The 55,417-nt window shown below is 56.4% G+C and carries 64 protein-coding genes and 4 tRNA genes (1 of these 68 cut by a window edge); 12 read left to right on the top strand and 56 right to left on the bottom strand.

From position 1 onward, the window contains the following. Positions 1-500, bottom strand: partial view of a mechanosensitive ion channel family protein gene (locus GTU76_RS26850; RefSeq protein ID WP_180699985.1) — the 5' portion only. The gene continues 1,594 nt to the left of window position 1, outside the view; only the first 500 of its 2,094 coding nucleotides appear in the window; its start codon is at positions 498-500; the stop codon falls past the left edge of the window. 345 nt (positions 501-845) lie between these two features. Here GTU76_RS26850 and GTU76_RS26845 point away from each other — a divergent pair, with 345 nt between their 5' ends. The 4 genes from GTU76_RS26845 to GTU76_RS26830 are packed head-to-tail and all read left to right on the top strand — an operon-like array spanning position 846 to position 4,820. Beyond that, positions 846-1,772 (top strand): DUF72 domain-containing protein, encoded by a 927-nt coding sequence (locus GTU76_RS26845; RefSeq protein WP_180699984.1) that lies wholly within the window; start codon positions 846-848, stop codon positions 1,770-1,772. Continuing rightward, a complete protein-coding gene (locus tag GTU76_RS26840) occupies positions 1,769-2,566 on the top strand; it encodes an endonuclease/exonuclease/phosphatase family protein (RefSeq protein ID WP_038362074.1) in 798 nt (265 codons plus the stop codon). The genes GTU76_RS26845 and GTU76_RS26840 overlap by 4 nt, the downstream gene beginning before the upstream one ends. Next, positions 2,563-3,837 carry a cardiolipin synthase ClsB gene (gene clsB, locus GTU76_RS26835; RefSeq protein WP_180699983.1) on the top strand — a complete coding sequence of 425 codons (1,275 nt, stop codon included), beginning with the start codon at positions 2,563-2,565 and terminating at the stop codon, positions 3,835-3,837. Before GTU76_RS26840 ends, clsB begins: the two co-directional genes overlap by 4 nt. Further along, a complete protein-coding gene (locus GTU76_RS26830; protein ID WP_180699982.1) occupies positions 3,834-4,820 on the top strand; it encodes a lysylphosphatidylglycerol synthase domain-containing protein in 987 nt (328 codons plus the stop codon). Before clsB ends, GTU76_RS26830 begins: the two co-directional genes overlap by 4 nt. Positions 4,821-4,934: 114 nt before the next feature. Here GTU76_RS26830 and GTU76_RS26825 read toward each other — a convergent pair whose 3' ends face one another. The 3 genes from GTU76_RS26825 to GTU76_RS26815 all read right to left on the bottom strand — a co-directional run bounded on the left by GTU76_RS26825 (position 4,935) and on the right by GTU76_RS26815 (position 8,075). After that, positions 4,935-5,693, bottom strand: a complete 759-nt coding sequence (locus GTU76_RS26825; RefSeq protein WP_016983578.1) for an alpha/beta hydrolase family protein — start codon at positions 5,691-5,693, stop codon at positions 4,935-4,937. Continuing rightward, positions 5,683-6,792 carry a DUF3182 family protein gene (locus tag GTU76_RS26820; RefSeq protein ID WP_180699981.1) on the bottom strand — a complete coding sequence of 370 codons (1,110 nt, stop codon included), beginning with the start codon at positions 6,790-6,792 and terminating at the stop codon, positions 5,683-5,685. The genes GTU76_RS26825 and GTU76_RS26820 overlap by 11 nt, the downstream gene beginning before the upstream one ends. A gap of 281 nt (positions 6,793-7,073) precedes the next feature. Further along, positions 7,074-8,075: a GlxA family transcriptional regulator gene (locus GTU76_RS26815; RefSeq protein WP_180699980.1), complete on the bottom strand. Its 1,002-nt coding sequence runs from the start codon at positions 8,073-8,075 to the stop codon at positions 7,074-7,076. A 101-nt stretch (positions 8,076-8,176) separates the two neighbouring features. On the opposite strand from GTU76_RS26815, the gene GTU76_RS26810 reads away from it, so the two are divergent. From GTU76_RS26810 to GTU76_RS26780, 7 genes are all read left to right on the top strand, one after another. After that, complete coding sequence (locus GTU76_RS26810) at positions 8,177-8,731, top strand: cysteine hydrolase family protein (RefSeq protein WP_016983576.1); 555 nt, start codon at positions 8,177-8,179, stop codon at positions 8,729-8,731. Between the two features lie 145 nt (positions 8,732-8,876). Beyond that, on the top strand, positions 8,877-9,545 hold the full coding sequence (locus tag GTU76_RS26805) for a YjfI family protein (protein WP_180699979.1): 669 nt from the start codon (positions 8,877-8,879) through the stop codon (positions 9,543-9,545). A gap of 17 nt (positions 9,546-9,562) precedes the next feature. After that, complete coding sequence (locus tag GTU76_RS26800) at positions 9,563-10,261, top strand: PspA/IM30 family protein (protein ID WP_016983574.1); 699 nt, start codon at positions 9,563-9,565, stop codon at positions 10,259-10,261. Between the two features lie 212 nt (positions 10,262-10,473). Further along, entirely contained in the window at positions 10,474-11,124 is a 651-nt protein-coding gene (locus GTU76_RS26795; RefSeq protein WP_016983573.1) for a DUF2491 family protein, read from the top strand. 15 nt (positions 11,125-11,139) lie between these two features. Beyond that, complete coding sequence (locus tag GTU76_RS26790) at positions 11,140-11,565, top strand: DUF350 domain-containing protein (protein ID WP_016983572.1); 426 nt, start codon at positions 11,140-11,142, stop codon at positions 11,563-11,565. Positions 11,566-11,582: 17 nt separating this feature from the next. Then, positions 11,583-12,278, top strand: a complete 696-nt coding sequence (locus GTU76_RS26785; protein ID WP_180699978.1) for a DUF1190 domain-containing protein — start codon at positions 11,583-11,585, stop codon at positions 12,276-12,278. 2 nt (positions 12,279-12,280) lie between these two features. Further along, on the top strand, positions 12,281-13,438 hold the full coding sequence (locus tag GTU76_RS26780) for a glutathionylspermidine synthase family protein (protein ID WP_180699977.1): 1,158 nt from the start codon (positions 12,281-12,283) through the stop codon (positions 13,436-13,438). A gap of 195 nt (positions 13,439-13,633) precedes the next feature. Here the strand turns inward: GTU76_RS26780 and GTU76_RS26775 are convergent, their stop codons facing one another. Together GTU76_RS26775 and GTU76_RS26770 are read right to left on the bottom strand one after the other, a co-directional pair. Next, positions 13,634-14,158 (bottom strand): single-stranded DNA-binding protein, encoded by a 525-nt coding sequence (locus tag GTU76_RS26775; RefSeq protein WP_008081898.1) that lies wholly within the window; start codon positions 14,156-14,158, stop codon positions 13,634-13,636. Between the two features lie 9 nt (positions 14,159-14,167). Further along, positions 14,168-15,565, bottom strand: a complete 1,398-nt coding sequence (locus GTU76_RS26770) for an MFS transporter (RefSeq protein WP_016983569.1) — start codon at positions 15,563-15,565, stop codon at positions 14,168-14,170. Positions 15,566-15,756: 191 nt separating this feature from the next. Here GTU76_RS26770 and uvrA point away from each other — a divergent pair, with 191 nt between their 5' ends. Next, entirely contained in the window at positions 15,757-18,591 is a 2,835-nt protein-coding gene (gene uvrA / locus GTU76_RS26765) for an excinuclease ABC subunit UvrA (protein WP_016983568.1), read from the top strand. Positions 18,592-18,656: 65 nt separating this feature from the next. Here the strand turns inward: uvrA and bfr are convergent, their stop codons facing one another. The 50 genes from bfr to birA all read right to left on the bottom strand — a co-directional run bounded on the left by bfr (position 18,657) and on the right by birA (position 55,228). Then, positions 18,657-19,124 (bottom strand): bacterioferritin, encoded by a 468-nt coding sequence (bfr, locus tag GTU76_RS26760; protein WP_016983567.1) that lies wholly within the window; start codon positions 19,122-19,124, stop codon positions 18,657-18,659. A 149-nt stretch (positions 19,125-19,273) separates the two neighbouring features. Beyond that, on the bottom strand, positions 19,274-20,728 hold the full coding sequence (locus tag GTU76_RS26755; protein WP_016983566.1) for a catalase: 1,455 nt from the start codon (positions 20,726-20,728) through the stop codon (positions 19,274-19,276). Positions 20,729-20,968: 240 nt separating this feature from the next. After that, complete coding sequence (rplQ, locus tag GTU76_RS26750) at positions 20,969-21,355, bottom strand: 50S ribosomal protein L17 (RefSeq protein WP_003176402.1); 387 nt, start codon at positions 21,353-21,355, stop codon at positions 20,969-20,971. Between the two features lie 42 nt (positions 21,356-21,397). Continuing rightward, positions 21,398-22,399 carry a DNA-directed RNA polymerase subunit alpha gene (locus GTU76_RS26745; RefSeq protein ID WP_003186012.1) on the bottom strand — a complete coding sequence of 334 codons (1,002 nt, stop codon included), beginning with the start codon at positions 22,397-22,399 and terminating at the stop codon, positions 21,398-21,400. Positions 22,400-22,421: 22 nt separating this feature from the next. Further along, the gene (rpsD, locus tag GTU76_RS26740; protein ID WP_003176404.1) at positions 22,422-23,042 is read right to left on the bottom strand and encodes a 30S ribosomal protein S4; all 621 of its coding nucleotides are present in this window, start codon (positions 23,040-23,042) and stop codon (positions 22,422-22,424) included. An 18-nt stretch (positions 23,043-23,060) separates the two neighbouring features. Further along, on the bottom strand, positions 23,061-23,450 hold the full coding sequence (gene rpsK, locus GTU76_RS26735; protein WP_002555466.1) for a 30S ribosomal protein S11: 390 nt from the start codon (positions 23,448-23,450) through the stop codon (positions 23,061-23,063). 30 nt (positions 23,451-23,480) lie between these two features. After that, positions 23,481-23,837, bottom strand: a complete 357-nt coding sequence (gene rpsM / locus GTU76_RS26730) for a 30S ribosomal protein S13 (protein WP_003186020.1) — start codon at positions 23,835-23,837, stop codon at positions 23,481-23,483. A gap of 130 nt (positions 23,838-23,967) precedes the next feature. Next, a complete protein-coding gene (gene rpmJ / locus GTU76_RS26725) occupies positions 23,968-24,084 on the bottom strand; it encodes a 50S ribosomal protein L36 (RefSeq protein ID WP_002555468.1) in 117 nt (38 codons plus the stop codon). 27 nt (positions 24,085-24,111) lie between these two features. Further along, positions 24,112-25,440: a preprotein translocase subunit SecY gene (gene secY / locus GTU76_RS26720; protein ID WP_003228718.1), complete on the bottom strand. Its 1,329-nt coding sequence runs from the start codon at positions 25,438-25,440 to the stop codon at positions 24,112-24,114. Continuing rightward, complete coding sequence (rplO, locus tag GTU76_RS26715) at positions 25,441-25,878, bottom strand: 50S ribosomal protein L15 (RefSeq protein ID WP_003228720.1); 438 nt, start codon at positions 25,876-25,878, stop codon at positions 25,441-25,443. A 3-nt stretch (positions 25,879-25,881) separates the two neighbouring features. Beyond that, positions 25,882-26,058: a 50S ribosomal protein L30 gene (gene rpmD, locus GTU76_RS26710; RefSeq protein ID WP_003176408.1), complete on the bottom strand. Its 177-nt coding sequence runs from the start codon at positions 26,056-26,058 to the stop codon at positions 25,882-25,884. Between the two features lie 2 nt (positions 26,059-26,060). Further along, positions 26,061-26,561 (bottom strand): 30S ribosomal protein S5, encoded by a 501-nt coding sequence (gene rpsE / locus GTU76_RS26705; protein WP_003186035.1) that lies wholly within the window; start codon positions 26,559-26,561, stop codon positions 26,061-26,063. Positions 26,562-26,564: 3 nt separating this feature from the next. Further along, on the bottom strand, positions 26,565-26,915 hold the full coding sequence (gene rplR, locus GTU76_RS26700; RefSeq protein ID WP_003186037.1) for a 50S ribosomal protein L18: 351 nt from the start codon (positions 26,913-26,915) through the stop codon (positions 26,565-26,567). Between the two features lie 10 nt (positions 26,916-26,925). After that, positions 26,926-27,459, bottom strand: coding sequence for a 50S ribosomal protein L6 (rplF, locus tag GTU76_RS26695; RefSeq protein ID WP_003176412.1), 534 nt, complete (start codon positions 27,457-27,459; stop codon positions 26,926-26,928). A gap of 12 nt (positions 27,460-27,471) precedes the next feature. Next, complete coding sequence (gene rpsH, locus GTU76_RS26690; protein ID WP_007918458.1) at positions 27,472-27,864, bottom strand: 30S ribosomal protein S8; 393 nt, start codon at positions 27,862-27,864, stop codon at positions 27,472-27,474. A 209-nt stretch (positions 27,865-28,073) separates the two neighbouring features. Further along, the gene (rpsN, locus tag GTU76_RS26685) at positions 28,074-28,379 is read right to left on the bottom strand and encodes a 30S ribosomal protein S14 (protein ID WP_003228726.1); all 306 of its coding nucleotides are present in this window, start codon (positions 28,377-28,379) and stop codon (positions 28,074-28,076) included. Positions 28,380-28,392: 13 nt separating this feature from the next. After that, entirely contained in the window at positions 28,393-28,932 is a 540-nt protein-coding gene (gene rplE, locus GTU76_RS26680) for a 50S ribosomal protein L5 (RefSeq protein WP_003176415.1), read from the bottom strand. A 20-nt stretch (positions 28,933-28,952) separates the two neighbouring features. After that, entirely contained in the window at positions 28,953-29,267 is a 315-nt protein-coding gene (gene rplX, locus GTU76_RS26675) for a 50S ribosomal protein L24 (protein WP_008081905.1), read from the bottom strand. A gap of 11 nt (positions 29,268-29,278) precedes the next feature. Further along, positions 29,279-29,647, bottom strand: a complete 369-nt coding sequence (rplN, locus tag GTU76_RS26670) for a 50S ribosomal protein L14 (protein ID WP_002555479.1) — start codon at positions 29,645-29,647, stop codon at positions 29,279-29,281. Positions 29,648-29,670: 23 nt separating this feature from the next. Then, the gene (rpsQ, locus tag GTU76_RS26665) at positions 29,671-29,937 is read right to left on the bottom strand and encodes a 30S ribosomal protein S17 (protein WP_003194644.1); all 267 of its coding nucleotides are present in this window, start codon (positions 29,935-29,937) and stop codon (positions 29,671-29,673) included. A gap of 2 nt (positions 29,938-29,939) precedes the next feature. Then, entirely contained in the window at positions 29,940-30,131 is a 192-nt protein-coding gene (gene rpmC, locus GTU76_RS26660) for a 50S ribosomal protein L29 (RefSeq protein WP_002555481.1), read from the bottom strand. Next, complete coding sequence (gene rplP / locus GTU76_RS26655; protein ID WP_007896757.1) at positions 30,131-30,544, bottom strand: 50S ribosomal protein L16; 414 nt, start codon at positions 30,542-30,544, stop codon at positions 30,131-30,133. The genes rpmC and rplP overlap by 1 nt, the downstream gene beginning before the upstream one ends. A gap of 12 nt (positions 30,545-30,556) precedes the next feature. Further along, positions 30,557-31,243, bottom strand: coding sequence for a 30S ribosomal protein S3 (gene rpsC / locus GTU76_RS26650; RefSeq protein ID WP_003176422.1), 687 nt, complete (start codon positions 31,241-31,243; stop codon positions 30,557-30,559). A gap of 13 nt (positions 31,244-31,256) precedes the next feature. After that, entirely contained in the window at positions 31,257-31,589 is a 333-nt protein-coding gene (gene rplV / locus GTU76_RS26645; protein ID WP_003103908.1) for a 50S ribosomal protein L22, read from the bottom strand. A gap of 11 nt (positions 31,590-31,600) precedes the next feature. Next, a complete protein-coding gene (rpsS, locus tag GTU76_RS26640) occupies positions 31,601-31,876 on the bottom strand; it encodes a 30S ribosomal protein S19 (protein WP_011336172.1) in 276 nt (91 codons plus the stop codon). A 16-nt stretch (positions 31,877-31,892) separates the two neighbouring features. Further along, a complete protein-coding gene (gene rplB / locus GTU76_RS26635; RefSeq protein ID WP_003228734.1) occupies positions 31,893-32,717 on the bottom strand; it encodes a 50S ribosomal protein L2 in 825 nt (274 codons plus the stop codon). A gap of 14 nt (positions 32,718-32,731) precedes the next feature. Further along, a complete protein-coding gene (rplW, locus tag GTU76_RS26630; RefSeq protein ID WP_002555488.1) occupies positions 32,732-33,031 on the bottom strand; it encodes a 50S ribosomal protein L23 in 300 nt (99 codons plus the stop codon). Beyond that, positions 33,028-33,630, bottom strand: coding sequence for a 50S ribosomal protein L4 (gene rplD / locus GTU76_RS26625; RefSeq protein ID WP_007918468.1), 603 nt, complete (start codon positions 33,628-33,630; stop codon positions 33,028-33,030). Before rplD ends, rplW begins: the two co-directional genes overlap by 4 nt. A 12-nt stretch (positions 33,631-33,642) precedes the next feature. Next, the gene (rplC, locus tag GTU76_RS26620; RefSeq protein ID WP_003228738.1) at positions 33,643-34,278 is read right to left on the bottom strand and encodes a 50S ribosomal protein L3; all 636 of its coding nucleotides are present in this window, start codon (positions 34,276-34,278) and stop codon (positions 33,643-33,645) included. 80 nt (positions 34,279-34,358) lie between these two features. Continuing rightward, positions 34,359-34,670 (bottom strand): 30S ribosomal protein S10, encoded by a 312-nt coding sequence (gene rpsJ / locus GTU76_RS26615; RefSeq protein WP_003186070.1) that lies wholly within the window; start codon positions 34,668-34,670, stop codon positions 34,359-34,361. A gap of 157 nt (positions 34,671-34,827) precedes the next feature. Further along, positions 34,828-36,021: an elongation factor Tu gene (tuf, locus tag GTU76_RS26610; protein ID WP_064361246.1), complete on the bottom strand. Its 1,194-nt coding sequence runs from the start codon at positions 36,019-36,021 to the stop codon at positions 34,828-34,830. 31 nt (positions 36,022-36,052) lie between these two features. Then, positions 36,053-38,158 (bottom strand): elongation factor G, encoded by a 2,106-nt coding sequence (gene fusA, locus GTU76_RS26605; protein ID WP_016984188.1) that lies wholly within the window; start codon positions 38,156-38,158, stop codon positions 36,053-36,055. A 30-nt stretch (positions 38,159-38,188) separates the two neighbouring features. Further along, entirely contained in the window at positions 38,189-38,662 is a 474-nt protein-coding gene (gene rpsG, locus GTU76_RS26600; protein WP_007916467.1) for a 30S ribosomal protein S7, read from the bottom strand. 107 nt (positions 38,663-38,769) lie between these two features. Beyond that, positions 38,770-39,141, bottom strand: coding sequence for a 30S ribosomal protein S12 (gene rpsL, locus GTU76_RS26595; protein WP_003186084.1), 372 nt, complete (start codon positions 39,139-39,141; stop codon positions 38,770-38,772). A 216-nt stretch (positions 39,142-39,357) separates the two neighbouring features. Next, complete coding sequence (gene rpoC, locus GTU76_RS26590; protein ID WP_016984189.1) at positions 39,358-43,557, bottom strand: DNA-directed RNA polymerase subunit beta'; 4,200 nt, start codon at positions 43,555-43,557, stop codon at positions 39,358-39,360. Between the two features lie 64 nt (positions 43,558-43,621). Continuing rightward, positions 43,622-47,695, bottom strand: a complete 4,074-nt coding sequence (gene rpoB, locus GTU76_RS26585; protein ID WP_016984190.1) for a DNA-directed RNA polymerase subunit beta — start codon at positions 47,693-47,695, stop codon at positions 43,622-43,624. Positions 47,696-47,916: 221 nt separating this feature from the next. Continuing rightward, complete coding sequence (gene rplL / locus GTU76_RS26580; RefSeq protein WP_003228750.1) at positions 47,917-48,282, bottom strand: 50S ribosomal protein L7/L12; 366 nt, start codon at positions 48,280-48,282, stop codon at positions 47,917-47,919. A gap of 74 nt (positions 48,283-48,356) precedes the next feature. Next, entirely contained in the window at positions 48,357-48,857 is a 501-nt protein-coding gene (gene rplJ, locus GTU76_RS26575) for a 50S ribosomal protein L10 (RefSeq protein WP_008081912.1), read from the bottom strand. 198 nt (positions 48,858-49,055) lie between these two features. Beyond that, positions 49,056-49,751, bottom strand: a complete 696-nt coding sequence (gene rplA / locus GTU76_RS26570) for a 50S ribosomal protein L1 (RefSeq protein ID WP_016984191.1) — start codon at positions 49,749-49,751, stop codon at positions 49,056-49,058. Then, positions 49,751-50,182: a 50S ribosomal protein L11 gene (gene rplK, locus GTU76_RS26565; protein WP_003228756.1), complete on the bottom strand. Its 432-nt coding sequence runs from the start codon at positions 50,180-50,182 to the stop codon at positions 49,751-49,753. Before rplK ends, rplA begins: the two co-directional genes overlap by 1 nt. A gap of 117 nt (positions 50,183-50,299) precedes the next feature. Further along, complete coding sequence (nusG, locus tag GTU76_RS26560; protein ID WP_007916492.1) at positions 50,300-50,833, bottom strand: transcription termination/antitermination protein NusG; 534 nt, start codon at positions 50,831-50,833, stop codon at positions 50,300-50,302. Positions 50,834-50,842: 9 nt separating this feature from the next. Further along, a complete protein-coding gene (secE, locus tag GTU76_RS26555) occupies positions 50,843-51,211 on the bottom strand; it encodes a preprotein translocase subunit SecE (RefSeq protein ID WP_009045851.1) in 369 nt (122 codons plus the stop codon). Between the two features lie 45 nt (positions 51,212-51,256). After that, positions 51,257-51,332, bottom strand: a tRNA-Trp gene (locus GTU76_RS26550). A gap of 53 nt (positions 51,333-51,385) precedes the next feature. Further along, on the bottom strand, positions 51,386-52,579 hold the full coding sequence (gene tuf / locus GTU76_RS26545; protein WP_064361246.1) for an elongation factor Tu: 1,194 nt from the start codon (positions 52,577-52,579) through the stop codon (positions 51,386-51,388). A gap of 85 nt (positions 52,580-52,664) precedes the next feature. Next, positions 52,665-52,740: transfer RNA gene (locus tag GTU76_RS26540), tRNA-Thr, on the bottom strand. A gap of 26 nt (positions 52,741-52,766) precedes the next feature. Next, positions 52,767-52,840 (bottom strand) — tRNA-Gly (locus tag GTU76_RS26535). Between the two features lie 25 nt (positions 52,841-52,865). Beyond that, positions 52,866-52,950 (bottom strand) — tRNA-Tyr (locus GTU76_RS26530). 143 nt (positions 52,951-53,093) lie between these two features. Continuing rightward, a complete protein-coding gene (locus tag GTU76_RS26525) occupies positions 53,094-53,525 on the bottom strand; it encodes a hypothetical protein (protein ID WP_016983619.1) in 432 nt (143 codons plus the stop codon). 7 nt (positions 53,526-53,532) lie between these two features. Continuing rightward, on the bottom strand, positions 53,533-54,285 hold the full coding sequence (locus GTU76_RS26520; protein ID WP_180699976.1) for a pantothenate kinase: 753 nt from the start codon (positions 54,283-54,285) through the stop codon (positions 53,533-53,535). Further along, positions 54,275-55,228 carry a bifunctional biotin--[acetyl-CoA-carboxylase] ligase/biotin operon repressor BirA gene (gene birA / locus GTU76_RS26515; protein WP_175553087.1) on the bottom strand — a complete coding sequence of 318 codons (954 nt, stop codon included), beginning with the start codon at positions 55,226-55,228 and terminating at the stop codon, positions 54,275-54,277. The genes GTU76_RS26520 and birA overlap by 11 nt, the downstream gene beginning before the upstream one ends. Positions 55,229-55,417 lie beyond the last annotated feature (189 nt).

Raw genomic sequence — 55,417 nt, 5'->3', positions numbered from 1 at the left:
AGAAAATGGCTGACGTACAGCGTCAGCGGCAGGCAGATCAGCGCCGGCACGGTATACGGCAGCAAGTAACCAATCAGGTCCTGACTGCGCTGGCGGGTGCGCAACCAGCGGCCCTCGCGCAGACGCTTGGCCATCAAACTGCCGAGCACGGTCAACAACGCGAAACTGCCAAGCCAGACGCCCGACAGCGTGAGGAAATCGCCTGCGACGCTCCAGCCCGAGCGATTCGACGGTTGATTGACCAGTTTGTCGACTTCATCGGCGGCGCGATCGGCGCGCAGGCGCCAGGCGTCGACCAGGTGTTCGTTGAGATCGAGCTTGTCCTGGACGTCGTCGATGCTCGAACTGATCGCACCAAGCAGCCCGCCCTGCACAATCGGTTCAGGTTTGGCCGCCTCTTCGGTAGCGGCCGGGAGGCCCGGTAGCGCGGCGGCGTCGATTTCACTGGCACCGAGAAACAGCAATGCTCCCAGCGCAATGGCGATCCTGAACTTGACCAAAACTCCGATCTCCCGTGGCTGAACCTGTAAGGAACTGATCGAAATTTGTGCGGCAAGTTCAAGAGCACCCTCACCCTAGCCCTCTCCCAGGGGGAGAGGGGACTGACCGAGTTGACTGGTATTGATACATCGACCTGAAAGTCTGCAGTCGAACTCAAGCCTTCAAAACCACGAAGATCTGCTCCCTTCCCCCTCGCCCCCTTGGGGGAGAGGGTTGGGGTGAGGGGGAGCGCTTTTGATCTTCGCTTTCGACGTGACCGTCCGTAATACCGTCGAAACTTTCCCGAACCGCCCGCAGTCATCAGAAGACAGCGGCAACACGAGGGCTTTCAACGGGAGGGCAGCATGGCAACGATTCACATCGGTATTTCCGGCTGGCGCTACGCACCGTGGCGCGGGGACTTCTACCCCAAGGGACTGGCGCAGAAACGCGAATTGCAGTTCGCTTCGCGGGCGGTCAACAGCATCGAAATCAATGGATCGTTCTACGCCCTGCAACGGCCCGAACGCTACGCGCAGTGGTACGCCGAAACCCCCGACGACTTCGTCTTCAGCGTCAAGGCGCCGCGCTTCATCACCCACACCCGCCGTTTGCGCGAGATCGAAAAGCCTCTGGCCAATTTCTTCGCCTCCGGGGTGCTGGAACTCAAGGAAAAGCTCGGGCCGATCCTTTGGCAATTTCCGCCGAACTTCAAATTCGAGCCTGAGCGTTTTGAACATTTCCTCGCGCTACTGCCCCACGATACCGAAGCCGCCGCCACCCTCGCCCGGCAACACGACGCTCATCTGCACGGTCACGCGAGCCTGAAAGCCTGGCGTAAAAAACCGCTGCGCCACGCTGTGGAAATCCGCAACGACAGCTTCCTTGATCCCGATTTTGTGCGCCTATTGAAGCGCTACAACACCGCACTGGTGATCGCCGACACCGCCAATAAATGGCCGTACCGCGAAGACCTCACCAGCGACTTTGTCTACTTGCGCCTGCACGGCGCCGAAGAGCTCTACGCCAGCGATTACACCGCGCCAGCCCTCAAGCGCTGGGCCGAACGCATCGACGCCTGGCACCACGGCGAGCAACCAAAAGACGCGCACCTGATCGCACCACGCTTGAAGCCACGCGCACGCAAATCCCGCGAAGTGTTCTGCTATTTCGACAACGACATCAAAGTCCGCGCGCCGTACGACGCCCGTGACCTGCTGCATCGTTTCGAGCTGGATAAAGACCTCGCCACCACCCCCGGCGAACCGGCTGGCGAAGGAGTGCTGGCATGAGTATTCCGGAACCGGTTGGCTTCACCGATGAGGGCTCGGTCGTTGCGCCGTCCGTGCGGACGTTCACCGTACTGACGGTCAATACCCACAAGGGTTTTACCGCACTGAATCGGCGCTTCATCCTGCCGGAACTGCGCGAAGCGGTACGCAGCGTCGCCGCCGATGTGGTGTTTCTGCAGGAAGTCCACGGCACCCACGAGCACCATCCCAAGCGCTACAGCAATTGGCCGACGATGCCGCAGTATGAATTCCTCGCCGACAGCCTCTGGCCGCAGTTCGCCTATGGGCGCAACGCGGTGTACCCGGAGGGCGACCACGGCAATGCGCTGCTGTCGAAATTCCAGATCATTCGTCACGACAACCTCGACGTCTCGATCAACGGCCACGAGAACCGTGGCCTGCTGCATTGCGTGCTGCGCCTGCCCGGCGACGGCACCGAAGTGCATGCGATCTGCGTGCATCTGGGCCTGCGCGAAAGTCATCGCAACGCCCAGCTGGATTTGCTCATGCAACGCTTGGCGGAGTTGCCCGACGACGCACCAGTGATCGTCGCTGGCGATTTCAACGACTGGCGCCAGCGCGCCGATGCGCAGCTCAAACCTTGCGGCCTGCGCGAAGTGTTCGCCGAGCATCAGGGCAAACCGGCACGCAGTTTTCCCGCGCGCCTGCCAGCACTTCGGCTTGATCGTATTTACGTGCGCAACCTCAAGGCCAGCCAGCCGAAAGTCCTGGCGAACAGGCCTTGGTCGCACCTTTCCGACCACGTTCCTTTATCGGTAGAGATCGAACTATGAGCAGCGCGCCGCTGGAGAAATCCGCCGTGGAACCGATCGCCATCAACCCGCCGATACGCGAGCCCGGCCATGTTGATGTCGAGTACCGCTGGCAGGGCAACAATCGCGTTGAGTTGCTGGAGAACGGCGAGGAGTATTTTCCGCGAGTGTTCGAAGCGATGCGCGCGGCGAAGAGTGAGATCCTCCTCGAGACGTTTATCGTTTTCGAAGACAAGGTCGGCGCCGAGTTGCAGGAGATACTGATCGATGCCGCGCGACGAGGCGTGCGCACCACCGTCAGCCTCGACGGCTTTGGTTGTGGCGAGTTGACCACCGGTTATCTCACCGCGCTGAGTGAGGCCGGCGTGCATCTGCAAATTTTCGACCCGGCGCCGAAACGCTTGGGCATTCGCACCAACTGGTTCCGCCGTTTGCACCGCAAGATCGTGGTGGTCGACGGCCTGATCGCGTTTATTGGCGGGATCAACTTTTCCGGCGACCACCTCGCTGATTTCGGCCCCGAAGCCAAACAGGATTACTCGGTGCAAGTGCAGGGGCCGGTGGTCGCTGACATCCACCACTTTGCCCTGCTGCAAAGCGGTCGCCCCGGACGCGCACGCTTCTGGTGGCAACGCCGGCGCCAGCGCCGCGCGGAAATGGCGTTCAACGATCACGACGGTCAAGTACGCCTGGTATTCCGCGATAACGACCAGCATCACTCCGACATCGAAGACGTGTATTTGCAGGTGCTGCGCCGCGCCAAACGCCGGGTGGTGATCGCCAACGCCTACTTTTTCCCCGGTTATCGCCTGTTGCGGGAAATCCGCAATGCTGCACGTCGCGGGGTTGAGGTCCGCCTGATTCTGCAGGGGCAACCGGACATGCTGGTGGCCAAACTGGCGGCGCGCATGACTTACGATTACCTGCTCAAGGCCGGCGTGCAGATTCATGAATATTGCCAGCGCCCGCTGCACGGCAAAGTCGCGCTGGTCGATGAAGAATGGAGCACCGTCGGCTCGAGCAATCTCGACCCGCTGAGCCTGTCGCTGAATCTGGAAGCCAACGTGCTGATCCGCGACCGCGCGTTCAATCAGCATCTGTTCGAACGCCTTGAAGACCTCAGCCAGAACCACTGCAAAGCCATGGACGCCAGCCAGTCGCCACGTGGGCGCATCTGGCACATGACTGTGGGTTTTCTGGTGTTCCACTTTCTACGGCATTTCCCGGCGATGGCCGGTTGGCTGCCGGCGCACAAACCGAGGCTAAAGCCGTTTCGAGGTGACCGCTCATGAGCCATTCCGAGGTGCATTCCGCCCCGCATTCGGCGCCAGCAACGCACTCGAAATGGAGCCGCTGGAAGCGTCCGTTGACCCTGCTGTTTTTCCTCGCGTTGATCGTGTTGCTGACGATGTTCGCCACGCGCATTGAATGGGCCGAGGTGCTGCAAACCCTTGCCGATTTCAAAGTGCGCACCTTGATTATCGCCGCCAGCCTGACCCTGCTGAGTTTTCTGGTGTACGCCAGTTTTGATCTGATCGGCCGTACTTACATTCGTCAGGACCTGACCTGGAAACAGATTCTGCCGGTAGGAATCATCAGCTATGCGTTCAACCTCAATCTGAGTGCCTGGGTCGGCGGCATCGCCATGCGTTATCGGCTGTATTCGCGCCTTGGCGTGAGCAAAAGCAACATCGCCAAGATCCTCGGTCTGAGCCTGGCGACCAATTGGTTCGGCTACATGACCATTGCCGGCGTGGTGTTCAGCAGTGGATTGGTGACAATGCCACCGGGCTGGAAAATCAGCAGCGCGGCGTTGCAAGGCATTGGTGTTCTGTTGCTGCTGATCAGCGCCGGCTATCTGGCGGCGTGTCAGTTTTCCAAACGTCGCGAATGGTCGATTCGCGGGGTGGAAATCAATCTGCCGTCGCTGCGCATGGCCGTCCTGCAATTGCTGCTGGGGGCGTTGAACTGGTCACTGATGGCGGCGGTGATTTTCACCTTGTTGCCGAGCAAACTGGATTATCCGTTGGTGCTGGGGGTGTTGTTGATCAGTGCGATTGCCGGGGTCATCACGCATATTCCGGCGGGGCTTGGCGTGCTGGAAGCGGTGTTCGTGGCGTTGCTGCAACACGAGGCTTCACGTGGCAGTCTGGTAGCGGGATTGCTGGCGTATCGGGCGATTTATTTTCTGTTGCCGTTGTTGATTACGGTGGTGATGTATCTGGTGGTGGAGGCCAAGGCCAAGGCGCTGCGAATAGAGAAGAAACCGACCTGATTTTTTGGGTGAAGTTGATGGCCTCTTCGCGAGCAAGCTCGCTCCCACATTTGAAACGCGATCCCCTGTGGGAGCGAGCTTGCTCGCGAAGGCGTCCGAAAGAACACTAAAAGATCATGCTGATTGAATAATGCTCAACCGTTCACCCACGACCATCTCGGTAATCCAGTCCACCAGTATCGAGGTGTAGGCCTGCTGTGAAACCGGCTCGCTCAACGCATGATCGGCGCCATCGATAATCCGGTGCGTCAGTGAATGCGTCTGCTGGCACGCCGCGCGGTAACTCATGATCGCCGCGTGGGGCACATAGTCATCGGTTTCCGATTCCACCAGCAACACATCGCCAGTGAATTGCGAGCAGGCGTGCAAGGCGCGATTGGTATCAGCGCGCACCAGCGTGCTGCGGTAATCCCGCAAATCGGCCTTGTCCAGCTCACGCTTGGGTGTGTGCCATTGCTCGTCGCGGTACAACGCCGGCACCCGCAGCGCCAGCCAGCGCACCGGGCGTAGCGAGGTCAGGATCGACGCCAGATAACCGCCATAACTGGTACCGACCACGGCGATCGCGGAAGTGTCGAGCGCCGGATGCGCCAGCAAGCGGTCATAGGCCGCGAGCAAATCACGCAGATTGTCTTCGCGGGTAACGCGGGTCAGCGGGATCCCGGTGCCACCGGTGTGCCCGCGCAAGTCGAAGGTCAGGCACACGCAACCAAGACCGGCGATGCCTTTGGCGCGCTCGAGATCACGTTCCTGACTGCCGCCCCAACCGTGTACGAACAACACCCCCGGGACTTTCGATTTGGGACTGAGAAATGTCCCGCTCATCTGTTCATCATCAATGTCGATTTGAATGCTTTCGCTTCTAGCCGTCATAGGATTTGACCGTTACGTATTTGAGGAGAAATTCACTGTTCTCAGCCGGTCCGCGATAGACCTCAATGGCGTCCGCCGGCAGCGCCTGATCGATGTAGGTTTCCACCGAAGACACACGAATCGCGCGCATCCCCGGATCGTTGACGAAACTTTGCAGTGCCGCAACCTCAGCACTGCTGGCACCGCCCATGCGCCAGGACTGTTCGAGCACACCGCTGCGGGTTTTGCCGCTGCTGTCCCGGCCTTGGGCGATGTCGTAGTTGCGTCGCGAGGCGTAAAACCGTGGATAGGCTTCATTCGCCGCATTGTCGAAAACCTGCGCCTGCTCGATGGCCAGACGCACATCGTGGGGCAGATCCAGCGTCAGCAGCTCGTCGTAACCGCCCTGCACCACCAGCAAGTTCGAGCCGCCGTAGACCTCTTCGCCGTGGGCATCTTTGGTCAAGTATTGATCACCGCAGTAGCTCAGCACTCTATTGCCGATGAACGACTGGCCGACGCTGTGGGTGACGACATCGCTGAGGTCCTGCTCCAGCACCACGCCGTCGCTGAACAACTTCGCGGCTTCAGGTCGAGCGAGAACTTCGTCGAAGGCGTCGAGGCTTTTGATCACTTCCTGGCCACGTCCGGCGCAGGCGTGAATCGGCTTCAGGCGAATGGGACCACTGTACAGCAGATGCTCGGCGGCGGGCCGCGCATCCGCCAGCGCAAACACACTGAGGCCATCGAGCACGACATTGCGTACCCGCTCGGAAAACAGCGGCGACCAGCCTTGCGGCGCGTGGGCCTGATGACTGCGCAGGCCGTGGCTGATGGCTTTGGTGCAGATGAAATCGTGTTCGACGAAGCCACCCCACAGATCGTCCGGGCCCTTGATGCCGAGCTCACGGGCCTGGTCGGCGCCAACGATGGTTTGCGTGGGCAACAGGTAGAGATCGCGACCCTGATGTTTCGCAGCGTCGTAACTGCCACCGAATTTAAACCCTGATATCTGCGCCAGCCAGCGGGCCAGGGACTTGTTGGTCTGCACCTCATGCTGCGGCGCGTCAGGGCGCACCGAGTGGGCAACGACAATTTTCCTGCGGGGTGTCGGGGTCATGCGGTCCCCTTCCATCGGTTTGATGACTGTAGCGTTGAGCGGTGCAGAGATCAGGCCAACGGCCGACTCTTGAAAATCCTCTGCTAATCAGAAACTTGGCGAAATCGTACTGGCACCAGGCCTGTTTCAATCTGCACGACCGCGCGTCAAACCCCGGCAAATTGCACGATCTATAGTCCTATAGAGTTCAATGTGGGAGCGAGCTTGCTCGCGAAGGCGCCGTGTCAGGCGACATCAAACTTACAGCCCCCACCGCTTTCGCGAGCAAGCTCGCTCCCACATTAGTTAATGGATGCTTTCGATATTGGGGTCACACCAAACCGCGCCCGATATTCACTCGGCGCCAGCCCGGTGATCTTCTTGAATATCGCACGAAACGCGCCCGGATCCTGATAGCCCACCGTCCACGCAATATGATCAATCGTGCCATTGCTGAACTCGAGCATCTCGCGCGCCTTGCCCACCCGCAGATGCTGGCAGTACTCGGTCGGTTTCAACCCGCTCGCCGCGCGGAACCGCCGCAGAAATGTGCGCTCCTCCAACCCGGCCCGCTCCGCCATCGCCGTCAGCGAAACATCCGTCGCGCCGGTGCTTTGCAGCCAATGCTGCACCTTGAGAATCGCCGCATCGCCATGACCTAGAATCGGCGCGAAATTACTGCCGCACTCACTGGCGCTGTCACTGTGCTCTATCACCAGAAATCGCGCGGTGCCGGTGGCAATGCTCGGCCCGAGCAATCTGTCGACCAGACGTAATCCCAGTTCCGACCAAGCCATCAATCCGGCCGTGGTGATCAAGTCGCCGTCGTCGACAATCGGGGTGTCAGCCTTGAGCTTGATCTTCGGGTAACGCTCGGCGAAGGCCTTGGCCGAGGTCCAATGGGTGGTGGCACTGCGGCCGTCGAGCAGACCGCTTTCAGCCAACATCAGCGAGCCTACGCAAACCCCGCCCAGCGTTGCACCGTGGGCATGTTGATCGCGTAACCATTGCATCAGGCTGGCCGGCGCTTGCGCCGCCGAGAACCCGCCGATCGATGGCGGGATCAGCACCGCCAGCAAAGCGCTGTCGTTACCCGCATGACTGGCGTAAGTGCGCGTTGGCGGCTGATCACCTTCGACCTGCCAGTGACTGACCCGCAGCACAGGCAACTGCGCGGCCTGATGCTCGGCGGCAATCCGGTTGGCCACCGCAAACAGATCGGTCAAACCGTGCACCGCCGCCATCTGCGCGCCGGGATAGATCAGCACGCCCAGTTCAGCAACGGCGGCCCATTCTGCGCCCATTGTCAGTTTTCCCCTGTCTATTGTCGGTGCGGCCAATCCCCGAATGGCTGGCCAGCGCCAATACTGAAGCCACTTCCAGCCAATACCTCGAGGACACCCCCATGGCCAAGCAAGCGCTCATCGTAGTCGATATCCAGAACGACTACTTCCCCCAAGGCAAGTGGCCGCTGGCCGGTGCCGACGCCGCCGCCGACAACGCCGCCCGACTGCTCGCCGCGTTCCGCGAGACAGGTGATTCGGTGGTACACATTCGCCACGAATTCACCTCAGCGGATGCGCCGTTTTTCACCCCGGGCTCGGACGGCGCCAAGCTGCACCCCAAAGTTCTCAACCGCGCCGATGAACCGGTGGTGCTCAAGCACTTCGTCAACTCGTTCCGCGAAACCGAACTGCAAGCGATCCTCGACGAACAAGGCATCAAGGAACTGGTGGTGGTCGGCAGCATGAGCCACATGTGTGTTGACGGCATTACCCGTGCGGCGGCGGATCTGGGTTATACCGTCACGGTGATTCACGACGCCTGCGCCAGCCGTGACCTGGAGTTCAATGGCCTGACGGTGCCGGCCGCCCATGTTCACGCTGCGTTCATGTCGGCGCTGGGATTCGCCTACGCCAGTGTGGTCTCCACCGACGAATTCCTCGCCGCCAATCGCTGAGTCATATTCTGCAAAAATAGCTGGCCCGCCCTGTTGCGGGCCTTTTTACGCCTGTCATAAAAATCTCACGCGTGAGCCATTGATGGCATTTTGAATTGGTTGTAGTGTGGCTCACGCGTGAGATATCCATAACCGAGCCATTGCCATGAAAAGCCGTTCCCCTACAGCGAAATCAGAGAGTCTCAAGGGCGAGCGCGCGAAAACGTCGGCAAAAAAACCGTCGAGCTTTTACATGAAGCAGATGCGCGCGGGCCTGGCGGCCGCCGGTTATGTGAAACACGAAACTTGGGTGCTTCCGGAAAACCGAAGCTTGCTCAAGCAAATGGAGCAACAGCTACGCCAACCGATTCTGGCTGGCTCTTTCATGTCGGAGAATTACATGAGCGCAGGCAACAACTGGACCATCGATAGCCTCTTCAACGCCCTCAAGGCCCTCGACGAGGTGGCTTCGCAAGAAATCACGCTGTCGTTGATCCAGAGCTCCGAACCCAGCATCAAGCTGGAAATGAACGAATTCGGCGGTCTGCCGATTCACATCGCCCTGGCCGGCCAGCAGATCATCGTCGACACCGTGCTGGTGGACATCGATTCGATCAGCGACGTGCGCGCCTTCAACGATGCCGTGTTGCGCAGCCGGGAAATGTTCCCGCTGTCGTCGATCGGTATCGAGTCGATGCCGAACGGGCAGACCGTTTACAACATGTTTGGCGCCCTCAGCGCCGACTCGAGCCTGACCAACGTCGTCACCGAGGTGAAAACCCTGGTCGACAATGTGCAGCGCGCGAGCGAAGCCTTCGAACACTTCTTCAAGTAATCAACAGGGAATATCCAATGACTCAGTCCATCTGGAGCAAGTTGTTCACCGCACTGCGCGGCGGCGCCAATGAAGTCGGCGAAGCGATCGCGGACCAACAGGCCCTGCGCATCCTCGATCAGGAAATCCGCGATGCAGACAGCGCGCTGTCGAACGCCCGTCGCGAACTGGTCACCATCATGGCTAAACACAAACTGGCCGCCGACCGCGTAAGCGAGTACGACGCCAAGATCAAGGATCTGGAGGCCAAAGCCGTCTCGGCGCTGAACGCTGGCCGTGAAGACCTGGCACTGGAAGTGGCCGAAGCGATTTCGACCCTGACCAACGAGCTGGATGTTGAGAAAAAGCAGAGCGACGAATTCGGTACTTACGCCGAAAACATGCGCAAAGACATCAGCAAAGCCGAGTCGCGGATCAAGAGCCTGCGCCAGCAAGTGGACATGGCCAAGGCCCGTGAAAGCGTGCAGAAAGCTCAGGTCAGCGCTTCCATCGCCAGCGGCGGCGCCAATGGCAAACTGGAAACTGCCGTCGGTACGTTGAACCGTCTGCAGGCCAAGCAGCAGCAACGTGCTGCCGAGCTGAGCGCGGCGGACGAACTGGCTGACGCCTCGACCGGCAACGACCTGGAACGCAAACTGCGCGACGCCGGCATCACGCCGAACGAAGGCAGCGCCAACGCGATTCTTGAGCGTCTGAAGCAAAAGTCTTCCCAGTAACGCGGGGCAAAAAACCTGTGGGAGCGAGCCTGCTCGCGAAAGCGTCGTATCAGTCAACATCAATGTTGACTGACACGCCCTCTTCGCGAACAGGCTCGCTCCCACACGGTTTGCGGCGTAAAAATCCTTCTGCCTGTTCACCGGTTCGCCCGGTACACTAGCCACGTTTTTTTCGCCGACGAACACCTCCACCCGCTTCAAGGAACGTACCCATGGGATGGTTTAAAGACTTGCTGGGCACCAGCAACTGGCAGACCGCTGCGCCAACACCGACCGTTGCCAGTGGCCCACTCGGCATGGCCCAGGGCAAAGCCGTCAGGTTCGATACGACGCTGGCGCTGTTGCTCGATGGTTCGACCACGGTGCGGGTGCCCTTCGATCAGGCGATCTGGAGCCACGGCTGGGTCGATCTCGGCCAGTCCAACAAACTGCACCGCTATTACATGAATGACGAGGATTTCTGGCTACAGATCCACGTCACCGGTGACGATCAGATCGAATCGGTCACCCTGTTCAACTACCTCAGTTACGTGACGGTCAACAGTGACGCCGAACTGCAGCGCCTGGCCGGCCCCAACAGCCAGATCGGCTTACCCGGTTACAACCACGGCGGTGTCGAATACACCCGCGAGTGGGGCACTGAACAAGGCCAGACCGAATTGGTACCGATGACCGAACAAGTGGTCAATCCGGACGAAAGCTACACCATCGAACACCACTCAATGCTTTACGCGCGCGAGACCGGCCTGACCGATCGCCGCGAACTGCTGCTGTTCTCCGTCGAACAGGATGAAGAAGGCACCGTCAGCCTGAGCACCTCGCTGGGCATTTCGCTGTACACGACAGATCTGAGCACCATTTAAAAAAGGAAGTTTTTCATGCTGGAAGTGCTGGCCGTTTCCCTGAACAAAACCGCGCTGGTCGGTTTCGTCGTCTACCTCATCGGCGCCGTACTGCTGTTCATGCTGTTTCAATTTGTCTATACGCGCATCACGCCGCACAAGGAGTTTGAGCTGATTCGCTCCGGCAACGTAGCCGCCGCCATCGCCTTGGCCGGCGCGATTATCGGCTTCGCGATTCCGGCCAGTAACGTGATTGCGTTTTCGGTCAACGTCCTCGACTTCGTGCTCTGGGCCGTGATTGCCGCCGTCGTGCAACTGCTGGCGTTCCTCGCCACGGGCCTGGTGCTCAAAGGCACGTCCCAGCGCATCGCCAACGGTGAAATCGCCTCCGGCATCTACGTTGCTGCGGTCGCGATCAGCGTCGGTATGCTCAACGCGGCGTGCATGACACCGTCCAACTGATCGGCAGGAAGCCCTAGATGAAACGCAGCAAATACGTTCAGTTGTCCCTCGCCGCCTCGGTGGCCATGGCCATTTCCGGCCAGGCGACAGCCGCAGATCAACCACGCAATTTCCAGAATGTGGAACAGTGTGTCGACGCCGAAGTGGCCGCCGATGTCTGCTCCAACGCCTACGTCGCCGCCCTGACCGAACACCGGCGCATTGCCCCGGCGTATGACGACAAGGCCAAGTGCGACGCGGACTTTGCCGCTGACTGGTGCCAGAAAAACTCCGACGGCCGCTTCGTGCCGAAACTCGGTGGCTTCAAAGTGCCGCAGGAAGGTGAATCGGCGCAGAACCTCGACGCCATCGCTGATGCGCAGATGCCCGTCGCTAATGCAACGGCGCAGAATGTGCAAAGCACTTCGCACGTCTCCAGCGGTGGTGGCGGTGGCGGAAATGGCTGGCTGACCGGCTGGCTGATCGGCAATGCGATGAGCAACAACGCCGAACGCACGGTTTACCGCGATCGCGAAACGCGCCAGCCATACAACACCTCGACGCAGTACCGCAGAGCCGACACCACGACGCGCAGCCAAACGGATTACGAAAGCAGCAAAAGCAAACCGGTCAACGTGGCTTCTTCGACGTCACGCGGCGGCTTCGGCAGCCAATCCAGCGCCCGTAGCGGTTGGGGTGGCTGGGGCAGCAGTTCCGGTCGTTCGAGCAGCTGACAATGAAGAAGATCCTATGCGCCGAGCGGCCTGACTGGAAACAGACTGCCGAGAGCCTCGGCTTCATGTTCCACACCATCGACGACGAGCCGTACTGGGACGAAAGCGCGTACTACCAGTTCACGCTCGCGCAGATCGAAAACGATCTTGAAGACCCGACCACCGAACTGCATGAGATGTGCATGGACCTGGTCGATCGCGTGGTACACAGCGAAGAACTGCTGGATCGCCTGAGCATCCCGCCGGCGTACTACGACATGATCCGCACTTCCTGGCTGGAAGGTCATCCGCATCTGTACGGGCGCATGGACTTTTCCTACACCGGCAACGGCCCGGCGAAACTGCTGGAGCTCAACTACGACACGCCGACCAGCCTTTACGAAGCAGCGGCGTTTCAATGGGGCTGGCTGGAACAATGCATCGAGCGCGGCACGCTGCCGCGTCGTGCCGACCAGTTCAACAGCATCGACACCCAATTGCATCGAGCCTTCGCCGAATTACAGCTGAAGCGGCCGTTCTACTTCGCCTCGATGAAAGACTCCGTCGAAGACAAGGGCACCACGGATTACCTGCGCCTGATCGCCGAGAAGGTCGGCATCGAGTCGCGGCACATCGATATTGAAGACATCGGTTTGACGTCTGAAGGTCGTTTTGTCGACCTGGAAGATCGCTGGATCCCGCACCTGTTCAAACTGCATGCCTGGGAATTCATCTTTCACGAGCCGTTCGGGGCGGCAATTGCCGAGTGTGGTACGCAATTTTTCGAGCCGGCATGGAAAGCGATCCTGTCGAACAAGGGCGCGCTACCCTTGCTGTGGGAAATGCACAAGGGCCATCCAAATCTGCTGGCGGCGCATCTTGATCTGGATCCAGCCAATGCAGTGCCCAAAGGCTGGGTACGCAAGCCGTACTTTTCCCGGGAAGGCGCCAACATTGAGCTGCAAACGGCTGACGGTCTGACCGTCAAAGAGGACGGCCCCTACACGGATGCGCCGTTTATCCTGCAGGAATTTGCGCCGCTGCCAAAGTTTGGCGACAGCTACACGCTGATTGGCTCTTGGGTGATCGGCGATCAGGCTGCAGGGATTGGGGTGCGGGAAGACAACAGTCTGATCACCAAGGATTCGAGCCGCTTCCTGCCGCACCTGATCCTCGACTGAACCACAGATCCTTGTGGGAGCGAGCCTGCTCGCGAAAGCGGATTGTCATTAAACGACTGCTTTATCTGATCTGACGCCTTCGCGAGCAGGCTCGCTCCTACAGTTGATCGGGGATGACCATAAGTTTTTTGCCCAACAAAAAGGCCCGTCGTTTAAGCGACGGGCCTTTTTATTTGCGGCGGTTACAGCAGCGAATCAGAACGGAATATCGTCATCAAAGCTGTCGAAATCCGGAGCCGGTTGCGGTGCGGCCTGCTGTGGGGCCGGGGCCGAACGCTGCTGTGGAGCCGACTGCTGCGGACGTGGCGCCTGCTGGCGTGGGGCCGGAGCGGACTGCTGGTAGTTGTTGCCACCGCCTTGTTGGTCGCCCTGTTGTGGACGGCCGCCGAGCAGTTGCATGGTGCCTTGCATGTCGACCACGATTTCGGTGGTGTAACGCTTGATACCGTCTTTTTCCCACTCGCGGGTCTGCAGCTTGCCTTCGATGTAGACCTGCGAACCCTTGCGCAGGTATTCGCCGGCGATTTCGGCAACCTTGCCAAACATCGAAACACGGTGCCACTCGGTCTTCTCGACCTTCTGACCGGTTTGCTTGTCGGTCCACTGTTCGCTGGTGGCCAGACTCAGGTTGGTCACGGCGTTACCGTTAGGCAGGTAGCGAACTTCGGGATCCTGGCCGCAAGTGCCGACCAATATGACTTTGTTAACCCCACGGGCCATAACGTTCTCCTAGGCTTCGCAAGCAGCCCCGGCCGGGTTGTTCACCAGGCGTTCGAGGGTGTCGCGATCCACTAATTCTTTGTCCAGTTTGATGTAAACAGCCGCTTCGTCAGCAACTATCACTGCATCGGTTACCCCTACGAGGGCCTTGAGGCGCTCGACCAGACCCGCTTCGCGGATCGCCTCGGGCGACAACGGCAAGCGCAGGCTCGTCACGTAGGGAGGTTCACGCATGGTAACAGCAAAGGCCAACCAAAGTGCAGCCAGCCCGGCACATCCAAGGAACACAACCGACAGACCGCCATGCTGAAACAACCAGCCGCCGAGGATCCCGCCGAGTGCCGAACCGAGGAACTGGCTGGTGGAATACACGCCCATGGCCGTGCCCTTCCCGCCCGCCGGTGAAACCTTGCTGATCAACGACGGCAATGAAGCCTCCAGCAGATTGAACGCGGTGAAGAACACCACCGTGCCGATCACCAGAGCCCGCAGGCTGTCGCCGAACTGCCAGAAGAATAGCTCAGTCAGCATCAGCGTCATGACGGCGCCGAGCAAAACTCGTTTCATTTTGCGTTTCTTCTCGCCATAAATGATGAACGGGATCATGGCGAAGAACGAAATCAGCAGTGCGGTGAGGTAAACCCACCAGTGCTGTTCCTTGGGCAAACCGGCTTTTTCCACCAGCGCCAGGGGCAACGCAACGAAGCTCGACATCAACATGGCATGTAACACAAAGATGCCCAGATCGAGGCGCAACAGGTCAGGATGCTTGAGCGTCGGCATCAAAGCCTGACGCGCCACGCCAGACTCGCGATGAGTCAACGGCCCGGTGGATTTCGGCACCATGAACATCACGATGACGATGCCCACCAGCGCCATACCGCCGGTGGCGAGGAACAATCCAGAGAGCCCGAAAGCACGGGTCAACAACGGCCCGACCACCATGGCCACGGCGAACGACAGACCAATCGTCATACCGATCATTGCCATTGCTTTGGTGCGATGCTGCTCGCGGGTCAGGTCGGAAAGCAGCGCCATGACCGCAGCGGAAATGGCCCCGGCACCTTGCAGGATCCTCCCGGCGATAACGCCCCAGATCGAGTCGGCCTGAGATGCCAGCACACTGCCGAGGGCAAAGACGATCAGCCCGAGGTAAATCACCGGACGACGGCCAATGCGGTCGGAAATGATCCCGAACGGAATCTGGAAAATCGCCTGGGTCAGGCCGTAAGCGCCGATAGCCAAGCCGATCAGGGCCGGGGTCGCGCCTGCCAGATCCATGCCGTAGGTCGCCAGTACCGGCAACACCATGAACATGCCAAGCATACGGAAGGCGAACACCAGGGCCAGACCGCTCGCCGCGCGGGTCTCGCTGCCACTCATGCGTTCGCTGTGGGGATCGTGCATGGAAAAACCTCGTGTGAACCGGCGGCGATTCTACCAGTCCCATCGGAAGACGGGGTATATCGCGACGCTTTGACGCGTATAGATGAAACTCTCTTCATTCGGGGCAAAAAACCCTTCGTTTGATAGTGTGCATCCATCCAGTATTTGCCCGTATACTCCTACGTTTTCGACGCCCGCCGAGCGAGGCCACTTTGGACAAGATCCTGATACGTGGGGCCCGTACCCACAACCTGAAGAACATCGACCTGACCCTGCCACGGGACAAACTGATCGTCATCACCGGCCTGTCCGGATCCGGCAAGTCGTCCCTGGCCTTCGATACGTTGTACGCCGAAGGTCAGCGCCGCTATGTCGAATCGCTGTCGGCCTACGCCCGCCAGTTCCTGTCGATGATGGAAAAACCCGACGTCGACACCATCGAAGGCCTGTCGCCGGCGATCTCCATCGAACAGAAGTCGACCTCGCACAACCCGCGTTCCACGGTCGGCACCATTACCGAAATCTACGATTATCTGCGCTTGCTTTATGCACGCGTCGGTACGCCGCGATGCCCGGATCACGACATTCCACTGGAGGCGCAGACCGTCAGCCAGATGGTCGATCTGGTGCTGGCCCAGCCGGAAGGCAGCAAACTGATGTTGCTGGCGCCAGTGATTCGCGAGCGTAAAGGCGAACACCTTTCGGTCTTCGAAGAGCTACGCGCGCAAGGTTTCGTTCGTGCACGGGTCAACGGCCGCATCTGCGAACTCGACGAGCTGCCAAAACTGGATAAACAGAAGAAGCACTCGATCGATGTGATCGTCGACCGCTTCAAGGTTCGCGCCGATCTTCAGCAGCGTCTGGCCGAATCCTTCGAAACCGCGCTGAAACTGGCGGACGGCATTGCACTGGTTGCGCCGATGGACGACGAGCCCGGTGAAGAGATGATCTTCTCCGCGCGCTTCGCCTGCCCGATCTGCGGCCACGCCATCAGCGAACTTGAGCCGAAACTGTTTTCCTTCAACAACCCGGCCGGCGCCTGCCCGACTTGCGATGGTCTGGGGGTGAAGCAGTTCTTCGACATCAAACGACTGGTCAACGGTGACCTGACGCTGGCCGAAGGCGCGATACGCGGCTGGGACAGGCGTAACGTCTATTACTTCCAGATGTTGGGCTCACTGGCCTCGCACTATGGGTTCAGCCTCGAGGTGCCGTTCAACGAACTGCCCGCCGATCAGCAGAAATTCATCCTGCATGGCAGCGGCTCGCAGAACGTCGACTTCAAATACCTCAACGACCGTGGCGACATCGTCAAACGCTCGCACCCGTTCGAAGGCATCGTGCCGAACCTGGAGCGTCGCTACCGCGAGACCGAGTCGGCGAGCGTGCGCGAAGAACTGGCAAAGTTCCTCAGCACTCAATCGTGCCCGGATTGCCGTGGTACCCGTTTGCGTCGTGAAGCTCGGCATGTGTGGGTGGGCGAGAAGACCCTGCCGGCCGTCACCAATCTGCCAATTGGCGATGCTTGCGAGTACTTCGGCGCACTGAAGATGACTGGCCGTCGCGGCGAGATCGCTGACAAGATTCTCAAGGAAATCCGTGAGCGTCTGCAGTTCCTCGTCAACGTCGGTCTCGATTATCTGTCGCTCGATCGCAGCGCTGACACGCTGTCCGGTGGTGAAGCACAACGTATTCGTCTGGCCAGCCAGATTGGTGCGGGCCTCGTCGGTGTTTTGTACATCCTCGATGAACCGTCCATTGGCTTGCACCAACGTGACAACGACCGCTTGCTTGGCACGCTCAAGCACCTGCGTGACATCGGTAATACCGTGATCGTGGTCGAGCACGACGAGGACGCGATTCGCCTCGCCGACTATGTCGTCGATATCGGCCCGGGTGCCGGCGTCCACGGTGGGCAGATCGTTGCCGAAGGTACTCCGGCCGAAGTCATGGCGCACCCGGATTCCCTGACTGGTAAATACCTGTCGGGCCGAGTGAAGATTGAAGTGCCGGCCAAACGTACGCCACGCAACAAGAAGCTGACCCTGTCGCTCAAGGGCGCACGCGGTAACAACCTGCGCAATGTCGACCTGGAAATTCCGATCGGCCTGCTGACTTGCGTCACCGGTGTGTCCGGCTCGGGCAAGTCGACACTGATCAACAACACGCTGTTCCCGCTGAGCGCCACGGCTCTCAACGGCGCGACCACTCTGGAAGCGGCGGCGCACGACAGCATCAAAGGTCTGGAGCATCTCGACAAAGTCGTCGATATCGACCAGAGCCCGATCGGCCGTACCCCCCGCTCCAACCCGGCGACGTACACCGGGCTGTTTACACCGATCCGTGAACTGTTCGCCGGTGTGCCCGAATCTCGCTCCCGTGGTTATGGCCCGGGGCGTTTCTCGTTCAACGTCAAGGGTGGTCGCTGCGAAGCCTGCCAGGGCGATGGCCTGATCAAGGTGGAAATGCACTTCCTGCCGGACATCTACGTGCCGTGCGATGTGTGCAAGAGCAAGCGCTACAACCGCGAAACCCTCGAGATCAAATACAAGGGCAAGAGCATCCACGAAACCCTCGAGATGACCATCGAGGAAGCCCGGGTGTTCTTCGACGCGGTGCCAGCACTGGCGCGCAAGCTGCAGACGCTGATGGATGTTGGCCTGTCTTACATCAAGCTCGGGCAATCGGCGACTACGTTGTCCGGAGGTGAGGCGCAGCGGGTCAAGTTGTCTCGCGAGCTGTCCAAGCGCGATACCGGCAAGACCCTGTACATCCTCGATGAGCCAACCACCGGTTTGCACTTCGCGGATATTCAGCAATTGCTCGACGTACTGCATCGCCTGCGCGACCACGGCAACACTGTGGTGGTGATCGAGCACAACCTCGATGTGATCAAGACTGCCGACTGGCTGGTGGATCTAGGGCCGGAAGGTGGTTCAAAAGGTGGCCAGATCATTGCCACCGGCACGCCGGAGCAAGTGGCCGAGATGAAGCAATCTCACACTGGTCATTACCTCAAGCCATTGCTGATTCGCGATCGAGCTTAAACGCCTGACACGAAAAAGCCCCTGTCACTTCAACAGTGACAGGGGCTTTTTTGTATCCATTGCAATCAGGAAGCGTGGGATTGCAGGTAGTTTTCGAGACCGATCAGCTTGATCAGGCCCAACTGCTTTTCCAGCCAGTAGGTGTGATCTTCTTCGGTGTCGTTGAGCTGAACCCGCAGGATCTCACGGCTGACGTAGTCCTTGTGCTGTTCGCACAGCTCAATGCCTTTGCACAGGGCAGCGCGAACTTTGTATTCGAGGCGCAGATCCGCTTCAAGCATCTCCGGCACAGTGGTGCCGACATCCAGATCATCCGGACGCATGCGCGGCGTGCCTTCGAGCATCAGAATCCGGCGCATCAAAGCATCAGCGTGACCCGCTTCTTCTTCCATCTCGTGGTTGATTCGCTCGTAGAGCTTGGTGAACCCCCAGTCCTCATACATCCGCGAATGAACGAAATATTGATCACGCGCGGCCAGTTCGCCGGTCAGCAACGTGTTGAGGTAATCGATTACGTCTGGGTGGCCTTGCATCGCCCTACATCTCCCTACTTGAAAGTCTGTAGTTTGAACCAACCTGACTGGAAGGTCACCCGTTTCACGCAATAAAAGCGAAGATATTCTGAGAAAAGCAGCCTAAATAACGCAAAAACCGCCCAAATGAGGGCGGTTCTGCTTCTCGTTTAGACTTCGTTAAGCTGTACGTTGAGCAGCTTTGCGATTGCTTCTCCATACGCCGGGTCGGCGTTGTAGAAATGCTGCAACTGGCGGTCAACCACATCACTTGAAACGCCACCCATCGCACCGGCAATGTTGCTGACCAGCAACGCTTTCTGCTCGTCGCTCATCAAGCGGAAGAGTGCACCGGCGTGGCTGTAGTAATCGGTGTCTTCACGGTGATCGTAGCGATCGGCCGCGCCGCTCAGGGCCAGAGCAGGCTCAGCGTAGTGCGGAGCTTGTTTCGGCGATTCGATGTAGCTGTTTGGCTCGTAGTTAGGCGCAGCACCACCATTGCTGCCAAACGCCATCGAGCCGTCGCGCTGGTAAGTGTTGACTGGACTGCGCGGCGCATTCACTGGCAGTTGCTGGTGATTGGTGCCCACACGGTAGCGGTGTGCGTCGGCATAAGCGAATACGCGACCTTGCAGCATGCGGTCTGGCGATAGACCAACGCCTGGCACCATGTTGCTCGGGCCGAACGCGGCTTGCTCGACTTCCGCGAAGTAGTTCTGCGGGTTGCGGTTCAGTTCCAGTTCGCCGACTTCGATCAACGGGAACTCCTTCTGCGACCAGGTTTTGGTCACGTCGAACGGGTTCTCGTAATACGCTGCCGCCTGGGCTTCAGTCATGATCTGAATGCATACGCGCCATTTCGGGAAGTCACCGCGTTCAATCGCCTCGAACAGATCGCGCTGGGCGTAATCCGGATCGGTACCGGCAATACGAGCAGCATCCGCTGGTGCGAGGTTCTTGATGCCCTGTTTGGTCTTGTAGTGCCACTTCACCCAGTGACGCTCGCCTTGCGCGCTGATCAGGCTGTAGGTGTGGCTGCCGAAGCCGTGCATGTGACGGTAGCCGTCCGGGATGCCCCGGTCGGAGAACAGAATGGTGACCTGGTGCAGCGCTTCAGGTGAATGCGACCAGAAGTCCCACATCATCTGCGCGCTTTTCAGGTTGCTCTGCGGAAGGCGTTTTTGGGTGTGAATGAAATCAGGGAATTTCAGTGGATCACGGATGAAGAACACCGGCGTGTTGTTACCAACGATGTCCCAGTTACCTTCTTCGGTATAAAACTTAAGAGCGAAGCCGCGCGGATCACGCTCAGTGTCGGCAGAACCACGCTCACCCCCTACGGTGGAGAAACGCAGGAACGTCGGGGTTTGCTTGCCGACAGATTCAAACAGCTTGGCACTGGTGTACTCGGTTATGTCACGAGTCACGGTAAACGTGCCGTAAGCACCTGAGCCTTTGGCGTGTACACGACGCTCAGGGATGTTTTCACGATTGAAGTGGGCGAGCTTCTCGATAAGGTGAAAATCGTCGAGCAGCAGCGGGCCACGCGGGCCGGCGGAGCGAGAATTCTGGTTATCAGCGACAGGTGCGCCACTGGCGGTCGTAAGCGTTTTGATCTGGCTCATACGGTCTTCTTCCTCTGTCAGTCTTGAAACTGCCGGCTAATCGGCTTGCTGGGAAGTATCGATCATCCATGTGACACCTACAAATTCATTAACTTGCAGACATCGATAGATAATTACTAATTATGTTTCCCAGCACATAGTGCCAACAGAAAGGTGTCAGAAACTTGTACGAACAGCGCATTTTCTTGCAGGCACAAAAAACCGGGCACTAGGCCCGGTTCTTCGTTTCAGACTGACGTCTTACTCGGCGGATACAGCTTCGCCAGCAGTAGCACGATCAACCAACTCGACGTACGCCATAGGCGCGTTGTCGCCAGCGCGGAAACCGCACTTGAGGATGCGCAGGTAGCCACCCTCACGGGTAGCGTAACGCTTGCCCAGGTCGTTGAAGAGCTTACCAACGATAGCTTTCGAACGAGTACGGTCGAAAGCCAGACGGCGGTTAGCCAGGCTGTCTGTCTTGGCCAGAGTGATCAGCGGCTCAGCAACGCGACGCAGTTCTTTGGCTTTTGGCAGTGTAGTTTTGATCAGCTCGTGCTCGAACAGCGACACCGCCATGTTTTGGAACATGGCCTTGCGGTGCGAGCTGGTGCGGCTCAGGTGACGACCACTTTTACGATGACGCATGGTTCATTCCTTACCAAACACTACGTTCGGTGATTACGACGATCAGGCAGTCGCCTTGTCGTCCTTCTTAAGACTTGCAGGCGGCCAGTTGTCGAGGCGCATGCCGAGGGACAGACCGCGGGAGGCCAGAACGTCCTTGATTTCAGTCAAGGATTTCTTGCCCAGGTTCGGAGTCTTCAACAGCTCTACTTCGGTACGCTGAATCAGGTCGCCGATGTAGTAGATGTTTTCCGCCTTAAGGCAGTTAGCCGAACGTACAGTCAGTTCCAGATCGTCAACCGGGCGAAGCAGGATCGGATCGATCTCGTCTTCCTGCTCGACAACCACTGGCTCACTGTCACCCTTGAGGTCGACGAACGCAGCCAACTGCTGTTGCAGGATGGTTGCAGCGCGGCGGATAGCCTCTTCAGGATCCAGAGTACCGTTGGTTTCCAGATCAATAACCAGCTTGTCCAGGTTGGTACGCTGTTCGACACGGGCGTTTTCCACCACGTATGCGATACGGCGAACCGGGCTGAACGAAGAGTCAAGCTGCAAGCGACCGATGCTGCGGCTTTCGTCTTCATCGCTCTGACGCGAGTCGGCTGGTTCATAACCACGACCACGAGCTACGGTGAGCTTCATGTTCAGGGCGCCGTTAGACGCCAGGTTAGCGATTACGTGATCGGGATTAACGATCTCGACATCATGATCCAGCTGAATATCGGCAGCGGTAACCACCCCCGAACCCTTCTTCGACAAGGTCAGCGTAACTTCGTCACGACCGTGCAGCTTGATGGCCAGACCTTTAAGGTTCAACAGGATTTCAATTACGTCTTCCTGTACACCTTCGATGGCGCTGTACTCGTGGAGCACACCGTCAATCTCGGCCTCGACTACTGCGCAGCCGGGCATTGAGGACAACAGGATGCGTCGCAGCGCGTTGCCCAGGGTGTGGCCAAAACCACGCTCGAGAGGCTCGAGAGTGATCTTGGCGCGGGTTGGACTGACAACCTGCACATCAATGTGGCGGGGTGTCAGGAACTCATTTACCGAAATCTGCATGGATGCACCTATTTTCTAGCCCTTACTTGGAGTAGAGCTCGACAATCAGGCTTTCGTTGATGTCGGCGGACAGATCACTGCGAGCAGGAACGTTCTTGAAAACGCCCGACTTCTTCTCAGTGTCTACTTCTACCCATTCTACGCGGCCACGTTGGGCACACAGATCGAGAGCTTGGACAATGCGAAGTTGGTTTTTTGCTTTCTCGCGAACTGCAACCACGTCACCAGCACGAACCTGATACGACGGAACGTTTACGGTCTGACCGTTAACGCTGATCGACTTGTGCGATACCAGCTGACGGGATTCGGCACGAGTCGAACCAAAGCCCATACGGTATACAACGTTGTCCAGACGGCATTCGAGCAGTTGCAGCAGGTTTTCACCGGTTGCACCTTTCTTGCCAGCAGCTTCTTTGTAGTAGCCGCTGAACTGACGCTCGAGAACGCCGTAGATACGACGGACCTTCTGCTTTTCACGCAGTTGGGTGCCGTAATCGGACTGGCGACCGCGGCGTTGGCCGTGGATACCAGGTGCTGCTTCAATGTTGCACTTCGATTCGATCGCGCGCACGCCGCTCTTCAGGAAGAGATCGGTGCCTTCGCGACGAGCGAGTTTGCATTTTGGACCAATGTAACGAGCCATTCTTTACAATCTCCTGGATTACACGCGGCGCTTCTTCGGCGGACGGCACCCGTTGTGCGGGATTGGCGTCACGTCGGTGATGCTGGCGATCTTGTAGCCACAGCCGTTCAAAGCGCGGACTGCGGATTCACGACCTGGACCTGGACCCTTGACGTTAACGTCGAGGTTTTTCAGGCCGTATTCCAGCGCAGCTTGACCAGCACGTTCAGCAGCTACTTGAGCAGCAAACGGGGTGGACTTGCGGGAACCGCGGAAACCCGAACCACCGGAGGTAGCCCAAGAAAGAGCGTTACCTTGACGGTCGGTAATGGTCACGATGGTGTTGTTAAAAGATGCATGGATGTGGGCGATGCCATCAACCACTGTCTTTTTAACTTTTTTACGAGGACGAGCAGCAGGTTTTGCCATGATTAAATTCCTGTCGATTCGCTGGGGCGATTACTTGCGGATCGGCTTACGCGGACCTTTACGGGTACGCGCGTTGGTCTTGGTACGCTGACCGCGTACTGGAAGACCGCGACGATGACGCAGACCGCGATAGCAACCGAGGTCCATCAAGCGCTTGATTTTCATGTTGATTTCGCGACGCAGATCACCTTCAGTGGTGAACTTCGCCACTTCGCCACGCAGCTGTTCAATTTGCTCGTCGCTCAGATCTTTGATCTTTGCTGCTGGGTTTACCCCAGTCACTGCACAGATCTTCTGCGCAGTAGTGCGACCAACACCATAGATGTAGGTCAGCGAGATAACAGTATGCTTGTTATCTGGAATGTTAACGCCTGCAATACGGGCCATTCAGTGGGACTCCAATTGACAGCTACCTACGCCCCGGAAGCCAAGAAATAGGGCGCGAGATAATATCGCTGTAATAACAAATAATCAACCCGGTAGCGCACTAGCTACCGGGCTTGAAGCACAATCACACTCAGCCTTGGCGCTGTTTGTGACGCGGTTCCGCGCTGCAAATTACTCGAACAACACCTTCGCGGCGAATAATCTTGCAGTTACGGCACAGCTTTTTCACCGATGCACGAACTTTCATCACCAACTCCTCGAACCTTATGGGTACTCAGCGCAACATGCCGCTGCCGTAACCCTTCAGGTTGGCTTTCTTCATCAGGGATTCGTACTGGTGCGAAACGAGGTGCGATTGTACTTGGGACATGAAGTCCATCACAACCACGACCACGATCAGCAACGAGGTCCCGCCAAGGTAGAACGGAACGTTTGCTGCAACCACCAGGAACTGGGGCAACAGGCACACGGCCGTCATGTAAAGAGCACCGAACATGGTCAAGCGGGTCAGAACGCCATCAATATAGCGCGCAGACTGCTCACCTGGACGGATGCCCGGAATAAAGGCACCGGACTTCTTCAGGTTTTCCGCTACGTCTTTCGGATTGAACATCAACGCCGTATAGAAGAAGCAGAAGAAAATAATCCCTGCACTAAACAGCAGAATATTCAACGGCTGACCAGGAGCGATCGACTGCGAGATGTCCTGCAACCAGCCCATACCTTCAGACTGACCGAACCAGGCACCCAACGAAGCCGGGAACAGCAAAATGCTGCTCGCGAAAATAGCCGGAATAACACCGGCCATGTTCACCTTAAGCGGCAAGTGGCTTGTCTGCGCAGCAAAAACCTTGCGGCCCTGCTGACGCTTGGCGTAGTGAACAGCAATACGACGCTGACCACGCTCAATGAACACCACAAAACCGATAATCGCTACTGCCAGCAAACCGATGGCAACCAAGGCGAAGATGTTGATATCACCCTGACGCGCAGACTCGAAAGACTGCCCGATTGCTCTCGGAAGACCGGCGACGATACCCGAAAAAATCAACATCGAGATACCGTTGCCTACACCACGCTCAGTAATCTGCTCACCCAGCCACATCATGAACATCGCACCAGCCACAAACGTGGATACCGCGACGAAATGGAAGCCAAAGTCACCAGTGAACGCAACGCCCTGCCCCGCCAGACCAATGGACATGCCAATGGCCTGAACGAGAGCGAGGACGACGGTGCCGTAGCGGGTGTACTGGCTGATCTTGCGACGGCCAGCTTCACCTTCCTTCTTCAACTGCTCCAGCTGCGGGCTGACGGCGGTCATCAGTTGCATGATGATCGATGCCGAAATGTACGGCATGATCCCCAGTGCAAAGATGCTCATCCGTTCCAGCGCGCCGCCGGAGAACATGTTGAACAAGCTAAGAATGGTCCCCTCATTCTGTCGAAACAGGTCTGCGAGTCGGTCCGGGTTGATACCTGGAACCGGGATGTGTGCGCCTATTCGGTAGACGATAATCGCCAGGAACAGAAAACGCAGACGAGCCCAGAGTTCAGACATACCGCCTTTGCCGAGCGCAGAGAGAGCACCTTGCTTAGCCATTTATTCCTCGAACTTGCCGCCAGCTGCTTCGATAGCCGCACGCGCACCTTTGGTGGCGCCGATTCCCTTGCCGATAGTGACAGCGCGAGTCACTTCACCGGACAGCATGATTTTCACACGCTGTACGTTGACGTTGATCACGTTGGCATCTTTCAGGGACTGCACGGTGACGATGTCGCCTTCCACTTTAGCCAGCTCGGACAGACGCACTTCTGCGCGATCCATGGCTTTCAGGGAAACGAAACCGAACTTCGGCAGGCGACGATGCAGCGGCTGTTGACCGCCTTCAAAGCCTGGAGCAATGGTGCCACCGGAGCGGGAGGTCTGACCTTTGTGACCACGGCCACCAGTCTTACCCAAACCGCTACCGATACCACGGCCCGGACGATGCTTTTCGCGACGGGAACCCGGCGCTGGACTCAGATCATTGAGTTTCATCGATTAACCCTCGACACGCAGCATGTAGTAAGCCTTGTTGATCATCCCGCGATTCTCGGGAGTATCCTGGACTTCTACAGTGTGACCGATGCGACGCAGACCCAGACCCTTAACGCACAATTTGTGGTTAGGGATGCGGCCGGTCATGCTTTTGATCAGCGTTACTTTAACGGTAGCCATGATCAGAAGATCTCCTTGACGCTTTTGCCACGCTTGGCGGCAATGGATTCAGGAGACTGCATTGCTTTCAAACCTTTGAAAGTGGCGTGAACCACGTTTACCGGGTTAGTCGAGCCGTAGCACTTGGCCAGAACGTTCTGAACGCCAGCAACTTCGAGGACAGCACGCATAGCGCCGCCAGCGATGATACCGGTACCTTCAGAAGCAGGCTGCATGTACACCTTCGAAGCGCCGTGAGCGGACTTCATTGCGTACTGCAGAGTGGTGCCGTTCAGATCAACTTGGATCATGTTGCGGCGAGCAGCTTCCATTGCCTTCTGGATCGCAGCAGGCACTTCACGCGACTTGCCACGGCCGAAGCCAACACGCCCTTTACCATCACCAACCACGGTCAACGCGGTGAAAGTGAAGATACGGCCGCCTTTAACGGTTTTGGCTACGCGGTTAACTTGAACCAGCTTCTCAATGTAGCCTTCGTCGCGCTTTTGGTCGTTATTTGACATAACTTAGAACTCCAGCCCAGCTTCACGAGCAGCATCAGCCAGCGCTTTCACGCGACCGTGGTACTTGAAGCCAGAGCGGTCGAAAGCCACTTGCGAGACGCCAGCGGCCTTAGCACGCGTAGCGACCAGCTGGCCAACCTTTGTGGCCGCGTCGATGTTGCCAGTGGCACCATCACGCAGTTCTTTATCCAAAGTCGAGGCGCTTGCCAGGACCTTGTTGCCGTCGGCCGAGATGACCTGGGCGTAGATGTGCTGCGACGAGCGGAACACGCAGAGACGCACGACTTCGAGTTCGTGCATTTTCAGGCGTGCTTTGCGAGCGCGACGCAGTCGAGTAACTTTTTTGTCGGTCATTTGCTATGCCCTACTTCTTCTTGGCTTCTTTACGACGGACGACTTCGTCCGCGTAGCGCACACCTTTGCCTTTGTACGGCTCTGGTGGACGGAAGTCGCGGATCTCAGCGGCCACTTGACCTACCAGCTGCTTGTCGATGCCCTTGATCAGGATATCGGTCTGGCTAGGAGTCTCAGCGGTGATGCCTTCCGGCAGTTCGTAATCCACTGGGTGCGAGAAGCCAAGGGCCAGGTTCAAAACCGTGCCTTTTGCTTGCGCTTTGTAACCAACACCGACCAGCTGGAGCTTGCGCTCGAAGCCTTGGCTTACGCCTTGGACCATGTTGTTTACCAACGCACGCGTGGTACCGGCCATTGCGCGAGTTTGTTGATCGCCATTGCGAGCAGCGAAACGCAGCTCACCAGCTTCTTCAACGATCTCAACGGACGAATGGATGTTCAGTTCAAGAGTACCCTTGGCACCCTTCACCGAAAGCTGTTGGCCTGCGAATTTTACTTCGACACCGGCTGGCAGCTTAACGGGGTTCTTAGCGACGCGAGACATGCTTATCCCCCCTTAGAACACAGTGCAAAGAACTTCGCCGCCGACACCGGCAGCGCGCGCAGCACGATCCGTCATCACACCTTTGTTGGTGGAGACGATAGACACGCCAAGACCGCCACGAACTTTCGGCAGATCTTCAACGGACTTGTACTGACGCAGGCCTGGACGACTAACGCGCTTCACTTCTTCGATAACCGGACGGCCTTCGAAGTACTTCAGCTCGATGGACAACGACGGCTTAGCGTCGGTGGTGATCTGAAAATCCGCGATGTAACCTTCGTCCTTCAGGACTTTTGCTACAGCCACCTTCAGCGTGGAAGACGGCATGCTTACGACAGACTTTTCAGCCATCTGGGCATTACGGATTCGAGTTAGCATGTCCGCTAACGGGTCCTGCATACTCATGGGCTAGACGCTCCTAATACAGAAAAATTAGCCTTGCGGCTACTACTTGTCGCCGAGAACTTCCGGGCATGAAAAACACGGGCTCAGGCGAGCCGGTCATTCTAGACACACCCCAGAAATGAATCAAGCCCCAAAAGGGGCTTGATTCAGATTCAAGGCCACCGATGGTCAGGTTCTTGCGAACCCGAACATCGAGACTTTGACAGCAATTACCAGCTGGCTTTAACCAGACCTGGTACGTCACCACGCATTGCAGCTTCACGCAGCTTGTTACGGCCAAGGCCGAACTTGCGGTAAACGCCGTGCGGACGACCAGTCAGGCGGCAACGGTTACGCATGCGCGAAGCGCTTGCGTCACGTGGTTGCTTCTGCAGAGCTACGGTAGCTTCCCAACGCGCTTCTGGACTTGCGTTCAGATCGACGATGATAGCTTTCAGCGCTGCACGCTTGGTGGCGTACTTGGCAACAGTGAGCTGACGCTTCAGCTCACGGTTTTTCATGCTCTTCTTGGCCATTTTCCTACTCCAATCAGTTGCGGAACGGGAATTTGAAAGCACGCAGCAGAGCGCGGCCTTCATCATCGTTCTTGGCAGTGGTGGTCAGGGTAATGTCCAGACCGCGGAGAGCATCGATCTTGTCGTAGTCGATTTCCGGGAAGATGATCTGCTCTTTCACGCCCATGCTGTAGTTACCACGACCATCGAAGGACTTGGCATTCAGGCCGCGGAAGTCGCGAACCCGAGGCAGGGAGATCGACAGCAGACGATCCAGGAACTCATACATACGCTCACGGCGCAGAGTCACCTTGACGCCGATCGGCCATCCTTCACGGACTTTAAAGCCAGCGATGGATTTACGAGCGTAGGTCACAACGACTTTTTGGCCGGTGATCTTTTCCAGGTCAGCAACAGCATGCTCGATGACTTTTTTGTCACCAACAGCTTCGCCCAGACCCATGTTCAGGGTGATTTTTGTAACGCGTGGAACTTCCATCACGTTCGAAAGCTTAAGTTCTTCCTTAAGCTTCGGTGCGATTTCCTTCCAGTAAATCTCTTTTAGTCGTGCCATGGTCTTCTACCTAGCAGTGTTCAAGCATCAACCGCTTTTTGGGTCGACTTGAAGACACGAATTTTCTTGCCGTCTTCTACTTTGAAACCAACGCGGTCAGCCTTGTTGGTTTCGCCGTTGAAAATGGCGACGTTAGAAGCGTCCAGTGGAGCTTCTTTTTCGACGATACCGCCTTGCACGCCCGACATCGGGTTAGGCTTGGTATGACGCTTAACCAGGTTCAGACCGCTAATAACCAGACGGTTATTAGCAAGAACCTTAAGCACCTTACCGCGCTTACCTTTGTCTTTGCCGGCGATCACGATGATCTCGTCGTCACGACGAATCTTTTGCATGTCGGATCTCCTTACAGCACTTCTGGGGCGAGCGAGACGATCTTCATGAACTTCTCAGTACGAAGTTCACGGGTCACTGGCCCAAAGATACGGGTGCCGATCGGCTCTTGCTTGTTGTTCAGAAGAACAGCAGCGTTGCCATCAAAGCGGATAATGGAGCCATCAGCACGACGTACGCCGTGACGAGTGCGGACTACAACAGCAGTCATCACTTGGCCTTTTTTCACTTTACCGCGAGGAATTGCTTCCTTCACGGTAACTTTGATGATGTCACCGATACCAGCGTAACGACGATGGGAGCCACCCAGCACCTTGATGCACATAACACGGCGAGCGCCGCTGTTATCGGCCACATCGAGCATGGATTGAGTCTGAATCATATAATTTCTCCGACCCCTAGTCCTTAGACTTCCACAGCGCGTTCGAGAACATCAACCAGCGCCCAAGACTTGGTCTTGGCCATAGGACGAGTTTCACGAATAGTGACTTTGTCGCCGATGTGGCACTGATTGGTTTCGTCGTGCGCGTGCAGCTTAGTCGAACGCTTAACGTATTTACCGTAGATCGGGTGCTTTACGCGACGCTCGATCAATACGGTGATGGTTTTGTCCATCTTGTCGCTGACAACACGGCCAGTCAGCGTACGGACAGTTTTTTCGGCTTCAGCCATGATCACTTACCTGCCTGCTGGTTGAGCACAGTCTTCACGCGAGCGATGTCACGCTTAACTTGCGAGAGCAGATGAGACTGCCCCAACTGGCCAGTTGCTTTCTGCATACGCAGATTGAACTGGTCGCGCAGCAAGCCGAGCAGTTGCTCGTTCAGCTGCTGTGCGGATTTTTCACGAAGTTCATTCGCTTTCATCACATCACCGTCCGTTTAACAAAGGCGGTGGCGAGCGGCAGCTTTGCAGCAGCCAGGGCAAAAGCCTCACGCGCCAGCTCTTCAGAAACACCCTCGATTTCATACAGGACTTTGCCTGGCTGAATCTGGGCAACCCAGTACTCCACACTACCCTTACCTTTACCCATACGAACTTCGAGGGGCTTTTTGGAAATAGGCTTGTCCGGGAATACACGGATCCAGATCTTGCCGCCACGTTTAACGTGACGGGTCAGAGCACGACGCGCTGACTCGATCTGACGAGCGGTGAGACGACCACGAGCTACAGACTTCAGCGCGAACTCGCCGAAGCTGACTTTGCTACCGCGCTGAGCCAGACCACGGTTGTGGCCTGTCATCTGCTTGCGGAACTTCGTACGCTTAGGTTGCAACATTTGGCGTACCCCTTACTTAGCAGCTTTTTTACGAGGCGCTGGTGCTTGTGGTTTCAGCTCTTCTTGGCGACCACCAATTACTTCGCCTTTGAAGATCCAAACCTTTACACCGATCACACCGTAAGTGGTGTGAGCTTCGTAGTTGGCATAGTCGATGTCGGCACGCAGGGTGTGCAATGGCACACGACCTTCGCGATACCATTCAGTACGTGCGATTTCAGCACCGCCGAGACGACCGCTCACTTGGATTTTGATGCCCTTGGCACCAATGCGCATGGCGTTCTGAACTGCGCGCTTCATAGCGCGACGGAACATTACACGACGCTCCAGCTGCTGAGCTACGCTCTGCGCAACCAGCATACCGTCGAGTTCCGGCTTGCGGATCTCTTCGATATTGATGTGCACAGGCACACCCATTTGCTTGGTCAGGTCCTGACGCAGTTTCTCAACATCTTCACCTTTCTTCCCGATAACGATACCTGGACGAGCGGTGTGGATGGTGATACGTGCAGTTTGGGCCGGACGATGGATATCGATACGGCTTACGGACGCGCTTTTTAGTTTGTCTTGGAGATACTCACGCACTTTCAGATCTGCGAACAAGTAGTCCGCATAAGTCCGACCGTCTGCGTACCAGACGGAGGTGTGCTCCTTGACGATTCCCAGGCGAATGCCAATGGGATGTACTTTCTGACCCATCTCTTCGACTCCGTTACTTGTCAGCAACCTTGACAGTGATATGGCAAGACCGCTTGACGATGCGATCAGCACGGCCTTTGGCACGTGGCATGATGCGCTTCAGCGAACGCCCTTCGTTGACGAAAACGGTGCTGACCTTCAGGTCATCAACGTCTGCGCCTTCGTTATGCTCGGCGTTGGCTACGGCCGACTCCAGCACTTTCTTCATGATCTCGGCGGCTTTCTTACTGCTGAAAGCCAACAAGTTGAGCGCTTCGCCCACCTTCTTCCCGCGGATCTGGTCGGCGACCAAGCGGGCTTTCTGGGCGGAGATTCGAGCGCCCGACAACTTAGCGGCTACTTCCATTTCCTAACCCCTTAACGCTTGGCTTTCTTGTCAGCCACGTGCCCGCGATAGTTGCGGGTACCGGCGAACTCGCCCAGTTTGTGGCCGACCATGTCTTCGTTAACGAGAACTGGGACGTGCTGACGACCGTTGTGTACTGCGATGGTCAGACCGACCATTTGTGGCAGGATCATCGAACGACGCGACCAAGTCTTAATTGGTTTGCGATCGTTCTTTTCCGCCGCCACTTCGATCTTCTTCAGTAGGTGAAGATCAATAAAAGGACCTTTTTTCAGAGAACGTGGCACTGTCGTATCCCTCTATTTACTTGCGACGACGGACGATCATTTTGTCGGTACGCTTATTACCACGAGTCTTCGCGCCCTTAGTCGGGAAGCCCCATGGCGATACCGGATGACGACCACCAGAGGTACGACCTTCACCACCACCATGTGGGTGGTCAACCGGGTTCATGGCAACACCACGAACGGTTGGGCGAACGCCACGCCAGCGCTTGGCACCAGCTTTACCCAGCGAACGCAGGCTGTGCTCGGAGTTCGAGACTTCGCCCAGGGTCGCACGGCATTCAGCCAGGACTTTACGCATTTCACCGGAACGCAGACGCAGGGTAACGTAAACGCCTTCACGAGCGATCAGCTGAGCCGAAGCACCAGCGGAACGAGCGATCTGTGCGCCTTTACCTGGCTTCAGTTCGATGCCGTGTACGGTAGAACCAACTGGAATGTTGCGCAGTTGCAGAGCGTTGCCTGGCTTGATTGGAGCCAGAGCGCCTGCGATCAGCTGGTCGCCAGCACTCACGCCTTTAGGGGCGATGATGTAGCGGCGCTCGCCGTCTGCGTAGCACAGCAGTGCGATGTGAGCAGTACGGTTTGGATCGTATTCGATACGCTCGACAGTGGCGACGATGCCATCTTTGTCGTTGCGACGGAAATCGACCATACGATAATGCTGCTTATGACCACCACCGATGTGACGCGTGGTAATACGGCCATTGTTGTTACGACCACCAGTCTTCGATTTTTTCTCGAGCAGCGGTGCGTGAGGAGCGCCTTTATGCAGCTCCTGGTTGACCACCTTGACCACAAAACGGCGGCCAGGGGAAGTCGGTTTGCATTTAACGATTGCCATGATGCACCCCTTCCTTACTCAGCACTGCTGCTGAAATCGAGATCTTGGCCTGGCTGAAGGGAGATAACTGCCTTCTTCCAGTCATTACGCTTGCCCAGACCGCGAGCAGTGCGCTTGCTCTTACCCAGAACATTCAGGGTAGTGACGCGCTCTACTTTCACGCTGAACAGGCTTTCGACGGCCTTCTTGATTTCCAGCTTGGTTGCGTCAGTAGCAACCTTGAAAACGAACTGGCCTTTCTTGTCTGCCAGAACCGTAGCCTTCTCGGAAACGTGCGGGCCAAGCAGAACTTTAAATACGCGTTCCTGGTTCATCCCAGCAGCTCCTCGAATTTCTTCACGGCCGACACGGTGATCAACACCTTGTCGTATGCGATCAGACTAACTGGATCGGAACCTTGAACGTCACGTACATCTACGTGCGGCAGGTTACGAGCAGCCAGGTACAGGTTCTGATCAACAGCGTCCGACACGATCAAAACGTCGGTCAGGCTCATGTTGTTCAGCTTGCCCAGCAGATCTTTGGTTTTCGGAGTTTCAACAGCGAAATCCTGAACCACGACCAGACGATCAGTACGCACCAGCTCAGCAAGGATGGAACGCATTGCTGCGCGATACATCTTCTTGTTCAGCTTCTGAGAGTGATCCTGTGGACGTGCTGCAAAAGTGGTACCGCCGCCACGCCAGATTGGGCTACGGATAGTACCGGCACGAGCACGGCCAGTACCTTTCTGACGCCATGGGCGCTTACCGCCACCACGAACGTCGGAACGGGTCTTTTGCTGCTTGGTACCTTGACGGCCGCCAGCCATGTAGGCCACGACTGCTTGGTGAACCAGCGTCTCGTTGAATTCGCCGCCAAATGTCAGTTCGGAAACTTCGATCGCTTGAGCGTCATTTACATTTAATTGCATGTCAGCTTCCCCTTAACCGCGAGCCTTGGCTGCTGGACGTACAACCAGGTTGCCGCCAGTAGCGCCAGGAACAGCACCCTTGACCAACAACAGATTGCGTTCAGCGTCCACGCGCACTACTTCCAGGGACTGCACGGTCACGCGCTCAGCGCCCATATGACCGGACATTTTCTTGCCCTTGAATACACGACCAGGAGTCTGGCACTGGCCGATAGAGCCTGGGACGCGGTGGGATACGGAGTTACCGTGGGTGTTATCTTGCCCGCGGAAATTCCAACGCTTGATCGTACCCTGGAAGCCTTTACCTTTGGACTGACCGGTTACATCAACCAGTTGACCAGCGGCGAAGATTTCAGCGTTGATCAGATCGCCAGCCTGGTACTCGCCTTCTTCAAGACGGAATTCCATGGTAGTGCGACCAGCGGCAACGTTCGCTTTAGCGAAGTGGCCAGCCTGAGCTGCTGTTACACGCGAAGCACGACGCTCGCCGACAGTGACTTGCACTGCACGATAGCCATCGGTCTCTTCAGTTTTGAACTGGGTGACGCGATTCGGCTCGATCTCAATGACCGTGACCGGAATGGAGACACCTTCTTCGGTGAAAATACGGGTCATACCGCATTTACGACCGACTACACCAATAGTCATGTTGTAAACCTCATGAGTGTACGGGGCTTTCACCCGCTATGGCCGCCCATTTCAGAGCGTTACACGACTAAGACCGAGTCTTAGCCGAGGCTGATCTGCACTTCCACACCGGCCGCAAGATCAAGCTTCATAAGAGCATCAACGGTTTTATCCGTTGGCTGGACGATGTCCAGAACGCGCTTATGAGTGCGGATTTCGTACTGGTCGCGCGCGTCTTTGTTGACGTGCGGAGAAACCAGAACGGTGAACCGCTCTTTACGGGTAGGCAGTGGAATTGGACCACGCACTTGAGCACCAGTACGTTTCGCGGTTTCCACGATTTCCTGGGTTGATTGGTCGATCAGGCGATGGTCGAAAGCCTTCAACCTGATACGGATTTGCTGATTTTGCATTGGATTTCAGACTCCGGCTGCTATTCCCACCGAGCGCAATACGCCCGTTAAAAGGAGGCGCAATTCTATAGACGCCCCAGATAGGTGTCAACCCAATAAAAAAGCCCCCGCTGAGCGGGGGCTTTTTCAAGTCAACAAGCAAACTCTATAAAAGAGATTACTCGATGATTTTGGCTACGACGCCAGCGCCGACGGTACGACCGCCTTCACGAATAGCGAAACGCAGACCGTCTTCCATCGCGATGGTTTTGATCAGGGTAACAGTCATCTGAATGTTGTCACCTGGCATTACCATTTCAACGCCTTCTGGCAGCTCGCAGTTACCAGTCACGTCAGTAGTACGGAAGTAGAACTGTGGACGGTAGCCCTTGAAGAACGGAGTGTGACGACCGCCTTCTTCCTTGCTCAGAACGTAAACTTCGGCGGTGAACTTGGTGTGCGGCTTAACCGAACCCGGCTTAACCAGAACCTGACCACGCTCAACGTCGTCACGCTTGGTACCACGCAGCAGAACGCCGCAGTTCTCGCCAGCACGACCTTCGTCGAGCAGCTTGCGGAACATTTCAACACCGGTGCAAGTAGTAACGGTGGTGTCACGCAGACCAACGATTTCCAGCGGATCCTGAACGCGAACGATACCGCGCTCGATACGACCAGTCACAACAGTACCGCGACCCGAGATCGAGAATACGTCTTCGATTGGCATCAGGAACGGCTTGTCGATCATACGAACTGGTTCTGGGATGTAGGCATCCAGAGTCTCTACCAGCTTCTTGACAGCGGTAGTGCCCATTTCGTTGTCGTCTTTGCCTTCCAGCGCCATACGAGCCGAACCGATGATGATTGGAGTGTCATCGCCCGGGAAGTCGTAGGTGGACAGCAGGTCGCGAACTTCCATCTCAACCAGTTCCAGCAGCTCTGCGTCGTCTACCAGGTCAGCCTTGTTCAGGAAAACCACGATGTACGGAACGCCTACCTGACGGGACAGCAGGATGTGCTCACGGGTTTGCGGCATCGGACCATCAGCGGCCGAGCAAACCAGAATAGCGCCGTCCATTTGAGCAGCACCGGTGATCATGTTCTTCACATAGTCAGCGTGACCTGGGCAGTCAACGTGAGCGTAGTGACGGATCTTCGAGTTGTACTCAACGTGTGCGGTGTTAATGGTGATACCGCGAGCTTTTTCTTCTGGCGCGCTGTCGATCTTGTCGAAATCAACGATTGCGGAACCGAAAACTTCGGAGCAAACGCGAGTCAGAGCAGCAGTCAGAGTGGTTTTACCGTGGTCAACGTGACCGATGGTGCCAACGTTGACGTGCGGTAGGGAACGATCAAATTTTTCTTTAGCCACGACAATTAACTCCTAGCCTAAAGGGGCTGAATCAGCCTTGTTTTTTGGTTACGGATTCGACGATGTGCGACGGAGCCGTATCGTATTTTTTGAATTCCATAGAGTAGCTTGCGCGACCCTGGGACATGGAGCGAACGTCGGTCGCATAACCGAACATCTCACCCAGTGGAACTTCGGCACGGATAACCTTGCCGGACACTGTGTCTTCCATACCCTGGATCATGCCGCGACGACGGTTAAGGTCGCCCATCACATCACCCATATAGTCTTCAGGCGTAACAACCTCTACAGCCATGATCGGCTCAAGCAACTCACCACCGCCCTTCTGGGCCAGTTGCTTGGTCGCCATGGAGGCAGCCACTTTAAACGCCATCTCGTTGGAGTCGACGTCGTGGTAAGAACCATCGAACACGGTAGCCTTCAGGCCGATCAGCGGATAGCCGGCAACAACGCCGTTCTTCATCTGCTCTTCGATACCCTTCTGGATAGCCGGGATGTATTCCTTAGGAACCACACCACCTACAACTTCGTTCACGAATTGCAGACCTTCCTGACCTTCGTCAGCAGGAGCAAAACGGATCCAGCAGTGGCCGAACTGACCACGACCGCCGGATTGACGAACGAACTTGCCTTCGATTTCACAGTTCTTCGTGATGCGCTCACGATACGAAACCTGAGGCTTGCCGATGTTGGCTTCGACGTTGAACTCACGGCGCATCCGGTCAACCAGGATGTCCAGGTGCAGTTCGCCCATGCCGGAGATGATCGTTTGACCAGTCTCTTCATCAGTTTTAACGCGGAAAGACGGGTCTTCCTGAGCAAGTTTGCCCAGTGCGATACCCATTTTTTCCTGGTCATCCTTGGTCTTAGGCTCTACGGCAACCGAAATAACCGGCTCCGGGAAGTCCATGCGAACCAGGATGATTGGCTTGTCAGCGTTGCAGAGGGTTTCACCAGTGGTGACGTCCTTCATGCCGATCAGGGCCGCGATGTCGCCAGCGCGCACTTCCTTGATCTCTTCACGGGCGTTTGCGTGCATTTGCACCATACGACCCACGCGCTCTTTCTTGCCTTTAACCGAGTTGATCACGCCGTCGCCGGAGTTCAACACGCCCGAGTAAACGCGGACGAAGGTCAAAGTACCCACGAATGGGTCGGTAGCGATCTTGAACGCCAGAGCCGAGAACGGCTCCGCATCGTCTGCATGACGCTCCAGCTCGATTTCCTCGTTATCCGGGTCAGTACCCTTGATAGCAGGAATGTCGGTCGGTGCAGGCAGGAAGTCGATAACGGCGTCGAGAACCAGGGGAACGCCCTTGTTCTTGAACGAAGAACCGCAAACGGCCAGAACGATTTCGCCGGCGATAGTACGCTGACGCAAAGCAGCTTTGATCTCTTCGATCGACAGCTCTTCGCCTTCCAGGTACTTGTTCATCAGCTCTTCGTTGGCTTCAGCAGCAGCTTCGACCATGTTGTTGCGCCACTCTTCAGCCAGCTCTTGGAGCTCAGCAGGAATGTCCTTGCGAACAGGAACCATACCTTTGTCAGAGTCGTTCCAGTAGACAGCTTGCATGTTGATCAGATCGATCTGACCCTGGAAGTTGTCTTCGGAACCGATCGCCAACTGGATCGGCACCGGAGTGTGACCCAGACGCTGCTTGATCTGACCGATCACGCGCAGGAAGTTAGCGCCAGCACGGTCCATCTTGTTTACGTAAACAAGACGAGGAACGCCGTATTTGTTGGCTTGACGCCATACGGTTTCCGACTGAGGCTCAACACCCGAAGTACCGCAGAACACAACGACAGCGCCGTCGAGTACGCGCAGGGAACGCTCAACTTCAATAGTGAAGTCAACGTGGCCCGGGGTATCGATTACGTTGAAGCGGTGCTCATCCTTGTACTGCTTCTCGGAACCTTTCCAGAAGGCGGTGATGGCAGCAGAAGTAATGGTAATACCACGCTCCTGCTCCTGCACCATCCAGTCTGTGGTCGCGGCGCCATCATGCACCTCGCCCATTTTGTGACTTTTGCCGGTGTAAAAAAGGACGCGCTCGGTGGTGGTGGTTTTACCAGCATCCACGTGAGCGACGATACCGATGTTACGGTAGCGGCTAATCGGAGTAGTACGAGCCATAAAGCCCTCGCAAAATTAGTGAAGCTAAAATTAGAAGCGGTAGTGCGAGAAAGCTTTGTTGGCTTCAGCCATACGGTGCACGTCTTCACGCTTCTTAACAGCAGCACCTTTACCTTCAGCAGCATCCAGCAGTTCGCCAGCCAAACGCAGAGCCATAGACTTCTCGCCACGCTTACGGGCGAAGTCTACCAACCAGCGCATTGCCAGAGCGTTACGACGGGAAGGACGAACCTCGACCGGAACCTGGTAAGTAGCACCACCAACGCGGCGCGACTTCACTTCGACCAGCGGAGCGATGGCGTCGAGTGCTTTTTCGAAGAGTTCCAGGGGATCGGTGCCAGCCTTACGGGTCGCAACGGTTTCCAGGGCACCATAAACGATACGCTCGGCAACGGCTTTCTTGCCGCTTTCCATAACGTGGTTCATGAATTTGGCGAGGATCTGGCTTCCGTATTTCGGATCGTCCAGAATCTCACGCTTTGCTGCTACGCGACGTCTTGGCATGATAAGCCCTCAAGCGGTCTTCAGGTTAGCTCGGGACAGATCCAATGGATGCGTGCCCGACCTTACTCTTATCGACTCAATAAAATGAAAATCTGCAAAACGGCCGATTACTTCGGACGCTTGGTACCGTACTTCGAACGACCCTGGTTACGACCTTTAACGCCGGAAGTATCCAAGGAGCCGCGAACGGTGTGGTAACGAACACCTGGCAAGTCTTTTACACGACCGCCGCGGATCAGTACCACGCTGTGCTCTTGCAGGTTGTGACCTTCACCACCGATGTACGAGGAAACCTCGAAACCGTTGGTCAGGCGCACACGGCATACTTTACGCAGTGCCGAGTTAGGTTTTTTCGGCGTAGTGGTGTACACACGGGTGCACACGCCACGACGTTGCGGGCAGTTCTGCAGCGCAGGTACGTCGGATTTCTCGACGATACGCTTACGCGGCTGACGTACCAGCTGGTTGATAGTTGCCATCTACTAGCTCCACTGTTGTCTTGCGACGCTATTGTCTTGCAAGAAAAGCAAAATGGCAGGAACGAATTCCCGCCAAATTTAGGGGATCAAGAGTCTAAAGAGGATCTTGTCCCCAGTCAAGGCAAGGCCCCGACCTCCCCGCCCGTCGAACCTTGACAATATGTCTCGATTCGACGAACGGAGCGATCAGGGCCTTACGCTCATTTATCGCAGAACTCAGTTACCGCTCGAGTTCAGCGCTTCGGTCAGTGCAGCTTCCACTTCACTGGCGCTTACGCGCAACGGCTTGTCTGCTTCACGACGACGCTTGCGCTCGCTGTGATATGCCAGGCCGGTACCTGCCGGGATCAGACGACCCACGACCACGTTTTCTTTCAGGCCGCGCAGGTAATCGCGCTTGCCGGTGACTGCCGCTTCGGTCAGTACGCGGGTGGTTTCCTGGAAGGAAGCCGCCGAGATGAACGATTCGGTGGACAACGACGCCTTGGTGATACCCAACAGAACGCGAGTGTACTTGGAGACGAACTTGTCTTCGCCGCCCAGACGCTCGTTCTCTACCAGTACGTGAGTCAGTTCCATCTGGTCGCCCTTGATGAAACTCGAATCGCCGGATTCAGCGATTTCAACTTTACGCAGCATCTGACGCAGGATGGTCTCGATGTGCTTATCGTTGATCTTCACGCCTTGCAGACGGTAAACGTCCTGGATCTCGTTGACGATGTACTTGGCCAGCGCGCTTACACCCAGCAGACGCAGGATGTCGTGCGGATCGCTTGGGCCGTCGGAGATAACTTCGCCGCGGTTTACCTGTTCGCCTTCGAACACGTTCAGGTGACGCCACTTCGGAATCAGCTCCTCGTACGGATCGGAACCGTCGTTCGGGGTAATGACCAGACGGCGCTTGCCTTTGGTCTCTTTACCGAACGCGATGGTGCCGCTGACTTCAGCCAGAATCGACGCTTCTTTCGGACGACGGGCTTCGAACAAGTCGGCAACACGCGGCAGACCACCGGTGATGTCGCGAGTCTTCGAAGTTTCTTGCGGGATACGCGCGATAACATCACCGATCGCGATCTTCGCACCGTCCGCAACACCGACCAGGGCGTTGGCTGGCAGGAAGTACTGAGCGATAACGTCAGTGCCTGGCAGCAACAGATCCTTGCCGTTGTCGTCAACCATCTTCACTGCTGGACGGATTTCTTTGCCCGCAGCTGGACGATCTTTCGCGTCGAGTACTTCAATGTTGGTCATACCGGTCAATTCGTCAGTCTGACGCTTGATCGTGATGCCTTCTTCCATGCCCACGTAGGTCACGGTACCTTTCATTTCGGTAACGATCGGGTGAGTGTGCGGATCCCACTTGGCCACGATTGCGCCAGCGTCGACCTTGTCACCTTCTTTAACCGAAATCACAGCACCGTACGGCAGCTTGTAACGCTCGCGCTCACGACCGAAGTCATCAGCGATGGCCAGCTCACCGGAACGGGACACAGCAACCAGGTGACCATCCACTCGCTCAACGTGTTTCAGGTTGTGCAGACGGACGGTACCGCCATTCTTCACCTGAACGCTGTCGGCTGCGGAAGTACGGCTTGCCGCACCACCGATGTGGAACGTACGCATCGTCAGCTGGGTACCCGGCTCACCGATGGACTGGGCAGCGATAACGCCGACCGCTTCACCGATGTTCACCTGGTGACCACGAGCCAGATCACGGCCGTAGCACTTGGCGCAAATGCCATAGCGGGTTTCGCAGCTGATCGGCGAACGCACGATCACTTCGTCGATGCTGTTCAGCTCGATGAACTCAACCCACTTCTCGTCAACCAGAGTACCGGCCGGAACGATAACGTCCTCGGTGCCTGGCTTGAATACGTCACGGGCAATAACACGACCCAATACGCGCTCACCCAACGGCTCTACAACGTCACCGCCTTCAATGTGCGGAGTCATCAGCAGACCGTGTTCGGTGCCGCAATCGATCTCGGTTACAACCAGATCCTGCGCCACGTCTACCAGACGACGAGTCAGGTAACCGGAGTTCGCAGTTTTCAACGCGGTATCCGCCAGACCTTTACGAGCACCGTGAGTCGAGATGAAGTACTGAAGTACGCTCAAACCTTCACGGAAGTTCGCAGTAATCGGCGTTTCGATGATGGAACCGTCCGGCTTGGCCATCAGACCACGCATACCGGCCAGCTGACGAATCTGTGCTGCGGAACCCCGCGCACCCGAGTCGGCCATCATGTACATCGAGTTGAAAGACTCTTGATCGACCTCAACGCCGTGACGGTCGATAACCTTCTCTTTCGAGAGGTTGGCCATCATTGCCTTGGAAACTTCGTCGTTCGCTTTCGACCAAAGGTCGATCACTTTGTTGTACTTCTCGCCCTGGGTTACCAGGCCGGAGGCGTACTGGCTCTCGATCTCTTTCACTTCGTCGGTGGCTGCACCGATGATGCGGGCTTTCTCGTCCGGGATAACGAAGTCGTTAACACCGATGGAAACGCCGGAGATGGTCGAGTAAGCGAAACCGGTGTACATCAACTGGTCAGCGAAGATCACGGTCTCTTTCAAACCAACCACGCGGTAGCACTGGTTGATCAGTTTGGAGATCGCCTTTTTCTTCATCGGCAGGTTGACGACGTCGTACGACAGACCTTTTGGCACAACCTGGAACAGCAGCGCACGGCCGACAGTGGTGTCGACGATACGGGTGCCGCTTACGCTGTTGCCGTCACGGTCGTTGACGGTTTCGTTGATACGAACTTTAACCTTGGCGTGCAGTGCGGCTTCGCCGGCACGGAACACACGGTCAACTTCCTGCAGATCCGCAAATACACGACCTTCGCCTTTGGCGTTGATCGCTTCACGAGTCATGTAGTACAGACCCAATACAACGTCCTGCGACGGAACGATGATTGGCTCACCGTTGGCCGGCGACAGAATGTTGTTGGTCGACATCATCAACGCACGCGCTTCCAGCTGGGCTTCCAGTGTCAGCGGTACGTGCACGGCCATTTGGTCGCCGTCGAAGTCGGCGTTGTACGCGGCGCAGACCAGAGGGTGCAGCTGGATAGCCTTACCTTCGATCAGTACCGGTTCAAACGCCTGGATACCCAGACGGTGAAGGGTCGGTGCACGGTTGAGAAGAACCGGGTGTTCGCGAATCACTTCAGCGAGAACGTCCCAAACCTCTGGCAGTTCGCGCTCGACCATTTTCTTGGCCGCTTTGATGGTGGTCGCGAGACCACGCATTTCGAGCTTGCCGAAAATGAACGGTTTGAACAGCTCGAGAGCCATCTTCTTCGGCAGACCGCACTGGTGCAGACGCAGGGTCGGGCCTACGGTAATTACCGAACGACCGGAGTAGTCAACACGCTTACCGAGCAAGTTCTGACGGAAACGACCTTGCTTACCCTTGATCATGTCAGCCAGGGATTTCAGAGGACGCTTGTTCGAACCGGTGATAGCGCGGCCACGACGACCGTTGTCGAGCAGAGCATCGACAGCTTCCTGCAACATACGCTTTTCGTTGCGCACGATGATGTCCGGAGCGGACAGATCCAGCAGGCGCTTCAAACGGTTGTTACGGTTGATCACTCGACGATACAGATCGTTGAGGTCGGAAGTCGCGAAACGACCGCCGTCCAGCGGGACCAGTGGACGCAGATCTGGCGGCAGAACCGGCAGAACGGTCAGCACCATCCACTCTGGCAGGTTGCCGGAACCCTGGAAGGCTTCCATCAACTTCAGACGCTTGGACAGCTTCTTGATCTTGGTTTCGGAGTTGGTTTGCGGAATTTCTTCGCGCAGACGGCCAATCTCGTGTTCCAGGTCGATAGCGTGCAGCAGTTCACGGACAGCTTCAGCACCCATACGGGCATCGAAGTCATCACCGAACTCTTCCAGCGCTTCGAAGTACTGCTCGTCGTTCAGCAGCTGACCTTTTTCAAGGGTGGTCATGCCTGGATCGATAACGACATAGCTCTCGAAGTAGAGAACGCGTTCGATATCACGCAGGGTCATGTCCATCAGCAAGCCGATACGGGACGGCAGCGATTTCAGGAACCAGATGTGGGCAACCGGCGAAGCCAGTTCGATGTGCGCCATGCGCTCACGACGAACCTTGGCCAGTGCAACTTCAACGCCGCACTTCTCGCAGATCACACCACGGTGCTTCAAGCGCTTGTACTTACCGCACAGGCACTCGTAATCCTTTACCGGGCCAAAGATCTTGGCGCAGAACAGACCGTCACGCTCAGGTTTGAACGTACGGTAGTTGATGGTTTCCGGCTTTTTAACTTCACCGAACGACCATGAGCGGATCATCTCAGGCGAGGCCAATCCGATACGGATGGCGTCGAACTCTTCGACTTGACCCTGGTTTTTCAGCAAATTCAGTAGGTCTTTCAAGGCCTTTCCTCCTGGCGGAGCAGAGAGCGGGCAATCCTGCCCCGCTCTCGATTCGCGTCACGTGTTATTCGGTTTCCAGATCGATATCGATGCCGAGGGAACGAATTTCCTTGATCAACACGTTGAAGGACTCGGGCATGCCCGGCTCCATACGGTGATCGCCATCCACGATGTTTTTGTACATCTTGGTACGGCCGTTCACATCGTCCGACTTCACTGTGAGCATTTCTTGCAGAGTGTAAGCAGCACCGTATGCTTCCAGTGCCCAGACCTCCATCTCCCCGAAACGCTGACCACCGAACTGCGCCTTACCACCCAGCGGCTGCTGGGTAACCAGGCTGTACGAACCGGTAGAACGCGCGTGCATCTTGTCGTCTACCAAGTGGTTCAGCTTCAGCATGTACATGTAGCCAACGGTAACTGGACGCTCGAACTTGTTGCCGGTACGGCCGTCAGTCAGCTGCATCTGGCCGCTTTCCGGCAGGTCTGCCAGTTTCAGCATGGCCTTGATTTCGCTTTCCTTGGCGCCGTCGAACACTGGAGTGGCCATTGGAACGCCGCCACGCAGGTTCTTCGCCAGATCCAGGATTTCCTGATCGGAGAAGCTGTCCAGATCTTCGTTACGACCGCCGATCTGGTTGTAGATCTCGTCCAGGAAGGTACGCAGCTCAGCGACTTTACGCTGCTCTTCGACCATCCGGTTGATCTTCTCGCCCAGACCTTTGGCCGCGAGGCCCAGGTGGGTTTCAAGGATCTGACCAACGTTCATACGCGAAGGTACGCCCAGCGGGTTGAGGACGACGTCGACCGGGGTGCCATTGGCATCGTGCGGCATGTCTTCAACCGGCATGATCACAGAGACCACACCTTTGTTACCGTGACGACCGGCCATCTTGTCGCCCGGCTGGATGCGGCGACGGATTGCCAGGTAAACCTTGACGATTTTCAGCACGCCTGGAGCCAGGTCATCGCCCTGCTGCAGTTTGCGCTTCTTGTCTTCGAACTTGTCGTCCAGCAGACGGCGGCGATCAACGATGTAGGCCTGAGCCTTCTCGAGCTGCTCGTTAAGAGCATCTTCAGCCATGCGCAGTTTGAACCACTGACCATGCTCAAGACCGTCGAGTACTTCGTCGGTGATGTCCTGACCTTTCTTCAGACCTGCGCCGCCTTCAGCCTTATGGCCTACCAGAGCGGAACGCAGACGTTCGAAAGTCGCGCCTTCAACGATACGGAACTCTTCGTTCAGATCCTTGCGAATCTCGTCGAGCTGAGTCTTCTCGATCGACAGTGCACGAGCATCACGCTCAACGCCGTCACGGGTGAAGACCTGTACGTCGATGACAGTACCCTTGGTACCGGTAGGTACGCGCAGGGAAGTGTCTTTAACGTCGCTGGCTTTCTCACCGAAGATTGCACGCAGCAGTTTTTCTTCCGGAGTCAGTTGGGTCTCGCCTTTCGGAGTGACCTTACCCACCAGGATGTCGCCTGCGCCAACTTCAGCACCTACATAAACGATACCGGCTTCGTCCAGTTTGTTCAGTGCAGCTTCACCCACGTTCGGGATGTCTGCAGTGATCTCTTCAGGCCCAAGCTTGGTGTCACGGGCCACACAGGTCAGTTCCTGGATGTGGATCGTGGTGAAACGATCTTCCTGAACCACACGCTCGGACAGGCAGATGGAGTCTTCGAAGTTGAAGCCGTTCCATGCCATGAACGCGATGCGCATGTTCTGACCCAGCGCCAGTTCACCCATGTCGGTGGACGGGCCGTCGGCCATGATGTCGCTACGCTGAACGCGATCACCCTTGCTCACCAGCGGACGCTGGTTGATGCAGGTGTTCTGGTTCGAGCGGGTGTATTTGGTCAGGTTGTAGATGTCGACACCAGCTTCGCCGGTTTCAACTTCGTCATCAGCAACACGAACCACGATACGGCTGGCGTCGACGGAGTCGATCACGCCACCACGACGAGCCACGACGCAAACGCCGGAGTCACGGGCTACGTTACGCTCCATGCCGGTACCTACCAGCGGCTTGTCAGCGCGCAAGGTTGGTACAGCTTGACGCTGCATGTTCGAACCCATCAACGCACGGTTGGCGTCGTCGTGCTCGAGGAACGGAATCAGCGACGCAGCAACCGAAACTACCTGCTTCGGCGAAACGTCCATCAAGGTGACTTCTTCAGGCGCCTTGACGGTGAACTCGTTCAGGTGACGTACGGCTACCAGTTCGTCGATCAGGACCTTCTGGTCGTTCATGGTCGCCGAAGCCTGCGCGATCACGTGATCGGCTTCTTCAATAGCGGACAGGAACACGATCTCGTCAGTGACCACACCCTCTTTCACCACGCGGTACGGGCTTTCCAGGAAGCCGTACTGGTTGGTGCGAGCGTAAGCAGCCAGGGAGTTGATCAGACCGATGTTCGGACCTTCCGGCGTTTCAATCGGGCATACGCGACCGTAGTGAGTCGGGTGTACGTCACGAACTTCAAAGCCTGCGCGCTCACGAGTCAGACCGCCAGGGCCGAGTGCGGAGACACGACGCTTGTGGGTGATCTCGGACAGCGGGTTGTTCTGGTCCATGAACTGCGAGAGCTGGCTGGAACCGAAGAACTCTTTCACCGCCGCAGCCACTGGCTTGGCGTTGATCAGGTCTTGCGGCATCAGGCCTTCGCTTTCAGCCATCGACAGACGCTCTTTGACCGCACGCTCAACACGTACCAGGCCAACGCGGAACTGGTTCTCGGCCATTTCGCCTACGCAGCGAACACGACGGTTACCCAGGTGGTCGATGTCATCGACGATGCCTTTACCGTTACGGATGTCGACCAGAGTCTTCAATACCGCGACGATGTCTTCCTTGCACAGCACACCCGAACCTTCGATCTCGGTACGACCGATACGACGGTTGAACTTCATCCGGCCGACCGCAGACAGGTCATAGCGCTCAGGGCTGAAGAACAGGTTGTTGAACAGGGTTTCGGCAGCGTCTTTGGTTGGCGGCTCGCCTGGACGCATCATGCGATAGATCTCGACCAGCGCTTCCAATTGGTTGCTGGTGGAGTCGATCTTCAGCGTGTCGGAGACGAACGGACCGCAGTCGATATCGTTGGTGTACAGAGTTTCGATGCGAACAACACCAGCCTTGGCAATTTTTGCCAGGACTTCGGTGTTCAGCTCGGTGTTGCACTCTGCCAGGATTTCGCCGGTAGCCGGGTGCACGATGACCTTGGCGGTGGTACGACCCAGGACGTAGTCCAGAGGCACTTCCAGGGTCTTGATGCCGGCTTTTTCGATCTGGTTGATGTGGCGCGCAGTAATACGACGGCCCGCTTCAACAATGACCTTGCCCTTCTCGTCCTGAATGTCCAGAACCGCAATTTCACCACGCAGACGCGAAGCAATCAGTTCCAGACTGAGGGTCTCACCGCTCAGTTTGAAAACGTTGGTGGTGTAGAAAGCGTCCAGCACTTCTTCAGTTGTATAGCCGAGCGCGCGCAGCAGTACCGATGCCGGCAGCTTGCGACGACGGTCGATACGCACGAACACGCAGTCTTTCGGGTCGAACTCGAAGTCCAGCCACGAACCGCGGTAAGGAATGATGCGCGCGGAGTACAGCAGTTTGCCGGAGCTATGCGTCTTGCCGCGGTCGTGGTCAAAGAACACGCCCGGGGAACGGTGCAGCTGGGAAACGATTACACGCTCGGTACCGTTGATTACGAAGGTACCGTTCTCAGTCATCAGGGGGATTTCACCCATGTAGACTTCTTGCTCTTTGATGTCCTTGATCGCTTTGTTCGACGATTCTTTGTCGAAAATGATCAGGCGCACTTTTACCCGCAAAGGTACGGCGAAAGTTACACCGCGCAATACGCATTCTTTGACATCAAATGCCGGTTCGCCCAGGCGATAACCGACGTACTCCAGCGCAGCATTGCCGGAGTAGCTGATGATCGGGAAAACGGATTTGAAGGCCGCATGCAGGCCCACGTCGCGGAACTGATCTTTAGTCGCTCCCGCTTGCAAGAATTCACGATACGAATCCAGCTGGATGGCCAGGAGGTAAGGCACATCCATGACGTCCGGCAACTTGCTAAAGTCCTTGCGGATACGTTTTTTCTCAGTATATGAGTAAGCCATCAGCGTTCCCCAGCTTGGTCACCTGCTTGTTTGGCCCCTCCCGACGGGAGCAGCCAGAAAATCGTGCAAACCCCATGGTTTGCTCCACCGCATCGGGTGGTTACAGCGCCTTTATCAGCACCGACCCAGTCGGCTGCCAATAACGGAAAAAGGCCGGTGGCAAGAGCCACCAGCCATCAGCCTGTCGCTTGACGCTCGGGCTGGAGGAGCAAAGTCGATGCTTATTTCAGCTCGACTTTAGCGCCTGCTTCTTCCAGCTTCTTCTTGGCGTCTTCAGCAGCTTCTTTCGAAACGCCTTCAGCTACAACCTGAGGAGCGCCGTCTACTTTCTCTTTGGCTTCTTTCAGGCCCAGACCGGTCAGTTCACGAACTGCCTTGATCACGTTAACCTTCTTCTCGCCAGCTTCCAGCAGAACAACGTTGAACTCGGTTTGCTCTTCAACAACAGCGGCAGCAGCAGCTGGACCAGCCGAAGCAGCAGCAGCGGTAACACCGAAGGTTTCTTCCATCGCTTTGATCAGCTCAACGATTTCCACTACGGATTTCTGGCCGATTGCTTCGATGATTTGTTCGTTAGTCAGAGACATGACTCAATTCCTGAATTGGGGGACGGCCTACGCGACCATCGAAATAAACAAAAAACGCGAGAAGTTGACGAGCCTTAGGCTGCAGCAGCTTCTTTCTGGTCGCGAATTGCCGCCAGAGTACGAGCCAATTTGCTGGTAGCGCCTTGAATCACGCTCATCAGCTGAGAAATTGCTTCGTCACGGGTCGGCAGAGTTGCCAGTACGTCGATCTGATTAGCTGCGAGGAACTTGCCCTCGAACGCAGCTGCCTTGATCTCGAACTTGTCCTGACCCTTGGCAAACTCTTTGAAAATACGAGCAGCAGCGCCCGGATGTTCGTTCGAGAATGCAATCAGGGTCGGGCCGGTGAACACGTCGTTGAGGACACTGTATTGAGTGTCAGCAACAGCGCGCTTGAGCAGGGTGTTACGTACAACACGTACGTAAACGCCAGCTTCACGAGCCTCTTTACGGAGTCCGGTCATTGCGCCTACTGTTACGCCACGTGCATCAACCACGACAGCGGACAGAGCGACTTTGGCAGCCTCGTTGACTTCAGCGACGATGGCCTTCTTGTCTTCGAGATTAATTGCCACGGGTTTAACTCCTGCTTGTTACCGTTTCATTCGATCGGAATCGAATGTCGTTTTGGTGTCTGATTCGGTAAGGAACCGGGAGCACCATCTGCGTAGGCTTATGGTTTAAGACTTGCGTCGCCTACGGTCTTGGATAGCCCCCGCCAGGCAGGGACCCCAATCTTTCAATTGGCGCGAACCATCGCGCCAACCTTTGTCTTACGCGTCCAGCGAGCTCTGGTCGATGACCAGACCTGGGCCCATAGTGGTGCTCAGGGTAACGCGCTTGACGTAGATACCTTTCGAAGAAGCTGGCTTGATACGCTTCAGATCAGCGATCAGGGCTTCAACGTTTTCCTTCAGCTTGACGGCGTCGAAGCCCATCTTGCCAACGGAAGTGTGAATGATGCCGTTTTTGTCGGTGCGATAACGAACCTGACCAGCTTTAGCGTTCTTAACCGCGGTAGCTACGTCTGGAGTTACGGTACCAACCTTAGGGTTAGGCATCAGACCACGTGGACCAAGGATCTGACCCAACTGACCTACAACGCGCATGGCATCCGGGGATGCGATCACTACGTCATAGTTCAGGTCGCCGCCTTTCATTTCGGCAGCCAGGTCGTCCATACCTACACGGTCAGCGCCGGCAGCCAGAGCGGCCTCAGCAGCTGGACCCTGGGTGAACACAGCAACGCGAACAGTCTTGCCAGTGCCGTGCGGCAGCACAGTAGCGCTACGAACAACCTGGTCGGATTTACGCGGGTCTACACCCAGGTTTACAGCAATGTCGAACGACTCGCTGAACTTGACAGTCGACAGCTCAGCCAGCAGGGCAGCGGCGTCTACAATGTTGTAGGCCTTGCCTGCTTCGATTTTGCCGGCGATAGCCTTTTGACGCTTGGTCAGCTTAGCCATTACACACCCTCCACGTTAAGGCCCATGCTACGAGCAGAACCGGCGATAGTACGCACGGCTGCATCCATATCAGCTGCAGTCAGATCCGCGTTTTTGGTTTTCGCGATTTCTTCCAGCTGAGCACGGGTAACGGTGCCAACCTTAACGGTGTTCGGACGAGCGGAACCGCTGGTCAGACCGGCCGCCTTCTTCAGCAGAACCGAAGCAGGGGTGGATTTTGTTTCGAAAGTGAAGCTACGGTCGCTGTAGACAGTGATGATCACTGGAGTCGGCAGACCAGCTTCCAGACCCTGAGTACGGGCGTTGAAAGCTTTGCAGAATTCCATGATGTTCACGCCGTGCTGACCCAGAGCAGGACCAACAGGTGGGCTTGGGTTAGCCTGAGCGGCCTTCACTTGCAGCTTGATGTAAGCGGTAATTTTCTTGGCCATGAGGCACTCCAATTACGGGTTCGAACGCCTCGAAAGGCTCCCCGGTTACTTGCGCGTTTATCCCAGTGACGACAAAACCCCACAGCCTAGGGCTGCGGGGTTGGGATGCTTGTTCAGCTAGACCTTTTCGACCTGACTGAACTCCAACTCTACCGGAGTAGAGCGACCGAAAATAAGCACAGCCACTTGGATCCGGCTCTTTTCGTAATTAACTTCTTCAACAACGCCATTGAAATCAGCAAATGGACCGTCATTGACTCGCACAGTTTCGCCTGGCTCGAAGAGAGTCTTCGGCTTCGGCTTGTCGCTACCATCAGCAACACGACGCAGAATTGCTTCCGCCTCTTTATCGGTGATCGGCGCAGGCTTATCAGCGGTACCGCCGATGAAACCCATCACCCGAGGAGTATCCTTGACCAAGTGCCAAGTACCCTCGTTCATATCCATCTGAACCAGCACGTAGCCTGGAAAGAACTTGCGTTCGCTTTTGCGCTTCTGGCCATTACGCATTTCAACCACTTCTTCAGTGGGAACCAGAATCTCGCCGAAGCCATCTTCCATGCCAGCCAGCTTTACGCGCTCGACCAGCGAGCGCATCACATGCTTCTCGTAACCCGAGTAAGCATGCACAACATACCAACGCTTAGCCACGGGACACCCTTAGCCGACAATCAAGGAAACAAGCCAACCGAGCAGGGAATCAAGACCCCACAACAGCAACGCCATAACCAAAACAACAGCCACCACAATCAGGGTGGTCTGCGTGGTTTCTTGGCGAGTTGGCCACACGACTTTACGAATCTCGGTGCGAGCTTCCTTAACCAGTACAAAGAAAGACTTGCCCTTCGCAGTCTGCAGGCCTACAAAGGCAGCTACAGCAGCAATGGCAAGCAATGCGAGTACACGGTACAGGATCGGCGAAGCAGAGTAATACTGATTGCCAACAACGCCAACAACCACCAAAGCGACAACTACAAGCCACTTGAGCAGATCGAAGCGAGAGCCTTGAGCTTCAGCTTTAGGAGTCATCTATGAAGATCCTGTGAAAAGAAAGCCAGACACACCGAGTGAATCTGGCAGGTCAGGAGGGAATCGAACCCCCAACCTACGGTTTTGGAGACCGTCGCTCTGCCAATTGAGCTACTGACCTAAAACAAAATCAGGCCGACCATTATGCCGGCCCGAAAAATACATTACAACCACTTACTCGATGATTTTAGCTACGACGCCAGCGCCGACGGTACGACCGCCTTCACGGATAGCGAAACGCAGACCATCTTCCATCGCGATGGTTTTGATCAGGGTAACAGTCATCTGAATGTTGTCACCTGGCATTACCATTTCAACGCCTTCTGGCAGCTCGCAGTTACCAGTCACGTCAGTAGTACGGAAGTAGAACTGTGGACGGTAGCCCTTGAAGAACGGAGTGTGACGACCGCCTTCTTCCTTGCTCAGAACGTAAACTTCGGCGGTGAACTTGGTGTGCGGCTTAACCGAACCCGGCTTAACCAGAACCTGACCACGCTCAACGTCGTCACGCTTGGTACCACGCAGCAGAACGCCGCAGTTCTCGCCAGCACGACCTTCGTCGAGCAGCTTGCGGAACATTTCAACACCGGTGCAAGTAGTAACGGTGGTGTCACGCAGACCAACGATTTCCAGCGGATCCTGAACGCGAACGATACCGCGCTCGATACGACCAGTCACAACAGTACCGCGACCCGAGATCGAGAATACGTCTTCGATTGGCATCAGGAACGGCTTGTCGATCATACGAACTGGTTCTGGGATGTAGGCATCCAGAGTCTCTACCAGCTTCTTGACAGCGGTAGTGCCCATTTCGTTGTCGTCTTTGCCTTCCAGCGCCATACGAGCCGAACCGATGATGATTGGAGTGTCATCGCCCGGGAAGTCGTAGGTGGACAGCAGGTCGCGAACTTCCATCTCAACCAGTTCCAGCAGCTCTGCGTCGTCTACCAGGTCAGCCTTGTTCAGGAAAACCACGATGTACGGAACGCCTACCTGACGGGACAGCAGGATGTGCTCACGGGTTTGCGGCATCGGACCATCAGCGGCCGAGCAAACCAGAATAGCGCCGTCCATTTGAGCAGCACCGGTGATCATGTTCTTCACATAGTCAGCGTGACCTGGGCAGTCAACGTGAGCGTAGTGACGGATCTTCGAGTTGTACTCAACGTGTGCGGTGTTAATGGTGATACCGCGAGCTTTTTCTTCTGGCGCGCTGTCGATCTTGTCGAAATCAACGATTGCAGAACCGAAAACTTCGGAGCAAACGCGAGTCAGAGCAGCAGTCAGAGTGGTTTTACCGTGGTCAACGTGACCAATGGTCCCAACGTTGACGTGGGGCAGGGAACGATCAAATTTTTCCTTAGCCATCGATATCACCCTCAACAGAAGAAATTAGACAAACAATATCAGCCATTAAAACAAAGGCAGATATTTTCATATCTGCCTTGTTATATGGAGCTCTTGAGCGGATTTGAACCGCTGACCTCACCCTTACCAAGGGTGTGCTCTACCAACTGAGCTACAAGAGCAAAACACTTTGCACAACCTGCAAACTTGGAGCGGGTAGCGGGAATCGAACCCGCATCATCAGCTTGGAAGGCTGAGGTTCTACCACTAAACTATACCCGCGGAGCCTGCAGCTCACGCTTAAATCTGGTGGAGGGAGAAGGATTCGAACCTTCGAAGTCGTAGACGTCAGATTTACAGTCTGATCCCTTTGGCCGCTCGGGAACCCCTCCTAATCAGGCCGGCATTCTATACTATGCCAAACCCCTGTCAAGCATTTTCTCATTTAAAAACCTGAGGTTAGCTGCGTTGACATCGCCTCACTTTGAATCCCCGTTTAGGTCTTCGCTGTGGAGCGGGCGCCATTCTATGCAAACTATTCAGCAGGTGCAACCCCCTCACACAGCATTATTTTATGTTTTAACTCATTGAATTCGTTGGAAAGGTTTTGTAGCTGCGCGTCACCCAACAAACGCTGGCTCTGAGGCGCGACAGACAACCAATAACCGACCCCAACAGCATCCTTCAACGAAGATTGCACATCGACCCCCATATCAGTCAAACGCTGCCGAAGGGCCAAAAGCGACTCCTGCCGGGAAAAACCACCAAGAAACAGACACTCTTGCCGTCGCCCCCCTCGCCCTTCTCGAACATCACCTGTCGTTTCGCTAAGCAAGCGAATGTCTTGCTGGGAACCTCGATACAAACTGAGAGGCGTTACATCCTTTGCCCGCAAGGGCGCCTCCTGCTGATGCCAGACATAATAGAAAATATTCAGAACAAGAAGCAGGAGGAACAACCAACGCATACAAACCTCAGGAAAAAGGACATGCCATAGCCAACCCCACAAACACCAGGTCGGGAACGACTCGGGCTTCGGGCGCGACATCTGCGACCAATTCAGCATCACCACCAGTTATAAAGACTGCGAAGCCTCGCCCCCAGTAGGCGCGCGCCATTTCCAGCTGCGTCAGTACGAAACCTCGCAACATCAATAAACACCCGCGCTCTACCGCCTCTACGGTGGTCCGCCCGGGTGCGTTGCTGGAGAGCGCGCGCTCGGCAGCAAGATCCCCATAGCGAATCTTGCGAGTATGAGTACGTAACTGATTCCGCATCAAAGGCATCCCAGGACAAATAAAGCCCCCAAGATGCTCGCCATTAGCAGCAATAAAATCGGCAGTTACCGCCGTCCCGAAATCGAGCACCAAACAGGCGCCGCCGGATGCGAGATGAAACCCGCCAAGCATGGCCAACCATCGATCAAGCCCTAGACGTTCATAGTCTTGATAGCCATTTTTGACACCCGACATTTCACGAGCTGACTGCGCTCGCACCACCGAAACACCGAACTCCCGTTCGATCGCGTCGATTAATGCATCAGTTTCCTCCGCAGTCCTGACACTGACCACGCGACAATTGCGCAGCAATAGCCCATCAAGGGATCTCAAACTGTCAAGCAACGCCAGATCAGAGTCGACAACCCCCTCAGAAAAGAGAGCCCCGGGCGCAGCCTTTAGTACTCGCCACTTAATAAAGCTGTTCCCGCAGTCGAGCTCAAGAATCATCACGCAACCTCAGACTCAGCTCACCACCACTAAAAACTTTCTCCACGCCATCCACCCTCAGGCGCAGCGCACCCTGACTATCTATTCCGACCACAACACCATCTACCTGGCTTGAACCCGCAATCAATGAAACCGAGCGATCTTGCCACAAATGATTCGCCTCCCACTCCGCCTGAAGAACCGAAAAGCCCTCCATCTGGTGACGCTGAATGTAAGCGTTTAACTGCTTACTCAACTCAGCCACCAAGGCGTTGCGATCACTGCTTCGGCCAGATTCAAGCCGGATAGAAGTCCATTGCTGGTCGACCTCATCAGCCAACTGCATATTCACATTGATGCCGATCCCTAGCACCACATGGCAAACATCTGCTGGATCCCCAACGAGCTCAAGGAGAATGCCGGCGATTTTCTTGTTGCCTACCAAGACATCGTTGGGCCACTTCAATCCAGCACCTGGCACGCCAAAATTCCGCAGAGCCTGTAAGACAGCCAACCCCACAACCAGACTCAAACCCTCGAGCTGACGCATTCCACCATCGATACGCAGGACAAGACTGTAATAGAGATTTTCAGCAAACGGGCTCACCCATTTGCGACCTCTTCTTCCACGCCCAGAGACTTGTCGCTCCGCGAGCACCAAAAAGGGCGCCAGACTCCCTTGGCCGATCGCACGCAAAGCCTCAGCGTTTGTCGAGTCGACCGAATCCAGTACGGTCACCGGCCAAAGTGGCGCAATTGCCGATATCGCCAGAGAGTCGAGAAGCGTCAATGGTGCGGCCAATTGATATCCCCGACCCCGCACTTTATGGATAGACAAACCAAGCTCAGCTTCAAGATGCTGAAGTTGCTTCCATACCGCACTTCGACTTATTCCCAGGGCAGCCCCCAAATCCTGACCAGAATGGAATCGACCATCCTTCAGAAGGTTCAACAACGTCAACATGCAGGTCTCGCCTCACAATGAGGCCCGAATAATAGCCATGCCCCGGGCCGTTGCATAGAAATCAAGGAAATGCTTTTTTGCGGGCAAAACAAAACCCCAACTGCTTTCGCAATTGGGGTTTCGGAATTTAATCTTGACGATGACCTACTCTCACATGGGGAAACCCCACACTACCATCGGCGATGCATC

Origin of the sequence: Pseudomonas crudilactis (assembly GCF_013433315.1) — a bacterium.
In the GTDB taxonomy this organism is placed as follows: domain Bacteria; phylum Pseudomonadota; class Gammaproteobacteria; order Pseudomonadales; family Pseudomonadaceae; genus Aquipseudomonas; species Aquipseudomonas crudilactis.
Note: the sequence above shows the minus strand (reverse complement) of the source record. Positions and strands in the feature narration are given on the sequence as shown.

What these genes read in the sequence shown, in the direction of transcription:
- GTU76_RS26845 (WP_180699984.1), top strand. Translation starts at nt 846, where the DNA reads ATGGCAACGATTCACATCGGTATTTCCGGCTGGCGCTACGCACCGTGG.
- GTU76_RS26840 (WP_038362074.1), top strand. Translation starts at nt 1,769, where the DNA reads ATGAGTATTCCGGAACCGGTTGGCTTCACCGATGAGGGCTCGGTCGTT.
- clsB (WP_180699983.1), top strand. Translation starts at nt 2,563, where the DNA reads ATGAGCAGCGCGCCGCTGGAGAAATCCGCCGTGGAACCGATCGCCATC.
- GTU76_RS26830 (WP_180699982.1), top strand. Translation starts at nt 3,834, where the DNA reads ATGAGCCATTCCGAGGTGCATTCCGCCCCGCATTCGGCGCCAGCAACG.
- GTU76_RS26825 (WP_016983578.1), bottom strand. Translation starts at nt 5,693, where the DNA reads ATGACGGCTAGAAGCGAAAGCATTCAAATCGACATTGATGATGAACAG.
- GTU76_RS26820 (WP_180699981.1), bottom strand. Translation starts at nt 6,792, where the DNA reads ATGACCCCGACACCCCGCAGGAAAATTGTCGTTGCCCACTCGGTGCGC.
- GTU76_RS26815 (WP_180699980.1), bottom strand. Translation starts at nt 8,075, where the DNA reads ATGGGCGCAGAATGGGCCGCCGTTGCTGAACTGGGCGTGCTGATCTAT.
- GTU76_RS26810 (WP_016983576.1), top strand. Translation starts at nt 8,177, where the DNA reads ATGGCCAAGCAAGCGCTCATCGTAGTCGATATCCAGAACGACTACTTC.
- GTU76_RS26805 (WP_180699979.1), top strand. Translation starts at nt 8,877, where the DNA reads ATGAAAAGCCGTTCCCCTACAGCGAAATCAGAGAGTCTCAAGGGCGAG.
- GTU76_RS26800 (WP_016983574.1), top strand. Translation starts at nt 9,563, where the DNA reads ATGACTCAGTCCATCTGGAGCAAGTTGTTCACCGCACTGCGCGGCGGC.
- GTU76_RS26795 (WP_016983573.1), top strand. Translation starts at nt 10,474, where the DNA reads ATGGGATGGTTTAAAGACTTGCTGGGCACCAGCAACTGGCAGACCGCT.
- GTU76_RS26790 (WP_016983572.1), top strand. Translation starts at nt 11,140, where the DNA reads ATGCTGGAAGTGCTGGCCGTTTCCCTGAACAAAACCGCGCTGGTCGGT.
- GTU76_RS26785 (WP_180699978.1), top strand. Translation starts at nt 11,583, where the DNA reads ATGAAACGCAGCAAATACGTTCAGTTGTCCCTCGCCGCCTCGGTGGCC.
- GTU76_RS26780 (WP_180699977.1), top strand. Translation starts at nt 12,281, where the DNA reads ATGAAGAAGATCCTATGCGCCGAGCGGCCTGACTGGAAACAGACTGCC.
- GTU76_RS26775 (WP_008081898.1), bottom strand. Translation starts at nt 14,158, where the DNA reads ATGGCCCGTGGGGTTAACAAAGTCATATTGGTCGGCACTTGCGGCCAG.
- GTU76_RS26770 (WP_016983569.1), bottom strand. Translation starts at nt 15,565, where the DNA reads ATGCACGATCCCCACAGCGAACGCATGAGTGGCAGCGAGACCCGCGCG.
- bfr (WP_016983567.1), bottom strand. Translation starts at nt 19,124, where the DNA reads ATGCAAGGCCACCCAGACGTAATCGATTACCTCAACACGTTGCTGACC.
- GTU76_RS26755 (WP_016983566.1), bottom strand. Translation starts at nt 20,728, where the DNA reads ATGAGCCAGATCAAAACGCTTACGACCGCCAGTGGCGCACCTGTCGCT.
- rplQ (WP_003176402.1), bottom strand. Translation starts at nt 21,355, where the DNA reads ATGCGTCATCGTAAAAGTGGTCGTCACCTGAGCCGCACCAGCTCGCAC.
- GTU76_RS26745 (WP_003186012.1), bottom strand. Translation starts at nt 22,399, where the DNA reads ATGCAGATTTCGGTAAATGAGTTCCTGACACCCCGCCACATTGATGTG.
- rpsD (WP_003176404.1), bottom strand. Translation starts at nt 23,042, where the DNA reads ATGGCTCGTTACATTGGTCCAAAATGCAAACTCGCTCGTCGCGAAGGC.
- rpsK (WP_002555466.1), bottom strand. Translation starts at nt 23,450, where the DNA reads ATGGCAAAACCTGCTGCTCGTCCTCGTAAAAAAGTTAAAAAGACAGTG.
- rpsM (WP_003186020.1), bottom strand. Translation starts at nt 23,837, where the DNA reads ATGGCCCGTATTGCAGGCGTTAACATTCCAGATAACAAGCATACTGTT.
- rpmJ (WP_002555468.1), bottom strand. Translation starts at nt 24,084, where the DNA reads ATGAAAGTTCGTGCATCGGTGAAAAAGCTGTGCCGTAACTGCAAGATT.
- secY (WP_003228718.1), bottom strand. Translation starts at nt 25,440, where the DNA reads ATGGCTAAGCAAGGTGCTCTCTCTGCGCTCGGCAAAGGCGGTATGTCT.
- rplO (WP_003228720.1), bottom strand. Translation starts at nt 25,878, where the DNA reads ATGAAACTCAATGATCTGAGTCCAGCGCCGGGTTCCCGTCGCGAAAAG.
- rpmD (WP_003176408.1), bottom strand. Translation starts at nt 26,058, where the DNA reads ATGGCTACCGTTAAAGTAACGCTGATCAAAAGCATGACCGGCCGCATC.
- rpsE (WP_003186035.1), bottom strand. Translation starts at nt 26,561, where the DNA reads ATGTCAAATAACGACCAAAAGCGCGACGAAGGCTACATTGAGAAGCTG.
- rplR (WP_003186037.1), bottom strand. Translation starts at nt 26,915, where the DNA reads ATGACCGACAAAAAAGTTACTCGACTGCGTCGCGCTCGCAAAGCACGC.
- rplF (WP_003176412.1), bottom strand. Translation starts at nt 27,459, where the DNA reads ATGTCTCGCGTCGCTAAGAACCCCGTTAAGCTGCCAGCCGGTGTCGAA.
- rpsH (WP_007918458.1), bottom strand. Translation starts at nt 27,864, where the DNA reads ATGAGTATGCAGGACCCGTTAGCGGACATGCTAACTCGAATCCGTAAT.
- rpsN (WP_003228726.1), bottom strand. Translation starts at nt 28,379, where the DNA reads ATGGCCAAGAAGAGCATGAAAAACCGTGAGCTGAAGCGTCAGCTCACT.
- rplE (WP_003176415.1), bottom strand. Translation starts at nt 28,932, where the DNA reads ATGGCACGACTAAAAGAGATTTACTGGAAGGAAATCGCACCGAAGCTT.
- rplX (WP_008081905.1), bottom strand. Translation starts at nt 29,267, where the DNA reads ATGCAAAAGATTCGTCGTGACGACGAGATCATCGTGATCGCCGGCAAA.
- rplN (WP_002555479.1), bottom strand. Translation starts at nt 29,647, where the DNA reads ATGATTCAGACTCAATCCATGCTCGATGTGGCCGATAACAGCGGCGCT.
- rpsQ (WP_003194644.1), bottom strand. Translation starts at nt 29,937, where the DNA reads ATGGCTGAAGCCGAAAAAACTGTCCGTACGCTGACTGGCCGTGTTGTC.
- rpmC (WP_002555481.1), bottom strand. Translation starts at nt 30,131, where the DNA reads ATGAAAGCGAATGAACTTCGTGAAAAATCCGCACAGCAGCTGAACGAG.
- rplP (WP_007896757.1), bottom strand. Translation starts at nt 30,544, where the DNA reads ATGTTGCAACCTAAGCGTACGAAGTTCCGCAAGCAGATGACAGGCCAC.
- rpsC (WP_003176422.1), bottom strand. Translation starts at nt 31,243, where the DNA reads ATGGGTCAGAAAGTACATCCCATTGGCATTCGCCTGGGAATCGTCAAG.
- rplV (WP_003103908.1), bottom strand. Translation starts at nt 31,589, where the DNA reads ATGGAAGTAGCCGCTAAGTTGTCGGGCGCTCGAATCTCCGCCCAGAAA.
- rplB (WP_003228734.1), bottom strand. Translation starts at nt 32,717, where the DNA reads ATGGCAATCGTTAAATGCAAACCGACTTCCCCTGGCCGCCGTTTTGTG.
- rplW (WP_002555488.1), bottom strand. Translation starts at nt 33,031, where the DNA reads ATGAACCAGGAACGCGTATTTAAAGTTCTGCTTGGCCCGCACGTTTCC.
- rplD (WP_007918468.1), bottom strand. Translation starts at nt 33,630, where the DNA reads ATGCAATTAAATGTAAATGACGCTCAAGCGATCGAAGTTTCCGAACTG.
- rplC (WP_003228738.1), bottom strand. Translation starts at nt 34,278, where the DNA reads ATGACTATTGGTGTAGTCGGTCGTAAATGCGGTATGACCCGTATTTTC.
- rpsJ (WP_003186070.1), bottom strand. Translation starts at nt 34,670, where the DNA reads ATGCAAAATCAGCAAATCCGTATCAGGTTGAAGGCTTTCGACCATCGC.
- fusA (WP_016984188.1), bottom strand. Translation starts at nt 38,158, where the DNA reads ATGGCTCGTACTACTCCGATTAGCCGCTACCGTAACATCGGTATCGTC.
- rpsG (WP_007916467.1), bottom strand. Translation starts at nt 38,662, where the DNA reads ATGCCAAGACGTCGCGTAGCAGCAAAGCGTGAGATTCTGGACGATCCG.
- rpsL (WP_003186084.1), bottom strand. Translation starts at nt 39,141, where the DNA reads ATGGCAACTATCAACCAGCTGGTACGTCAGCCGCGTAAGCGTATCGTC.
- rpoB (WP_016984190.1), bottom strand. Translation starts at nt 47,695, where the DNA reads ATGGCTTACTCATATACTGAGAAAAAACGTATCCGCAAGGACTTTAGC.
- rplL (WP_003228750.1), bottom strand. Translation starts at nt 48,282, where the DNA reads ATGTCTCTGACTAACGAACAAATCATCGAAGCAATCGGCCAGAAATCC.
- rplA (WP_016984191.1), bottom strand. Translation starts at nt 49,751, where the DNA reads ATGGCTAAGCTGACCAAGCGTCAAAAGGCTATCGCCGGCAAAATCGAA.
- rplK (WP_003228756.1), bottom strand. Translation starts at nt 50,182, where the DNA reads ATGGCCAAGAAAATTACCGCTTACATCAAGCTGCAAGTGAAGGCCGCT.
- secE (WP_009045851.1), bottom strand. Translation starts at nt 51,211, where the DNA reads ATGACTCCTAAAGCTGAAGCTCAAGGCTCTCGCTTCGATCTGCTCAAG.
- tuf (WP_064361246.1), bottom strand. Translation starts at nt 52,579, where the DNA reads ATGGCTAAGGAAAAATTTGATCGTTCCCTGCCCCACGTCAACGTTGGG.
- GTU76_RS26525 (WP_016983619.1), bottom strand. Translation starts at nt 53,525, where the DNA reads ATGCGTTGGTTGTTCCTCCTGCTTCTTGTTCTGAATATTTTCTATTAT.
- GTU76_RS26520 (WP_180699976.1), bottom strand. Translation starts at nt 54,285, where the DNA reads ATGATTCTTGAGCTCGACTGCGGGAACAGCTTTATTAAGTGGCGAGTA.
- birA (WP_175553087.1), bottom strand. Translation starts at nt 55,228, where the DNA reads ATGTTGACGTTGTTGAACCTTCTGAAGGATGGTCGATTCCATTCTGGT.